44 protein-coding genes, 1 tRNA gene and 1 riboswitch (1 of these 46 running past the window's edge) are annotated in these 57,671 nt (G+C 41.0%); of the genes, 24 read left to right on the top strand and 21 right to left on the bottom strand.

Annotated features, from left to right (window positions below):
• Positions 1 to 352: 352 nt before the first annotated feature.
• The 5 genes from WKU26_RS08275 to WKU26_RS08295 form a co-directional block, all read right to left on the bottom strand.
• On the bottom strand, positions 353 to 1,495 hold the full coding sequence (locus tag WKU26_RS08275) for a DUF1735 and LamG domain-containing protein (RefSeq protein WP_340321624.1): 1,143 nt from the start codon (positions 1,493 to 1,495) through the stop codon (positions 353 to 355).
• Positions 1,496 to 1,525: 30 nt separating this feature from the next.
• Positions 1,526 to 2,635 carry a glycoside hydrolase family 18 gene (locus tag WKU26_RS08280; RefSeq protein WP_340321625.1) on the bottom strand — a complete coding sequence of 370 codons (1,110 nt, stop codon included), beginning with the start codon at positions 2,633 to 2,635 and terminating at the stop codon, positions 1,526 to 1,528.
• Positions 2,636 to 2,661: 26 nt separating this feature from the next.
• Entirely contained in the window at positions 2,662 to 4,269 is a 1,608-nt protein-coding gene (locus tag WKU26_RS08285; RefSeq protein ID WP_340321626.1) for a RagB/SusD family nutrient uptake outer membrane protein, read from the bottom strand.
• A 7-nt stretch (positions 4,270 to 4,276) separates the two neighbouring features.
• Positions 4,277 to 7,363 carry a SusC/RagA family TonB-linked outer membrane protein gene (locus tag WKU26_RS08290; protein ID WP_340321627.1) on the bottom strand — a complete coding sequence of 1,029 codons (3,087 nt, stop codon included), beginning with the start codon at positions 7,361 to 7,363 and terminating at the stop codon, positions 4,277 to 4,279.
• Positions 7,364 to 7,705: 342 nt separating this feature from the next.
• Positions 7,706 to 8,884, bottom strand: a complete 1,179-nt coding sequence (locus WKU26_RS08295) for a phosphoribosylaminoimidazolecarboxamide formyltransferase (protein WP_340321628.1) — start codon at positions 8,882 to 8,884, stop codon at positions 7,706 to 7,708.
• A gap of 68 nt (positions 8,885 to 8,952) precedes the next feature.
• Positions 8,953 to 9,153, top strand: a riboswitch (cobalamin riboswitch).
• Positions 9,154 to 9,256: 103 nt separating this feature from the next.
• Between WKU26_RS08295 and WKU26_RS08300 the strand changes: the two genes are divergently transcribed.
• From WKU26_RS08300 to WKU26_RS08315, 4 genes are all read left to right on the top strand, one after another.
• Entirely contained in the window at positions 9,257 to 11,293 is a 2,037-nt protein-coding gene (locus WKU26_RS08300; protein WP_340321629.1) for a TonB-dependent receptor plug domain-containing protein, read from the top strand.
• 11 nt (positions 11,294 to 11,304) lie between these two features.
• Entirely contained in the window at positions 11,305 to 13,275 is a 1,971-nt protein-coding gene (locus WKU26_RS08305) for a YncE family protein (RefSeq protein WP_340321630.1), read from the top strand.
• Between the two features lie 32 nt (positions 13,276 to 13,307).
• The gene (locus WKU26_RS08310) at positions 13,308 to 14,057 is read left to right on the top strand and encodes a DUF4465 domain-containing protein (RefSeq protein WP_340321631.1); all 750 of its coding nucleotides are present in this window, start codon (positions 13,308 to 13,310) and stop codon (positions 14,055 to 14,057) included.
• A 344-nt stretch (positions 14,058 to 14,401) separates the two neighbouring features.
• Positions 14,402 to 14,953, top strand: coding sequence for a beta-class carbonic anhydrase (locus WKU26_RS08315; protein ID WP_340321632.1), 552 nt, complete (start codon positions 14,402 to 14,404; stop codon positions 14,951 to 14,953).
• 58 nt (positions 14,954 to 15,011) lie between these two features.
• Here the strand turns inward: WKU26_RS08315 and WKU26_RS08320 are convergent, their stop codons facing one another.
• Positions 15,012 to 15,875, bottom strand: a complete 864-nt coding sequence (locus WKU26_RS08320) for an endonuclease/exonuclease/phosphatase family protein (protein WP_445323229.1) — start codon at positions 15,873 to 15,875, stop codon at positions 15,012 to 15,014.
• A 109-nt stretch (positions 15,876 to 15,984) separates the two neighbouring features.
• Between WKU26_RS08320 and WKU26_RS08325 the strand changes: the two genes are divergently transcribed.
• Entirely contained in the window at positions 15,985 to 16,827 is an 843-nt protein-coding gene (locus WKU26_RS08325) for a CvfB family protein (protein ID WP_340321633.1), read from the top strand.
• A 115-nt stretch (positions 16,828 to 16,942) separates the two neighbouring features.
• Here WKU26_RS08325 and WKU26_RS08330 read toward each other — a convergent pair whose 3' ends face one another.
• From WKU26_RS08330 to WKU26_RS08350, 5 genes are read right to left on the bottom strand one after another with little or no spacing between them, the layout of a single operon-like run.
• A complete protein-coding gene (locus WKU26_RS08330; protein ID WP_340321634.1) occupies positions 16,943 to 18,271 on the bottom strand; it encodes a TolC family protein in 1,329 nt (442 codons plus the stop codon).
• Positions 18,268 to 19,368 carry an efflux RND transporter periplasmic adaptor subunit gene (locus WKU26_RS08335; protein WP_340321635.1) on the bottom strand — a complete coding sequence of 367 codons (1,101 nt, stop codon included), beginning with the start codon at positions 19,366 to 19,368 and terminating at the stop codon, positions 18,268 to 18,270. The genes WKU26_RS08330 and WKU26_RS08335 overlap by 4 nt, the downstream gene beginning before the upstream one ends.
• Before the next feature lie 40 nt (positions 19,369 to 19,408).
• Positions 19,409 to 20,653 carry an ABC transporter permease gene (locus WKU26_RS08340; RefSeq protein WP_340321636.1) on the bottom strand — a complete coding sequence of 415 codons (1,245 nt, stop codon included), beginning with the start codon at positions 20,651 to 20,653 and terminating at the stop codon, positions 19,409 to 19,411.
• Between the two features lie 2 nt (positions 20,654 to 20,655).
• A complete protein-coding gene (locus WKU26_RS08345) occupies positions 20,656 to 21,906 on the bottom strand; it encodes an ABC transporter permease (RefSeq protein ID WP_340321637.1) in 1,251 nt (416 codons plus the stop codon).
• Between the two features lie 4 nt (positions 21,907 to 21,910).
• Positions 21,911 to 22,630, bottom strand: coding sequence for an ABC transporter ATP-binding protein (locus tag WKU26_RS08350; RefSeq protein ID WP_269877139.1), 720 nt, complete (start codon positions 22,628 to 22,630; stop codon positions 21,911 to 21,913).
• 153 nt (positions 22,631 to 22,783) lie between these two features.
• Between WKU26_RS08350 and WKU26_RS08355 the strand changes: the two genes are divergently transcribed.
• Positions 22,784 to 23,755, top strand: coding sequence for an ROK family protein (locus WKU26_RS08355; protein WP_340321638.1), 972 nt, complete (start codon positions 22,784 to 22,786; stop codon positions 23,753 to 23,755).
• 774 nt (positions 23,756 to 24,529) lie between these two features.
• Here WKU26_RS08355 and WKU26_RS08360 read toward each other — a convergent pair.
• Positions 24,530 to 26,818: an inorganic phosphate transporter gene (locus WKU26_RS08360; RefSeq protein WP_340321639.1), complete on the bottom strand. Its 2,289-nt coding sequence runs from the start codon at positions 26,816 to 26,818 to the stop codon at positions 24,530 to 24,532.
• A gap of 276 nt (positions 26,819 to 27,094) precedes the next feature.
• Between WKU26_RS08360 and purH the strand changes: the two genes are divergently transcribed.
• From purH to rodA, 6 genes are all read left to right on the top strand, one after another.
• Positions 27,095 to 28,618 carry a bifunctional phosphoribosylaminoimidazolecarboxamide formyltransferase/IMP cyclohydrolase gene (gene purH / locus WKU26_RS08365; RefSeq protein WP_340321640.1) on the top strand — a complete coding sequence of 508 codons (1,524 nt, stop codon included), beginning with the start codon at positions 27,095 to 27,097 and terminating at the stop codon, positions 28,616 to 28,618.
• A 92-nt stretch (positions 28,619 to 28,710) separates the two neighbouring features.
• A complete protein-coding gene (locus WKU26_RS08370; RefSeq protein ID WP_269877135.1) occupies positions 28,711 to 29,733 on the top strand; it encodes a rod shape-determining protein in 1,023 nt (340 codons plus the stop codon).
• Between the two features lie 93 nt (positions 29,734 to 29,826).
• Positions 29,827 to 30,672 carry a rod shape-determining protein MreC gene (mreC, locus tag WKU26_RS08375; protein ID WP_340321641.1) on the top strand — a complete coding sequence of 282 codons (846 nt, stop codon included), beginning with the start codon at positions 29,827 to 29,829 and terminating at the stop codon, positions 30,670 to 30,672.
• 17 nt (positions 30,673 to 30,689) lie between these two features.
• A complete protein-coding gene (mreD, locus tag WKU26_RS08380; RefSeq protein ID WP_340321642.1) occupies positions 30,690 to 31,190 on the top strand; it encodes a rod shape-determining protein MreD in 501 nt (166 codons plus the stop codon).
• Positions 31,187 to 33,037, top strand: coding sequence for a penicillin-binding protein 2 (mrdA, locus tag WKU26_RS08385; protein WP_340321643.1), 1,851 nt, complete (start codon positions 31,187 to 31,189; stop codon positions 33,035 to 33,037). Before mreD ends, mrdA begins: the two co-directional genes overlap by 4 nt.
• A complete protein-coding gene (rodA, locus tag WKU26_RS08390; protein WP_340321644.1) occupies positions 33,018 to 34,469 on the top strand; it encodes a rod shape-determining protein RodA in 1,452 nt (483 codons plus the stop codon). The genes mrdA and rodA overlap by 20 nt, the downstream gene beginning before the upstream one ends.
• Here rodA and WKU26_RS08395 read toward each other — a convergent pair.
• The 5 genes from WKU26_RS08395 to cls form a co-directional block, all read right to left on the bottom strand.
• Positions 34,425 to 34,907: a gliding motility lipoprotein GldH gene (locus tag WKU26_RS08395; protein ID WP_340321645.1), complete on the bottom strand. Its 483-nt coding sequence runs from the start codon at positions 34,905 to 34,907 to the stop codon at positions 34,425 to 34,427. The genes rodA and WKU26_RS08395 overlap by 45 nt on opposite strands.
• Complete coding sequence (locus WKU26_RS08400; protein ID WP_340321646.1) at positions 34,897 to 36,342, bottom strand: PSP1 domain-containing protein; 1,446 nt, start codon at positions 36,340 to 36,342, stop codon at positions 34,897 to 34,899. The genes WKU26_RS08395 and WKU26_RS08400 overlap by 11 nt, the downstream gene beginning before the upstream one ends.
• A 52-nt stretch (positions 36,343 to 36,394) precedes the next feature.
• Positions 36,395 to 37,519, bottom strand: coding sequence for a DNA polymerase III subunit (locus tag WKU26_RS08405; protein WP_340321647.1), 1,125 nt, complete (start codon positions 37,517 to 37,519; stop codon positions 36,395 to 36,397).
• Positions 37,520 to 37,527: 8 nt separating this feature from the next.
• The gene (gene metF / locus WKU26_RS08410) at positions 37,528 to 38,481 is read right to left on the bottom strand and encodes a methylenetetrahydrofolate reductase [NAD(P)H] (RefSeq protein WP_269877124.1); all 954 of its coding nucleotides are present in this window, start codon (positions 38,479 to 38,481) and stop codon (positions 37,528 to 37,530) included.
• Between the two features lie 346 nt (positions 38,482 to 38,827).
• A complete protein-coding gene (gene cls, locus WKU26_RS08415; protein ID WP_340321648.1) occupies positions 38,828 to 40,126 on the bottom strand; it encodes a cardiolipin synthase in 1,299 nt (432 codons plus the stop codon).
• Between the two features lie 195 nt (positions 40,127 to 40,321).
• Here cls and WKU26_RS08420 point away from each other — a divergent pair, with 195 nt between their 5' ends.
• The gene (locus WKU26_RS08420) at positions 40,322 to 41,035 is read left to right on the top strand and encodes a Dph6-related ATP pyrophosphatase (RefSeq protein ID WP_340321666.1); all 714 of its coding nucleotides are present in this window, start codon (positions 40,322 to 40,324) and stop codon (positions 41,033 to 41,035) included.
• 41 nt (positions 41,036 to 41,076) lie between these two features.
• Here WKU26_RS08420 and WKU26_RS08425 read toward each other — a convergent pair.
• Positions 41,077 to 41,149: transfer RNA gene (locus WKU26_RS08425), tRNA-Lys, on the bottom strand.
• Positions 41,150 to 41,422: 273 nt separating this feature from the next.
• Between WKU26_RS08425 and WKU26_RS08430 the strand changes: the two genes are divergently transcribed.
• The 3 genes from WKU26_RS08430 to WKU26_RS08440 all read left to right on the top strand — a co-directional run bounded on the left by WKU26_RS08430 (position 41,423) and on the right by WKU26_RS08440 (position 44,053).
• The gene (locus WKU26_RS08430) at positions 41,423 to 42,097 is read left to right on the top strand and encodes a zinc metallopeptidase (protein WP_340321649.1); all 675 of its coding nucleotides are present in this window, start codon (positions 41,423 to 41,425) and stop codon (positions 42,095 to 42,097) included.
• Positions 42,098 to 42,212: 115 nt separating this feature from the next.
• Positions 42,213 to 43,589, top strand: coding sequence for a histidine--tRNA ligase (gene hisS / locus WKU26_RS08435; RefSeq protein WP_340321650.1), 1,377 nt, complete (start codon positions 42,213 to 42,215; stop codon positions 43,587 to 43,589).
• Positions 43,586 to 44,053 carry a nucleoside deaminase gene (locus WKU26_RS08440; protein WP_269877081.1) on the top strand — a complete coding sequence of 156 codons (468 nt, stop codon included), beginning with the start codon at positions 43,586 to 43,588 and terminating at the stop codon, positions 44,051 to 44,053. Before hisS ends, WKU26_RS08440 begins: the two co-directional genes overlap by 4 nt.
• A gap of 406 nt (positions 44,054 to 44,459) precedes the next feature.
• On the opposite strand, the gene WKU26_RS08445 is transcribed toward WKU26_RS08440, so the two are convergent.
• Complete coding sequence (locus WKU26_RS08445; RefSeq protein WP_340321651.1) at positions 44,460 to 44,957, bottom strand: NUDIX hydrolase; 498 nt, start codon at positions 44,955 to 44,957, stop codon at positions 44,460 to 44,462.
• Positions 44,958 to 45,311: 354 nt separating this feature from the next.
• Between WKU26_RS08445 and WKU26_RS08450 the strand changes: the two genes are divergently transcribed.
• The 7 genes from WKU26_RS08450 (at position 45,312) to WKU26_RS08480 (ending at position 55,376) form a co-directional block, all read left to right on the top strand.
• On the top strand, positions 45,312 to 46,181 hold the full coding sequence (locus tag WKU26_RS08450; protein WP_340321652.1) for a calycin-like domain-containing protein: 870 nt from the start codon (positions 45,312 to 45,314) through the stop codon (positions 46,179 to 46,181).
• Between the two features lie 7 nt (positions 46,182 to 46,188).
• Complete coding sequence (locus WKU26_RS08455) at positions 46,189 to 46,887, top strand: HmuY family protein (RefSeq protein ID WP_340321653.1); 699 nt, start codon at positions 46,189 to 46,191, stop codon at positions 46,885 to 46,887.
• Positions 46,888 to 46,925: 38 nt separating this feature from the next.
• The gene (locus WKU26_RS08460; protein WP_340321654.1) at positions 46,926 to 49,076 is read left to right on the top strand and encodes a TonB-dependent receptor; all 2,151 of its coding nucleotides are present in this window, start codon (positions 46,926 to 46,928) and stop codon (positions 49,074 to 49,076) included.
• A gap of 213 nt (positions 49,077 to 49,289) precedes the next feature.
• On the top strand, positions 49,290 to 53,708 hold the full coding sequence (locus tag WKU26_RS08465; protein WP_340321655.1) for a cobaltochelatase subunit CobN: 4,419 nt from the start codon (positions 49,290 to 49,292) through the stop codon (positions 53,706 to 53,708).
• Between the two features lie 9 nt (positions 53,709 to 53,717).
• Complete coding sequence (locus tag WKU26_RS08470; RefSeq protein ID WP_340321656.1) at positions 53,718 to 54,407, top strand: hypothetical protein; 690 nt, start codon at positions 53,718 to 53,720, stop codon at positions 54,405 to 54,407.
• A 40-nt stretch (positions 54,408 to 54,447) separates the two neighbouring features.
• A complete protein-coding gene (locus WKU26_RS08475) occupies positions 54,448 to 55,047 on the top strand; it encodes a MotA/TolQ/ExbB proton channel family protein (RefSeq protein WP_269877071.1) in 600 nt (199 codons plus the stop codon).
• The gene (locus WKU26_RS08480; RefSeq protein ID WP_340321657.1) at positions 55,047 to 55,376 is read left to right on the top strand and encodes a DUF2149 domain-containing protein; all 330 of its coding nucleotides are present in this window, start codon (positions 55,047 to 55,049) and stop codon (positions 55,374 to 55,376) included. The genes WKU26_RS08475 and WKU26_RS08480 overlap by 1 nt, the downstream gene beginning before the upstream one ends.
• A gap of 176 nt (positions 55,377 to 55,552) precedes the next feature.
• On the opposite strand, the gene WKU26_RS08485 is transcribed toward WKU26_RS08480, so the two are convergent.
• Positions 55,553 to 55,804 carry a type B 50S ribosomal protein L31 gene (locus WKU26_RS08485; protein WP_181214940.1) on the bottom strand — a complete coding sequence of 84 codons (252 nt, stop codon included), beginning with the start codon at positions 55,802 to 55,804 and terminating at the stop codon, positions 55,553 to 55,555.
• A gap of 409 nt (positions 55,805 to 56,213) precedes the next feature.
• On the opposite strand from WKU26_RS08485, the gene WKU26_RS08490 reads away from it, so the two are divergent.
• Entirely contained in the window at positions 56,214 to 57,221 is a 1,008-nt protein-coding gene (locus WKU26_RS08490; protein WP_340321658.1) for a class II fructose-bisphosphate aldolase, read from the top strand.
• A gap of 258 nt (positions 57,222 to 57,479) precedes the next feature.
• On the opposite strand, the gene WKU26_RS08495 is transcribed toward WKU26_RS08490, so the two are convergent.
• A protein-coding gene (locus WKU26_RS08495) for a DUF3332 domain-containing protein (RefSeq protein WP_340321659.1) crosses the window boundary here: on the bottom strand, positions 57,480 to 57,671 show its 3' end. 360 nt of this gene lie beyond the right edge of the window; the window shows 192 of its 552 coding nt (coding positions 361–552); the start codon falls outside the window, past its right edge; the stop codon is at positions 57,480 to 57,482.

Here is a 57,671-nt window from a genome sequence, read left to right on the forward strand (position 1 = left end):
ACAGTATGAGTATTAGTGGATGGGTATAAGTGCTCTAATCACGGGAATCATACGGCTTCTACTTGATACATTCCATATGTCTATACTGAAAGTGATAGGGAAAAATAGAATCAATTTTATTTTGCTTGTTCGGCTTTATTTCATAGTGCTGATGATAATACAGAGGTTCAGTAATTGTTTATGGTGAGCCAAATAAGAACCCTTCGTTTGTTTATATTATTCTAAAAAGAGAAAAACCTGCGAGCTTGGGAATAATCCCTCGCAAGCAGGTTTCTCTCTTTTAGAAACTAATCTATCATTTTCAACCTTAACCTTTCATTGTTATTGTTGTTGGGTTGCATCATCTTTCAGTTTACTCAACTTTTACAGGAGTTTTTAATGTCTCAAATTTAGAAATGTTTGTTGAACATTCTATTTTGTTTTTACTGCTATCGGTGATGTAACCACCAGCCTGTGCATCAGTTCCGTTCAGCTTGAAGTAAAGTTCCAATCCCGGAGAGTTTGGATCTACTGCCAACATACTCTGTTTCAACTGGGTTTCTGTACGTGCTACACTCCATACGCGTACTTCTGACATATAACCATACAATGGTCGAGTACCCCATTGGAATCCTGGAATCATACCGATGTTGAAACCAACATCTGCATTCGGGTCAAATCCAGGAATTGCCCATCCTGTTTCAGCCCATTTCTTTCCATTTACGTAAATTGCAGATTTACCTGCAGGCTGATCATAAGTCAATGCAATGTGATACCATTTTCCAGTTTGCACAGGTTCAGAAACTTTGTATGTCTGCTGTCCTGCTACTTCGATGATATCTTTCGGTGTTACACCGCCACCTGCATCACCAATACGGAGAATCATAATACCTTCTGTTCCCATTATCGTATTGTTGCTTCCAAAGCTACTAATGTATACTAATGCTTCGTAAGTAAATGAGTTGAAATAAGTTCCTGCTGGGAACGGTACTTTAATGTAGTTACCGCTGAATTCAGCAACTGTTGTAATCTTCACTGGTTTAGAGATGAAGAAAAGAACCACGTCTGTACCCGGTAAAGTAGGAACGGAAGTAGACTGCACTTTGACAGGCAAAATGAATGATTTACCTTCTTCTACAGTACTCAAATTGCTAAGTTCAATAGAGATGATTTCAGAGTAAATATCTCCACTTGCAATAGTTGACGAAGTACTGCTTAAGTTAGCGTGAGTTACATCAAACATTTCGTATGATGTACCGTATTTTGCATTGTATTCGTCTACTACGCTCTTGTCTGCAATGGCATAAGTCACTTCTACTGGTGAATCAGACAGAGTTGTAAGTCTTGAAGACAACTCTACAGTCATCGTTTCATTTTCTATTGAGAGCATTTGTGTTTTGTTCTCAAAGTATACTTTGGGTTCAAGCAAGTCACTCTCACTCTCATTGTTACATGCATGTGTGAGTAATGCAACCGCACCCAACATTAAATAGTTGAATATGTGTTTCATAATCATTTCTTTTTTGTAGAATTAGATTTCTTTCTATTATTCTTCTCCTTCACTGCCTGATTGGCTTTGGTTGGCCTTCCATTCATTAAACACTTGCTGGTTTGTCTGAATACCTTGGCGCATCCATTTATAATCAGGAGTATTGTTGTAATCGTTGTCGAAGCGGTAAGCACCGAATCCACCTTTATATCCCTCAGATGGCATATAGGCTGCTTGTCTGAGAAGTGTTCCTCCAGTAGTAGCATACTGCTCAAAATTTTCTGTCATAATGATTTTTTCGGGAGAGGCAGCATAGTAGTCTAAGTTGCTCACTCTTCCGTAGCTTTGGATTATCCAATAATCTACGTATCCATCAAGTGGCCCCATCAGGCTGCTTACATTTCCATCGATGCAGAGTAATTTATGTCCTTTGCCTTCAGGATCACTCTTTGGACCGATGTATTTGTTCATTTCCTTGACAAGGAAGATAAGATGTTCGTTGGTACTTAATGTTCCATCCATATCGAACACACCACTACCGATTTCCCAGTCAATGTCATAACCATCCCATTCGCTGGTGTATAAGGAGTCGCAAAGAGCTTTTGCAAAGCGAGCTAATGATTCGTAATGGTTTTCACTTCCAACTTGTCCTTCGAATCCCCAGAATTTCCAGCGGGCTAGTTTCTTTTGCAATTCTATTTCACTTTCACCCCATCCTTCTTCTTCTCCTTTTTTCTCTACTTCTTCATACACCCAGTCCGGTGTTCTTCCTTTTCCCATATAAGAAAGAAGACTCACTTCCAAAAGTTTTGTACCTTTTACTTTTTGCACAAACTCTTTATCAGCTTTCTGTTCCGGAGTAATTTTGAATCGGTTAGGAGCTCCACTCCACATGGATACGATATCCATACTGTCAGGCATTGAAGTCAGATATCCTTTTCGGTAAGCTCCTGCTGGAGACCAGTTAGAGTACCATCCGAAAGCTACTGGGCGTCCATAATTTCTTGCCGCATCCTTGTATGCACGCAGGTTTTGGTAATATTCACAATCACCGATTGTGTTATATCCACCAATATGTTCCACTTCTATTTTTTCTACATCTGTACACGAAGCGAACAGAAGTCCTGTAAAAGGAACGATATAGAGTAATTTTTTTAATGTATTCATAGTTGTTGTGTCCTTTAAATGATTGGTTAATTTCTAGTATCCCACCAAAGTCTGGAAGTAGCTTTATCCACTTTGTCTTTCAGTTTACTTACAGCATCATCATAATTAGCTTTGTCTTCAGCAGACTGTGAGAAACTGATAGGGTATACCATACGGCGGATACCTTTTTCTTTAGTGATACCTTGACCGGCTCCTCTGTTGTTTTGAACTTCATTCAACTTAGGATAACCAGTTCTTCTCCATTCTGTCCAAGCTTCCTGTCCGTTCGGGTAAAGAGCAATCCACTTCTGAATCATGATCTTTTCTAATTTTTCTTCGTTACTTCCAGAAAACTCTGTTGTAGCTTGAGTAGGAACTGGAGCAGAATAACCGTTGATTGTTACAGCTACCGGTTTCTTTCCGTTTGCAAGGTATGTATCAACTTCAGAAGCGCTGAGTCCATTCTCTTCGAATGACATCTGTACACCTTGTTTGTACAAAGATTCAGCATCTCCAAATTCAGACCATTCCAATGCAGCTTCTGCACGCAGGAAGTATACTTCTGAAGCACGCATCCAATAAGTTGGAGTAGCGCTGGTCATATTGGGCTGAGAATATTCTTTATAAGTGTTGTTTCCTTGTACATGTCCAGGAGGTACCGGTGCATATGTTTTACCATCGAAAGCAGAAAGTGCTCCTTTTGTTTCAGAAGGTAAGAAATAAACGCTCAAACGTGGATCTTCATAACCTGCCAGATAAGCGTACATGCTGGTACACATACGGGCTTCGTTATAGTTTGATGCCAAATAACTGATATTATTTACAAAAGTATATCCAGCACCTGTACTCATTTGGGCTGCATCGTCTTTCACTGTCATTACGCCTACACTATGATTTAATGCAGTCTGTGCCCATTGTTTAGCTTTAGCAGGAGCAACGAACTTCAGTCGCATAGCCATACGAAGCATCAGTGAGTTTGCGTATTTGACCCATTTATTTGCACTACCACCATAAACAGCATCGAAGTCTGCTACTACAGTTCCTCCCTGTTCTGCCAACGGAGTCAGAGTAGTAATGGCATTTTGCAAATCTTGGAACATTGCATCGTATACTTCTTCTTCGCTATCGAATGGGATAACTAATGCCATTTCTCCAGCGTGAGTATATGGGATAGGACCAAATGTTTCCAATGTTTTCACCCATGCAGAGATTTTTAAAATCTGAGCCAAAGCAAAACCATCTACATCACCACTTTTTTCAGATTCCATCTTGGCGTTTTTCCAAGGTGAATAGAGATTAGTATACGAGTTACTATATGTAGAAGAAACCCATGCATCTACTAAGTAATAAGTCATGTGGTTATTTCCACTATACCAGTTGTTGTTTTCACTGAAGTATCCACTCCAAAGATCGGCAGACAAGTGATAAGCAATCTGGTATTGGTTGATTGCATCAGTACCATCTGCCTGAGTACCTACAGGTACTACTTGTCTTTCCATTGTCAGGATTGGACCTCCCATAGAAATACCATCCATTTTACCCATCTCATCGGTCATTTCATAGGGATTGGTATTGATGTCTTCGTAATCGCAGGATGACAAGAATGACAATGCACAAATTCCTGCTAACAATTTATATTGATTCATTTTTTTCATAGTTGTATTATAATTTAACTTTGATGCCGAAACCAAAACTTCTTACGCTAGGCTGCATGAAGTAGTCATTACCCTGTCCATAAGTACTGGTACTAGGAGTTAATTCTGGGTCGAATGGAGCTTCGCAGTAAATCATCCATGGGTTGTTGGCAATAAATGATACAGTTACATCTTTCAATACATTATTGAACCAAGAATTTGGGAATGTATAGCTCAATGTCAGTTCTTGTAAACGGATATTAGTTGCACTATATACATAGTATCCAGATGTTTCATAGCTACCGGTACCGATCATCTTGTAATAAGTTTCAGCGTCTACTCTACCTTGTCCAGGCAATAATGCACCACCCAGGTCACGAGCTTCTGCAGATGCTTTTGATACACCGAATCGGTCGAGAATAGCTTCTGTAGAAGAAGTTACAACACCACCAAAGCGGCCATTCAGCAAGAAACTCAATCCAAAGCCTTTGTATGATAAAGTATTGTTCCATCCCATGTTAAAGTCTGGAGTAGTCTTACCTAAATATACAGGTTCTCCGGTTTCCAGACTATAATTACCAGAACCGTCAACAGCAACGAATCCCTGACTGTCTTTCTTGAAGAATTGAGTAGCATAAATGTCATGAATTGTTCCACCTTCTTTCAAGATAGTACGTCCGTTGTCTTTCAAAACTTCTGGAATATTGATTGGTTCCAAACTTAAGTCTGTGTGGAAATCATGAACCATTTCCTTGATCTCATTTACGTTGCGTGAGAATGTCAATGTAGAAGAGAATCCGAAGTCTTTAAAGTTATCACTGTAACCCAAAGATGCTTCCCAACCACGGTTTTCTACGTTACCAGCCTGCAAATAAATCTGTTTGTAACCTGAGTATTCCGGAAGATCTCCAAGGAATGTCTGGTTATAAGTATTAGACTTATAGTAAGTAACTTCCGCAGTTAATTTCTTCCACAAACGTAAACTCAAACCAAATTCATAAGAACGAGTACGTTCTGCTTTAAAATCGGTAAACGGATAGATGTAAGTATTTCCTGGAACACCTCCGACGATAGGACTAGTAAGAGTTCCCGGAGTCAAACCTGAACGTGAGATAGGAGCACCTACTTCTGTATATGAACCGCGTACCTTCATGTATGAGATAAATTCCGGTAATTTAACCATTTCAGAAATGATACCAGACAAACCTACTGAAGGATAGAAGAATGATTCATTGCCAGTGTTAACCAAGCGTGAGTTCCAGTCATTACGTCCTGTCAAGGTCAAATACAACATGCTCTTCCAGCCCAATTCAACGTTGGCAAAAATAGCGTTGTTACGTACGCGGCTGAATCCACCGTCTTCGATAGGACGAGCTTTTGTTGCGTCAATATTGCTAATTGCAAACAAGTTTGGAACCAACTGCAATGGACCTCTGTATCCTTTGGTTTCTGCCCAATAATTAGAATAGCTATAACCTAAGTTGGCAGAAAGGCTGAAGTTCTTGAAGCTCTTATTGATGTTGATCATGAAGTCTGCGTATTCCTGACGGTCTTTGTAGTCATTGTATTCGTACAAACCTTTTTTAGAACCTTCAGTAAATACGTCGTATGAACTTGCATAGATTTTTCTTTCGAAACGAATGTATGAATCATCCATACGGTAGCGTGCTGCTACGTTCAACCAATCGAAAATCTTATAAGTCAAGCCTACATTGAACATATAACGATTCTTTTCACTTGGGTTTAAGTTACGGTATGCAGTCCAATAGGGATTCTGGTTACCGTAAGTTGCATCACTAACCGGCCAATATTGTACTGGAATATTACGACTGTCGCTATAACGTTCGAAAGTTTTGATATCTTCCCAGTTTTCTCCACGTGGGAACAGATAAGCAGCCATTACAGGGTTAAAATATTGTCCTTGTGATACCATGTTTTGGTCTTTCTGTTTTACATATGATGCTCCCAAATCCAATTGTAATTTGTCATTCAGGAAAGTGGAGGTATTTCTAATAGTAAAGTTCAAACGATCGTAAGTGTTGTTTGGGACAATACCTTTAGAGTTGGTAGATGATACAGAAGCAAAAGTCTGATTGGTCTTGTTACCAGTAGTTAATGTCAATGAGTTAATGAAGTTAGTACCAGTCTGGAAGAAATCATCTTTCGGATCATAATCGTTAGGAGTAGCTAGTTTGTTACCCCAGCTTTCAAATACACCTTCTTTGTTTCCGTAAGTATTTTGGAATTCAGGAGTCATATAAGCTTTGCTGAATTCGGATGAAGAAGAGAATGAAATCTGAAGTTTTCCTTCTTTACCTTTTTTGGTGTTAATCAAAATTACACCGTTGGCAGCACTACTACCATAAAGCGCTGCTGCAGAAGGCCCACTCAATACAGAGATACTTTCAATGTCTTCAGGGTTAAAGTCGGCAATACCTTCAGTAGTTGCTCTACTATCTCCTAAAACGTCACTACCTGTACCTAATGTAGTATTAAACAAAGGAATACCGTCTACTACGTATAAAGCGTTATTGTCTCCTTCGATAGATTTAGCACCACGCATTACAACACGTGTGGCACCACCAGTACCACTGGCGCTTCTATTAATTGTAACACCTGCGATTTTACCATTCAAAGAGTTAACAAAGTTGGCATCTTTAGCACGGATCAATTCATCTGATTTAACCTGCTGTACATTGTAGCTCAATGCTTTTTCTGCACGTTTGATACCCAATGCTGTTACAACTACTTCGTCCAACACTTCAGTGTCTTCTTTCATTGTAATTTTGCCAAAATCTGTTTTTGCCGCTAAGCTTAAAGTCTTATAACCGATATAAGAAATTTCAAGTGTAGCACCTTTACTTACTGATAAAGTAAAATTACCATCAAAATCTGTAATAGTACCATTAGTTGTACCTTTTTCAAGAATACTTACACCAATTAATGGCTCTCCTTTTGCATCTACTACAGAACCTTGAACTGTAATTTTGTTGGCTTGTTGGGACACGGGTAAACCATTGAAACCTAATGAGCTATTGGCATTTGCATAAACTGCACCACTACCGGAAGTCATCAGCAAAAGCAATAGCAATTGTGAAAATCTGCTTCTTTTCATAGATTTGGTTTGATTTAAAATTATTTGATAATTGAATGTTGATATCCTGTTTCTTACAGGTCCATGAAGGATGTACGTTCTCTTTACCCAGAGAACTGGATTGTAAAATGTGTTTTCATTTTAGTTGCGGTTAAGGTTTTTTTATTTGTATTTATTAAGGCTTTTTTTGATGTCGTTGCAAATATACGTAATATTTTAAATATTGAAAACGATTGTGTGTTTTTTTAATAAAGGATATTGTTTTTATTTAAGGGGAATATATGAGAAAAAGAATTTGTAAAAATAAATGCAGTTGGAATTCATATGATTAAGATGAAAATCCAACTGCATTTAGGAGTGGTATTAATGATGGAATAATCGGATACCTGTGAAGGCCATTGCGATGTGATATTTGTCGCAGGTTGCAATTACATGGTCATCGCGAACAGATCCTCCAGCTTGGGCTATGTATTCAACTCCGCTTTTGTGAGCCCTTTCGATGTTATCTCCAAAGGGGAAAAATGCATCAGAACCTAAGGATACGCCTTTCAATGTATCCAGCCAGGCACGTTTTTCTTCTCTGGTCAGGACTTCCGGCCGGTGAGTGAAGAACTGCTGCCATGTTCCTTCTGCCAGCACATCATCATGGTCGTCGCTGATATAGATATCAATGGTATTATCGCGGTCTGCACGTCGGATTTTTTCTATCCAGGGAAGATTCAATACTTTGGGATGTTGGCGAAGATACCAGATGTCAGCTTTATTTCCTGCCAATCTTGTACAATGAATGCGGCTTTGTTGTCCTGCACCGATACCAATTGCCTGTCCGTCTTTTACGTAGCATACAGAGTTGGACTGTGTGTATTTTAAGGTGATAAGAGCAATCATCAAATCGCGTTTTGCTGCTTCGGGAAATACCTTGTTTTGAGTCGGAATGTTGCTGAACAGTTCGTCGCTGTTGAGTTTGATTTCATTTCGTCCCTGTTCGAAAGTAATGCCGTAGACATCTTTGCGTTCGATGGGAGCAGGCTGGTAGTTCGGATCGATTTTTATTACATTGTAAGTTCCTTTACGTTTGTTTTTTAGAATTTCCAGTGCTTCATCTGTATATCCAGGAGCAATTACTCCATCGGAAACCTCACGATTGATGAAACGGGCTGTTGCTTCGTCACAGATGTCGCTAAGTGCAATAAAGTCGCCGTAAGAAGACATGCGGTCTGCGCCACGGGCACGTACGTAAGCACAAGCCAGAGGAGACAAAGGAAGATTGTCTACGAAATAAATTTGTTTCATCGTATCATCCAATTCCAGGCCGATAGCTGCTCCTGCCGGGCTGACATGTTTGAATGAAGTTGCGGCAGGCATACCAGTGGCTTCTTTCAGTTCTTTCACTAATTGCCATCCGTTTAAAGCATCTAAAAAGTTGATGTAACCGGGACGTCCATTCAGTACTTCAATAGGAAGTTCTCCCTCTTTCATGAAAATCCGTGCCGGTTTCTGGTTGGGGTTACAACCATACTTTAATTCTAGTTCCTTCATCATAGTTTGATATATTTAAGAATGATTTTCTTACAAAAATATAGATTTTTTTCTGCTTATTGAAAAACTTTCTTACCTTTGCTACATATGGTTTGAGTTTCGTATTTCTTTTCGAAACCAATTAAAAGGGAATCAGGTGAGAGTCCTGAACAGTCCCGCTGCTGTAAGTTCTATATAATAAGGTTAGCAGACATTTTTGCCACTGAATTCGTTTGGGAAGGCGTTTGCTGATTGGAACAAGTCAGAAGACCTGCCATATATTTTTCGCAGCTTTCGAGGAAAAAGCGTAGAATGAATTTTTCGTTTTTATATCTTCATTCATTCGTGTATTAGGGGAAGAAAGCTGTTTTTGTTTGTAGTGAATTGAAAAACAGCATGAAATATATTGTTAAAATCATATGGCTTGCAGGATTGGGGATAAGTAGTGTAACGGGGTCTTCGTTTGCACAAACTGTATTGGATACAACTCAAGTATATACTATTCCTGAAGTAACAGTGACCGACCGTTTTCAGATAAGGGAAGTTCGTGCGACTGCCCCTGTTCAGATACTCTCTGCTGAAGAATTAAAAGCTTTAAATGTAATGCAGGTATCGGATGCGGTAAAACATTTTTCTGGAGTTACTGTAAAAGATTATGGAGGTATTGGTGGATTAAAGACTGTTTCTGTACGCAGTTTAGGTGCTCAGCATACTGCCGTTTCTTATGATGGAATTGCGGTGACTGATTGTCAGACAGGACAGATTGACCTTGGAAGGTTTTCATTAGAGAATGTAGATAAATTAGTATTGAATAATGGACAGGGAGAGCAAATCTTCCAGCCAGCCCGTTTGTTTGCTTCAGCTGGAACATTGAGTATTCAAACCTTAACTCCTCATTTTGAGGACGGGAAGAATTTTTTGTTGAAAGGTACTCTGAAGACGGGCTCTTGGGGACTCGTTAATCCTTCATTGTATTGGGAGCAGCAATTAGCGGACAAATGGAGTCTGACAGCTCAAGGAGAGTGGATGTCGTCTGATGGCCGTTATCCGTATACTTTATATTATGGAGACAAAGATGACCGGTATAGCAGGGAAAAACGAAAGAATACCGAAGTACAGAATTTGCGGACTGAGGTCAATGTCTTTGGGGATTTTTCGGATAAGGAGCAACTTCGTCTAAAGGCATATTATTATCAGTCGTCGCGAGGTCTGCCTAATGCTACTACCTATTATTATGATTATGCTTCCCAGCATTTATGGGATAAGAATGTTTTTGTACAAGGACATTATAAAAAGGAGTTGAACCGTAGATGGGCAGTTCAGGCTTCGGCTAAATGGAACTGGAGTTATCAGCGTTATCTGGATCCGGATTATAAGGGGAGTATTGGACAAGCTGAAAATAATTATTACCAGCAGGAATATTATATCTCGGCTTCAGCTCTGTATCGGGCATTCGATAATCTTTCTTTTTCATTTTCTACTGATGGAAGTATCAACCGGATGAATGCTGATTTACATAATTTTGCTAAGCCGGTACGTTATTCATGGCTGACTGCTCTGGCAGGAAAATACGTAAATGAATGGATGACAGTTTCGGCTTCAGTATTGGCAACTGTTATCAACGAGGATGTGTCGGTCGGAAGCAGTGCGGGAGGACACCGGAAGTGGAGCCCTTATTTCAGTGCATCTTTCAAGCTTTTTTCCGAAGAAGAATTTAGAATACGTTTCTTTTATAAGGATATATTCCGTTTGCCCAGTTTCAATGATTTGTATTACGGGCAGACTGGAAACATTCGCTTGAAACCGGAGCAGGCGCAGCAATATAATATTGGTCTGACTTATGGTAAACAATTTGAGGGATTGGTTTCTTCTTTGTCGGCTACCGTTGATGCTTATGCCAATCGGGTAACCGATAAGATAGTAGCTACTCCTACCAAAAACCTGTTTATATGGAGTATGGTGAACTTGGGCAAGGTTGATATTAAAGGCATAGATGTCACTGCCAATATTTGTCTGACGCCATTTGAGGGATATTTGTTGACTCTTTCCGGAAACTATACATATCAGCGGGCTCTCGATGTCACCAGTTCCAATCCTGATTCTCCCGAGAGTATGACTTATAAACATCAGATTGCTTATACCCCACGTGTATCGGGTTCGGGACAGGCTGTACTGGAAACACCCTATGTGAACTTGTCGTATGCAATGCTTTTCTCTGGAAAACGTTATGTCCTGGGGCAGAATATTGCCAAGAACCGACTTGATGGGTATACAGATCATAGTGTTTCTGCATACCGTGACTTCCGTTTCCGAAATATGACTACTTCTTTACGGATAGAGGTGCTTAATCTTTTGAACAAAAATTATGAGATTGTGAAGAACTTTCCTATGCCGGGACGTTCGTTTCGGGTAACTGTAGGCATAAAATATTGAAGAAAGAAAAAATGAGGAGAAAAAGAACAACTATAATATTACTTCTTTCCTGTGTATTGTTTCTGTGTATGTCGTGTGATGACATGGAAGATAAACCCTATGCAGATGGTGGTTCTATACAGGAAACCGGAACGGCCGAAATGTATGTATTGTGTGAAGGTCTGTTTAATCTGAATAACAGCTCATTATACCGTTACTCGTTTAACAGTTCTTCTTATGTACGCGATTATTTTCTTGCAATGAATAATCGGGGTTTGGGAGATACGGCCAATGATATGGCAGTGTATAATGACAGGCTTTACATTGTGGTTAATGTTTCAAGCACAGTAGAGGTGATAGACTTGTATACCGGATTGTCTGTCAAGCAGATTCCTGTATTATGTGAAAATGGTAGTTCTCGTCAGCCTCGTGCCATAGCGTTTCAAGGAGGGAAAGCTTATGTCTGTTCGTTCGACGGAACAGTGAGCCGTATTGATTTGAATACTCTGGAAGTAGATGGAGTGATAGAAGTGGGACGTAATGCAGATGACCTTTGTGTGCAGAATGGGAAACTGTATGTGTCCAATTCCGGTGGACTGGATACAGAAGGAATAGGGGTAGACCGTACGGTATCCGTTGTAGATTTGGCTTCGTTTACTGAATTGAAAAAGATAGAAGTGGGACCTAATCCGGGAAAGATTCTTGCCGGACCAGAAGATAAAGTGTATGTAGTAACGCGGGGAGAACATATCGAAACAGGAAACTATCAGTTTGTGCAAATTGATGCAGAGACGGATTGTGTTACGAATACTTTCAATGAAAAAGTTCTGAATTTTGCCATAAACAATGATGTGGCTTATCTGTATAACTATAATTATCAGACTCAGGAAACCGGATTTAAGATGTTCAGTCTGACGGAAGGCAGAGTCTTGAGAGAGGAATTTATTACCGATGATACCCGGATAGAAACTCCTTATGCCATCGAAGTCAATCCGTATAGTGGCAATGTGTATATATCCGAAGCTTATAGTTATACATTAGAAGGAGATGTACTTTGTTTTTCTCCAGAAGGGAAATTGCTTTCCCGATTGAAACAAGTAGGATTGAACCCGAATACGATTATATTCCGGGATGTGTCATCTGATAATCCGGATCCGGAAGAACCGGAAGATCCCGATGCACCTACTCCGTATGCGAATAAAGTATTTCAATATCGTCCGGCACCCGGACAGTTTGTAAATACTACAACTACAGCCTATAAAGATGGGTTTACGACAGAGGCACAAATCTTGGAGTATGCCACAGAACGTTTACGGAAACGTTCATTACTTTCGTTGGGAGGTTTTGGGGGATATATTGTCGTTGGATTCCAGCGGCCTATTCCTAATATAGAGGGGGCATACGATTTTAAGATTCATGGTAATGCCTATTATAACCCCAATGCATGGCAGGACCGGCCGGGAGGAAGTGCGGAACCGGGTATTGTGATGGTAGCAAAAGATGTAAACGGAAACGGAATTCCCGATGATACATGGTACGAACTGGCCGGTAGCGAGTACGGCAAGGATTCTGAAATCCGCAATTATCAGATTACGTATTATCGGCCCAATCCGGCTGATTCGGATGTACGTTGGACCGATAATCAGGGTAATGAAGGTTATGTATTACGCAATTTTGCCCATGTGCAGGAGTCGTATTATCCGTTGTGGATAGAGGAGGATGAAATGACCTTTACCGGAGTTCGTCTGAAAGATAATGCAGTAAAGGAAAACGGAATGTGGATAGAATATGCATACGATTGGGGGTATGCCGATAATCATCCGAATGATACAGATATGGCAAAATTCAAGATTGATTGGGCGGTAGATGCATACGGACAGCCGGTATTGCTTGATGAAATTGATTTTGTGAAAATCTATACAGCAGTGAATCTGGATGCCGGACAGTTGGGAGAGGCTTCTACGGAAATTACTACAGTAGAAAATCTTCATTTCGAACCATAGTAAATAATAAACAGATTAAAATAAATAAAGACATGAAAAAATTAGCTTATGTATGTGTAGTGCTGCTAAGTGTAGCACTGTTTAGTTGTAGTAATGATGACACACCAAAGACAGAAAGAGTGGTGAGTTTTGAAGAGAATCTTACTCAACCGGAAACTTCCTTTGTCCCGGAAGGAGGTGAACAAGATGGGTGGTATACTAAAACATCGTTCCGAGACAATAGTTCGTTAGTTGAAATTCCCCATTGGTATAATGCTGATAAAAGTTTTGGAGGTGGATTTACTTATACCAATACCATTGATGTAACCACTCCCGGATATGCTAATATCAGTGCCATTACAGGTGCGGGAAAGTTTGGAAAAGTATATCTCACTTCCTCTACAAATAGTTATACTCCTGCTTCCATTTCTATCTTGAATACAGATAAATATCAGTTTAAGGGGGCTTGGGTAACCAATACGACATATGCCTATTTAGCCATAAAGGATGGTAATGACGGTGGACTTAATGCCGTACGGCAATTTGCAGATGGAGATTATTTTATACTGACAGCTGTAGGACGTGATGCACAGGGCACTGAAATAGGAAGGGTGAATTTCTATTTGGCCGATTACCGGAACGGACAGAGTAAGATTGTCAATACATGGGAATGGTTCGATTGGAGTGCATTGGCATCGGCTGCATCTATTTCATTTGAACTGGATTCTACAGATAAAGGAGAGTATGGAATGAATACTCCTTCTTATTTCTGTCTGGACGGTATCACTTTGATAGAAAAATAAAACACGATTTTATACTATCTGCCTTTGGGTCTGCCAAAAGAAGTCGGGTGCTTCTTGAGGCGGACCTTTTTATTGGAATAAATGTTGTAAGAGCAAAGGTCTTTATTATTGTGCTTCATCCGGCGACGCCGGCTGTACAGTCAACGACGCCGGCTATGCAGACTGCATCGTCGGTTGTACAGGCGTCGTCGTCGATTAAACAAGAAGGATATTATCGTTTTATAATGATGTTTGTCTTGTGACAGGGTAAGGATAGAATCGTAAGAAGGATAAACAAGATGCTGAAATATTTTGAAATATAATTTTTCGTACATTTGTGTGTCAAACATAAAACAGGAAAGGGTATGATAGACGAATTACTTGAGTTTAACCGTGCTTTTGTAGGCGGTAAAGGGTACGAAAAGTATCTGACCAATAAATATCCGGATAAGAAGATTGCCATTGTTACCTGTATGGATACTCGTCTGGTAGAACTGATACCGGCTTCGTTGGGACTGAAAAACGGGGATGTCAAGATGATTAAGAATGCAGGAGGAACCATTACGCATCCGTTTGGTAGTGCGATGCGAAGTCTGCTGGTTGGTATTTATGAATTGGGAGTAAAAGAGGTAATGATTATCGGGCATACCGACTGTGGGGCGCAGCATATGGACAGTCAGATGATGTTACGCCATATGAAAGAGAGAGGCATTTCTACCGAACATATTGAGATGATGCAATATTGTAACATCGACTTGCATCATTGGTTGAGTGGTTTTGATAATGTAGAACAGTCTGTACGCGGAAGTGTGCATCTGGTGAAACATCATCCGCTGGTACCTCAGGATGTGGTAGTGCGAGGATTTATTATCAACTCGGTGACAGGAGAGTTGACGGAGTTTGAAAATTGTGACTGAATATAAAACCGGCAAGGAAAGTGCGTTATGCAATCTTTTCCTTGCCGGTCCTTTATGTTTAGAATTCCAATGTAGTTACTTGAGGATTGTGGTCGGACAGAATCTTGCCGGCTTCTTTTCCCTCTTCAGGAATATAGTTCTTCAATACATTGATCTGTGGGGTAACGAAGATAAAGTCAATTTTTTCGCGTTCTGCCTGAGGTACCCGTCCAAAATCGTGGAAAGTATATTTTACACCATCGGTCTCTTTGGCAATTTTCATTGCATCTTTCAATACAAATTCGTTGCCGGTAATAGTCTGATAGGCTTCCGATTCTTCCGATACATTAAAGTCACCGGTCAGAACAGCAGGCTGGTCGCCTACAATTTCCTTGATTTTATCGATAATGAGTAATGCTCCTTTTCTGCGGGCTTCTACCCCTACATGGTCAAAGTGTGTGTTGACAGCCATGAAGATTTTTCCGCTTTTCTTATCTTTCAGCTTGGCCCATGTAGCAATGCGGCAGCATGCTCCGTCCCAGCCTATAAAGCCTACACTGTCCGGATATTGTGAAAGCCAGAAGGAATTGCTGTCGAGAACTTCGAAGCGGTCTTTTTTATAGAACAGAGGAGAGTATTCTCCCTTGGTTTTTCCGTCTTCACGTCCTACACCAACTTCTGCATATTCCGGCAGACGTGCTTTCAGGTCTTCAAGCTGATTATATAATACTTCCTGCATACCCACGATGTCGAGGTTTTGTGCTTTGATGAAAGCGGCTACAGTATCTTTGCGGTATTGCCAGTTGTTGAGGCTGTCTTCCGGGTTATCGTAACGGATGTTGAATGTTCCCCAGTTAAGTTGTGTGGTTTGGGGTTGTTGGGTACAAGAAGCAGCCATGAAGCAGGCCACTCCGGCAGTCAGTGATAAAATCAGATTTTTCATATAAGGTTGTATTTATAGTTAATGTTTTTCATGGAAACAAAAATGCTCTATGTATTGGCATGCAAATTAAATGAAAATTCTTGTTATCTTTACGGCAAAATAAGAAAATATGAGTCATATACAGTTAGGAAAGTATAATCAGTTGGAGGTGGTAAAGGAAGTCGACTTCGGTATGTATCTTGATGGCGGCGAAGACGGTGAAATCCTTTTACCCAAACGTTATGTGCCCGAAGGCTGCAAGCCGGGCGATATGCTGAATGTATTTATTTACCTGGATATGGATGAACGTCTGGTTGCTACTACACTTCATCCGTATGTACAGGTAGGCGAATTTGCTTGCCTCGAAGTGGCATGGGTAAACCAGTTTGGTGCTTTTCTGGATTGGGGACTGATGAAAGATTTGTTTGTACCGTTCCGCGAACAAAAGATGAAGATGGTGAAAGGTAACCGTTATATTGTTCATGTGCATCTGGATGAGGAAAGTTACCGTATTGTCGCTTCGGCCAAGGTAGAGCGTTATCTGTCGAAAGAACGTCCGGTTTATCGTGCCGGAGAAGAAGTGGAAGTCTTGGTATGGCAGAAAACTGACTTGGGATTTAAGGTAATAGCCGACAATCGCTTTAGCGGAATGTTATTCCACAACGAGATATTCCAGACGGTAGAAGTGGGAATGAAGCTGAAAGCCTATGTGAAGCATGTGAGAGAAGATGGTAAGATTGATTTGCAGCTTCAGCCGGGAGGTACTCGTAAGGTAGACGATTTTACAGAAGTCTTGTTGCAGTATCTGAAGGATCATGACGGTTATTCTTCCATTCATGATAAAACAGATGCCGAAACCGTTTATAATACATTTGGAGTCAGTAAGAAAACATTCAAGAAGGCTGTCGGCGATTTGTATAAGAAACGCTTGATAGTGTTGGAAGAGGAAGGTATTCGTCTGCTGGGCGAGTAACGTAGTCTTCTTTGGTATGATTGATAGAATAAATAATCCCTTCTGCTGAAAAACTGTCAGTAGAAGGGATTATTATTTATATAATATATGCTCTGATGATACGAGTGTACATCGTTTATTCCAAGGTCAGCGGTACTCCTTTATAGAAGTCTAAAATCTTGGTACGGAACAGATAATCGTATTTAGCCTGAATACGGTCGGATACAGCTTTTAGCCAGTTTGTACGAGCCTCATTGAATTCGGTTGAAGTCGCTTTGCCGTTGGCATATTTCTCTTTCATCAAATTGAATGAAGCCTTTGCAGCTTCATCGGCGGTGCGACTGCTTTCGAATTTGCTTTCTGCATTGACTGCATTGTAATATGCCTGTTGTATTTCTTTGTACAAAGCTTTCTTGGCATCTTCCAGTTGCCAGCTGAGAGTCGTTTGCTGTATACGGGCTTTTCTTACCTGATTGCGTGTAGAGAAGCGATTGAATATCGGGATATTGAGTGATAATCCGATGTATTGGCTGAAATTATCTCTCAATTGTGACCCGAAGTTGCCGTTCTCTCTTCCTGAAACATTGTAATAGCTGGTGGCTATACCGGCCCCCAGGCTGAGTTGGGGATAATATCCGCTTTGAGCAATACGTATACTTTTTTGAGCTCCTTCCACGCGATATTGCGCAGCTTTGATGCTAGGCTTAATCAGTAAGGCCTCGCTGTAAATGTCGGCAGGAGAAGTCAGTATGCTGAAATCTTTATTCTCGTCGATGGATGGAGAAACGATACCGAAGCCTTCTGGAGTTGGTAATTCCAGCAATTGGCTCAAGTCCAGAAGAGCCAGACGGTATTCGTTGTCGGCTTGTACGGCAGACAACTGATCTTGTGCTGCTCTCGACTTGGCTTCGTAGAGTTCCGCTTCGGAAGCTTTTCCCACCTTGAAGAAAGCGGTCTTTTGTTTGAGCATTTCTTCACTGAGGGCCACTTGTTCGTGAGCTACTTTTGCCAACTCCTCATTGAATAATACCTGCAGGTAAGCGGAGGTGACCTGAATACTGATGTCTTCCTTGGCTTTGTTTAAATCTTCTACAGCCGCTTTCAGATTCAGTTTGCTTAGGGCTATTTTGTTAGGGATTTGCATACCTGTGAATAAAGGAATACTGGTGTTGAGATTTAAACCGGTATTCTGTGTATTCAGCTGTTGGTAGGTATTGTCCATTTGCAGGCTTCGTCCGAAGTTGAACGAATGCGATGCGCTACCATTCAAGTCGGGTAACCGGCTCCATTTAGCTGTATTCAGGTCTACTGCACTCTCGTCTTTGGCTGCTTCCTGCTGCTTGATGGTCAGATTATGCTCGATGGCATACTCTATACATTGCTTCAGATTCCATTGTTTTTGTGCCATGGCAGAGCCGGCAGACAGAACTGCTATCGTTACAAAGGTGATATATTGCTTTTTCATATGGCTTCTTTTTTCATTCCGCGTACCACTTCATTGGCTTTCAGTCCTTCTTTAATTTCCACTTTTATACCATCGCTGATTCCGGTTTTGACCAGTCTGCGTTCAAATACTTGTGTAGTGGTACTGTCTTTCAGTATATATACAAAGGCAGAGTCGTTGCTGAATTCTACAGCACTCTCCGGAATAGCCAGTACATTCTCGGCACGCTGCAGTTCTATTTCGGCATTGGCACTGTATCCGGAGCGGATAGTTACACTGTCCGGAACGGTAATGGCTGCCTTGATTTCGAATTGGTTGGCACCATTATTTTCTACACTCTTAGGAGATATATACTCCAGTACTGCATCGAACTTCATGTCTTGCAAAGCTCCTAAGGTAATCTTTACAGGAATACCTTCATGGATGCGTCCCACTTCTGTTTCATCTATATTTCCCCGGAAGATAAGGTCGCTCATATCGGCTACAGTCGCAATGGTTGTTCCGTCGTTGAATGTATTACTCATGATTACGGAGTTACCCACTTTGATGGGAACGTCCAGAATTAATCCGTTGATAGTAGAACGAATCAGTGTGCTGCTGAATGAAGCGCTGTTTTTGGTGATTCCTTCTTTTACGATTTCCAGATTATCTTTAGCGGCCTGTATTTCTTCGCGAGCCTGACGGGCTGCAAGCAGTGTCTGTTCGTATTCTTCGTTGCTTACCAGTTTGCTTTCGTAGAGTTTCTCCATACGCAGCAAATCTGTTTCTGCCTGTTTCCCGTTCATCTCTGCCAGGCGGACACGACTTTCGGCTGCATTCAGTGTTCCCAATTCGGGAATTACCTTTACCTTGGCTATTACTTCGTTTTTCTTTACAGTCTGACCAGCCTCTTTATAGACTTCAGAAATGATACCCGAAATCTGAGGTTTGATTTGTACCTCATCGCGCGGTTCTATCTTTCCCGTCGCAACGGTAGTTTGCACCAGATTGGTCTTTTCTGCTTTCATGGTGTGATACATGGTTTCCTCTGGTTGTGATTTTTGGTAAAGGAAAACAAACGTTCCGATAATGATGATTCCTGTCAGAACCAGTACGGCAATTTTGATGTACTTTTTCATATTTAAGATTGTTTTGATTTTCGGATTAGTTGAATTATAATTATTCGTCTCTGATGGCTTCTATCGGTTTGATAGCCATGGCACGGTAGGCAGGAGCCAGTCCAGCCAGTACACCCAATATCATCAATAAGATACAGGAACCAATGGCCGCCCAAAAGCTGATTTGAAAATGCACGGGATCTATAGGAGTACTTGTCGCTTCTTCTACAATGTTAAGTATGAATACGGCACACGAGATACCAATCATACCCGCCAGAATAGTTAATACAATACTCTCCGATAGAATCTGTTGCAGAATATCATTGGGGCGTGCACCAATGGCACGACGGATACCGATTTCGGTAGTACGCTCTTTTACTGTCACCATCATGATATTACTTACACCGATGGCTCCGGCGAGCAGCGTTCCCAGTCCTACCATCCACCCCAAGATACGTATACCCTCGAATACATTGTCCATCATACTGAACATGGCTTCTGCATTGACCTGGATAATAGCTTGCTGGTCGTCCGGGTGAATCATGTGAGCTTGTTTTACTATTTGTTCCACTTCTTTTTCCACTTCGCTGATTCGATATCCTTTACGGGCCGTGTAGCAGAGCAACTGTACCTTTTTTCCGAAGTTATAATTTTGTTGCATGGTCGTAAAAGGGATAACTACCGATGTTTCCGACTGTCCGTTGATAGACATGTTGCCCGATGCAGCATTCACCCCAATTACGCGATAATAAATACTATCTATTTGAATGTATTTTCCACAAGGATCACTCTTGTCGGGAAACAGACTTTCATAAATACGCTGTCCGATTACACATACCTTTCTTCTATCTCTGATATCCATATCATTCAAGTAACGTCCGAACACTATTTGAGGCGTTTCTATCTTTTCATAAACAGGATATAAACCTTTTAAAGTACCGGATATGTTGTTCTCCTTGTGTATTATATTGATGCCCCAGCGAGTCAGGTTAGGAGTGATGACATCAATACCAATTACATTGCGTCTGATTCGCTCCACGTCCTTATTTTCCAAATCCCAATACCGTCCTTGCTGAAAACCTTTGTATGCCTTGCTGGTTTGGTTGGAGGCCAGAAAGCCGGAATTGGTAGCAAATCCTTTGAACTGTCTTGACAATAAATCCCGTGTACCTTGTGCACCCCCCATTAAGCATACCAGCATAAAGATACCCCAGAAAATACCAAATGCAGTCAGTAGGCTTCGTGTTTTATTGCGGGTGATGGTGACAAGTATTTCCTCCCATGTGTCTAAATCGAACTTTCTCATACTTAATCTGCTCTAAGTGCCTCTATCGGGCGTATTTTTACTGCTTTTCTTGCCGGGAATAACCCTGCCAGCGTACCGGCAATGATAAGTGTCAGTGTGGCTTGAATAGCGATGCTGATATCCACAGTCGGATTTTCGAATACCGTAATAGAAGCCACTCCGATATCCATTGTCTGCTTGCCTGCAATGACATTCATATATTCGGTTGTGGCAATGCCGGCTACCATACCAATGTATCCGAAGAAAGTAGTGATTACCACACTTTCTGATATAATCAACCAAAGAATGGAAGAAGGTTTGGCACCCAGTGCTTTGCGGATACCGAATTCGTGTGTGCGTTCTCGTACGGTAATCAACATAATATTGCTGACCCCTACGATACCGCTTAGTAGAGTAAAGATTCCGATTACCCAAATCACGGTATGAAGTATGCCATTGGCTTGCTGCTGTTGGAGATATTGGGTAAAGCGATTCCATATCCAGATGGCTCCGTCGTCTTCTGCATCGAAGAATTTTTGTTCTCCAAGTGCTTTCCGATAGTCTTTTTCGAATTGCTCGTTAGTGGCCATATCGGTCAGCCCTTTGGTAGTAAAACCGATATCATCAATACTGTCTCCTTTGCTGTATACTAATTGCAGGGTCGTAAAAGGCACCAGTGCAGACGGAGAAAAACTGTTTTTGTCTGTATAGATTCCTATAATTTGATAAGCCACTCCTTGTGCATTGACGTATTTCCCTATAGGTTCTGTTTTGGGAAACAGAATACGGGCCGACTTTTCGTGAAGTACCATGACTTTACGTTTTTCCTGCATATCCCGTTCATTGATGAAACGTCCTTTCTTTAGCTTTATAGCCTCCAGTTCCGGATAGCTTGGAAAAACTCCATCCGTATTGATGGTAAGGAATTCTTTTTCGTAAGTAAGAACGACATCACTTTTGCTGACTGTAGCTCCGGTACTGATTACATGATCGGAGAAAGATCTTTCAGTCAGTTTGCGGTCTTTTTCGTTGAGGGAAATTTTTCTTCCTTCTTTTAATCCTTTATATGGTTTGGAAGTCCATCCGGGATAAATTTTGACAGAGTTCATTTTCATGTCTTTCGAACTGTTTTCAAATGCATGAATCAGTCCGTTGCCGGCGCCCAGAAGCACAATAAGCATAAAGATTCCCCATGCTACGGAAAAACCGGTCAGTGCCGTGCGCAATTTGTTGCGCATAATGGTCGCATATATTTCTTGAATCAGGTCGAGCATAATGTTATTTCATGTATCCGTTTTGTCCGAATGGAGAAGCGTTGTGGTCAATATTGTCTTCGATGCGTTCGATTATTCCATCTTTTATGTGGATAATCTTGTTGGTCTGGTTGGCTACACCACTTTCATGCGTTACCACCACAATGGTAAGTCCTTCTTTTTCGTGAAGTTCTTTCAGAATATTCATAACTTCTACCGATGTTTTGCTGTCCAATGCTCCGGTTGGTTCGTCTGCCAAAATAATCTGCGGTTTGGAAATCAAGGCACGGGCAATAGCTACACGCTGCTTCTGTCCGCCCGATAACTCGTTGGGCATGTGATGAGCCCATTCTTTCAGTCCGAGTTTTTCAAGGTATTCCATCGCCAGCTCATTCCGTTTCTTTCTGTTTACCCCTTGATAGAATAAAGGCAATGCCACATTTTCCATGGCATTTTTGAACGAAATCAAATTGAATGACTGGAATATGAAACCAATCATCCGGTTACGGTATTCGGCTGCCTTGTTTTCACTTAGGTCTTTGATTAATACTCCGTTCAGTCTGTATTCTCCCGAATCATAGTTGTCCAAAATACCTAAAATGTTAAGTAAAGTAGATTTTCCCGAGCCGGATGCTCCCATAATCGATACAAACTCTCCTTTTTCAATATCCAGGTTTATACCTTTAAGAACATGCAACGGTGCTCCGTTATGATAGGTTTTGTTGATTTCGTGCAAGTGTATCATACTTTTGTCTTCTGTTCGTTTTATACCTCATTAGACGTTGCTAAGGTAGGAAAAGTTACAAGAGTCTGTCATAAAATGAATAAAAAATTTGCGCGTTTTTTACGTATTCGTTACATTTGTCGCAATAAATTAACCCTAAAATAATATATCATCATGACAATAAACATGGAAAAACCCTACGTGGTAGGTATGGATATCGGCGGTACAAACACAGTGTTCGGTATCGTAGATTCTCGTGGAAATGTATTGGTTTCTGATTCTGTAAAGACTCAGGAGTACGACAAAGTAGAAGATTATGTAGATGCTGTCTGCAAAAAACTTCTTCCTCTGTTGCAGCAAGTAGGTGGTGCTGAAAAAATCAAAGGTATGGGTGTAGGTGCTCCGAACGGTAACTATTACAATGGTACAATTGAGTTTGCTCCAAACCTTCCATGGAAAGGAATTATTCCATTGGCTGCCATGTTCGAAGAAAAGTTAGGTGTTCCTACAGCTTTGACAAACGATGCAAACGCAGCTGCTATCGGCGAAATGACTTATGGTGCAGCACGTGGCTTGAAAGATTTTATCATGATTACATTGGGTACCGGTGTAGGTAGTGGTATTGTAATCAACGGTCAGTTGGTTTACGGTCACGATGGTTTTGCCGGTGAATTGGGACATGTAATTGTGAATCCGGAAGGACGTCAGTGCGGTTGTGGTCGTAAAGGATGTCTTGAAACTTACTGCTCTGCTACCGGTGTAGCACGTACAGCACGTGAATTCCTGGTACAGCGTACTGAACCAAGTTTGCTGAGAAATATCCCGGTAGAAGATATCGTATCAAAAGACGTATACGATGCTGCAATAAAAGGTGATAAACTGGCTTTGGATATCTTCGAATATACAGGTACTATCCTGGGTGAAGCTTTGGTAAACTTCATCGCATTCTCAAGCCCTGAAGCTATTATCCTGTTCGGTGGTCTGGCTAAGTCTGGAGATTATCTGATGAAACCGATCCAGAGAGCTATCGATAAGAATGTACTTAAGATTTACGAAGGTAAGACTAAGTTGTTGCTTTCTCAATTGAAAGATGCGGATGCTGCTGTATTGGGTGCTTCTGCATTGGGATGGGAAGTGAAAGAATAATATTTCCACATTCATAGAGAAGCGGCTGTCTGTAAAAGGCAGCCGTTTTTTTGTTTATAGATGGATGTTATATTGATAGCGGAAACGCAATTTATGTGTCATTATTCTGATTATTCTTGGTTTTAGCTAACCGGCATTTTGAAGAAAAATGCGACTCTTGTATTTAAAAGAGGGCTTTTCCTGTTTTATAACACGTTTGAAATATGCTGTATGGCATGTTTTGGGACTGGAAATAAACGAATTTGTGACTTGAATCGATGCCTGACGATACAAGTATCGGTGGCTTACGCGACTAATCGCGCAGGCTTATGTGATTAGTCACGTCGACTTCTTTCTCTGAAATGTTCGTTTTTTTTCTATGAATTCCTGATTTTCTATTTTGATAAGGCCGTTTTTTGATGTTTTTTGCTAATAAATCAAGTGATTTTTATCATGATAATCTGTACTTGATATCTGTGTATTTTGTGGCATTTATGAGGAAAGTGGCCATGTGCTCTATACATTTGCTGCGTGAGTTCGATTTTCGCTTGATTTATGGAAAATCGTATCTGCTAAAAAACGGCCTTTGTTTTCACAAACTCTGTATGTAGCTCCAGATTTGCTTGCCTGTGGGGCTCTGATTTGACATTTTGTCATTCATTATAATCGCACCAGCAGAATAAATTGGATATTTACATTTTGTCAGAAAGAGAACAAAAGATCATATAAAAAGAAAACCCTGTAAAAGCTTTTCAGCTTTTACAGGGTTTCTCATTCTAGGGATATTGTGTGTGTTTATTCTGTAGCGGCAAGATGAGGCATTTCCTGTGGTACATAGTCCATCTGGAAGAAACGGCTTGCACGGAGCAAATGACGCCAGATGCTTACCAATTCTTGTGATTCCTGAAGGATATTCAGGTATACCATTAATGCTTTCAGGTTGGTCGTATCAACTTCCTGCATACGGTTCATCTGTTGCTTGCGAAGAGCTGAAATCTTGTTTTTCAAATCATCTCCTTGCTTCAGAATTTCGTCTGCACTGTCGTAGTTGTTTTGATCGATAGCTGTGCGGGTACGCTCCATTAATTGAGATAGTTCTTGACGTATAGGGGTGAACTCTTCAATACAAACTTGTGGAATAGGGTTGAAGTTGTTATCCACGTGTTCTTTACAAGGTTCGCCGATACGTTTCAAACAGTAAAGCATCTGTTCGCAGCTGTTGCTTCCCAAGTGGAACCAAGTGTTCTTTTCTATTGCGATGGTGATAGGAATGCGTCGTAATCCTAAAATTTCCTTACGGCGACGTTTCTTCAACATCTTTTTCTGTTCGTCGGTTGAGTTGATGACTTTTCTCAGAAGCTTCAAGTCTTCATTGATAAAACCGTCAGTTGCTTGAATGTATGCGTTGCGACTGTATTCGATGTAGTCTGTCATGGTTTCTTTTACATGCTGGCGTAACAGTGAAAGGATTTCACTCTTGTCTTTAGTAGACATCATACGCTTGAATGTATCGTCCTGCTGTTCGGTCTTTTCTTTCTTGCTGTATTGGATGTTGCTGCGTACAAGGAGGAAGACTGCTACACAGATGAAGACAAACATACCCACGAAACTTGTATAGAACATGATGGCTGTAACCAAAGCACAGATGGTGAATGCTACGAATGCAGTGATAAACCATCCACCGATAACTGACAGCATACCGGTGATACGATAAACTGCACTTTCACGTCCCCATGCACGGTCTGACAATGAAGTACCCATGGCTACAATAAAGGTTACATATGTAGTAGAAAGAGGAAGCTTCATGGTTGTACCGATAATAATCAGCAGACCTGATAATACCAGATTGACAGCAGCACGTACCATATCAAATGCAGCACCATTTTCCAGTATCACTTCATCTTTGTTGAAACGGCTGTCTATCCACTGGCGTACGTTAGCCGGAATTACACGAGTCAGGAATTCGTTAATGTTGGTTGCACGACGCACAATGGTTCTGGCCAAAGCTGATGAACCGAACATTTCATCACCTTCTTCCTGACGGGCCAAGTCGACAGAAGTCTTGATTACGTTCTTGGCTTTTTTAGAAGTTGCAAGAGCATATACCATGATGATTCCCGAAGCAAACAGGAAAATAATCGGGGTTTGGGCTGACGACATGAGTGATGTCATCATGAAATTGTGTATATCTGTACCGTTTGAGTTGGCCATATAGTCTGTGTAGGCAGAAAAACCAGCCAAAGGTACACCGATAAAGTTCACCAAGTCGTTTCCGGCAAAAGCCAGAGCCAGAGAGAATGTACCTAGTAAGACGATGATACGGAATACATTCACTTTACACCAATGCAAGATTTGCATTAAGGCGGTGAAGAAAACAAAACATCCGAGAACTAATATGGTAGTATTTTCTTGAATCCATGCTAATGACTCCGGTGTCATGAAAGGAGCGCTTTTCAAACCTTTTATCAAAACGAAGTAAGAAAGAGCGGTTACAGAAATACCTCCGAAGATACCGATTGTCCAGGAAAGTTTTTTCTTATAATTGAAACTGAAAATCAGACGGGAGATGTATTGTACAAATGTTCCGGCAATGAAAGCAATGGCTACGGACAGGAAGATACCCATAATGACGGACAGCGCTTTTTCTGTATTCATCATATCGCCCAATGAAAGAAGTCCGCTTTCGTCGCCGATTATTTTAAGAATAGCTAAGATAAATGTACCACCTAAGAGTTCGAATACCATAGATACGGTAGTAGAGGTGGGAAGACCTAATGTGTTGAATACGTCCAGCAGTACCACGTCAGTGACCATGACTGCCAATAAAATACACATGATTTCGTAGAAACTGAAATTGGCCGGATGGAAAATTCCATGACGGGCAATATCCATCATTCCGTTACTCATGACTGCACCGGCAAACACTCCGATTGCTGCTACTATAACAATTGTTTTGTAACGTGCAACTTTCGCTCCGACTGCGGAATTCATGAAGTTTACAGCATCGTTACTGACACCTACCAGCAGGTCGAATACTGCCAGCATGAAAAGGAATATCACAATTCCTAGATAAACTGTTTCCATATAATATTGTTAGTACTGTTTTTATGCGTGCAAAAATACCCCAGACATATTATATTGAAGTGTCATATGTGTTACATTTGTGTTACAAAATCCGTCGAATACAGAATATATAATTATAGATAAGGTGTTTAAATGGTAGATCCGTTCTTTGGGTGTATTAAAATTGATGGATATTTCCATAATGATGTTTAATAAATAATATTTCCTTTTGTTACTATATGAGATACAACTGATTTTTTCTAACTTTGTACCCAAATATTTTAAAAAGTTATAGCGATGGCAGAGTCAAAAAGAATCAAAACCGCATTAGTTTCGGTTTATCATAAAGATGGTCTGGATGAGATTATTACAAAGTTGCATGCAGAAGGTGTAGAATTTCTTTCAACAGGGGGTACTCGTCAGTTTATCGAGTCACTGGGATACCCTTGTAAGGCAGTAGAAGATTTGACAACTTATCCTTCTATTTTAGGTGGACGTGTAAAAACCCTTCACCCTAAAGTGTTCGGAGGCATTTTGTGCCGTCGTGACCTGGAAGGAGACCTCCAGCAGATTGCACAATATGAGATTCCTGAGATTGATTTGGTGATTGTAGACTTGTATCCGTTTGAAGATACTGTGGCTTCGGGTGCCGATGCACAGGCTATTATTGAAAAAATTGATATAGGTGGTATCTCTTTGATTCGTGCAGCTGCCAAAAACTTCAATGATGTGGTAATTGTTGCCAGCAAGGCTCAGTATAAACCATTTGCCGATATCCTGAATGAAAACGGTGCGGTCACTACATTGGCAGAACGTCGCTGGTTTGCGAAAGAAGCTTTTGCTGTTTCTTCTCATTACGATTCTGCTATCTTCGGCTATTTCGATGGAGAAGAAGGCTCAGCTTTCCGTTGTGCGGTAGAAGACCAGAAAACTTTACGTTATGGAGAGAATCCTCATCAGAGAGGTTATTTCTATGGCGATTTAAACAAGGTTTTCGATCAGATTCACGGTAAGGAAATTTCTTACAACAACTTGTTGGACATCAACGCAGCTATTGATTTGATAGATGAATTTAGCGAAACTACATTTGCAATTCTGAAACATAATAATGCTTGTGGGCTGGCTTCACGTGAAACTGTGCTCGAAGCATGGAAGGCTGCCTTGGCTGGCGATCCGGTTTCTGCTTTTGGTGGTGTATTGGTTACAAATGCTCCGATAGACCGTGCTACTGCAGAAGAAATCAACGGATTGTTCTTCGAGGTGATTATTGCTCCGGATTATGATGTGGATGCATTGCAGATTCTTACTCAGAAGAAGAACCGTATTATTTTGGTACGTAAAGCAGCTGAAATGCCTCGCAAACAGTTCCGTTCTTTGTTGAATGGAGTATTGGTACAAGATAAAGATACTCGCATTGAAACTCGTGAAGACTTGAAGCAGGTTTCAGAAAAGGCTCCGTCGGAAGCTGAAATTGATGATATGTTGTTTGCAAATAAGATTGTAAAGAACAGCAAGAGTAACGCTATCGTTTTGGCAAAAGGCAAACAGCTGGTAGCAAGTGGAGTGGGACAGACTTCACGTGTAGATGCCTTGAAGCAGGCAATTGAAAAAGCAAAATCATTTGGCTTTGATTTGAATGGAGCTGTGATGGCCAGCGATGCGTTCTTCCCTTTCCCGGATTGTGTGGAAATTGCAGATAAAGAAGGTATCAAGGCAGTGATTCAGCCGGGTGGATCGGTAAAAGATGAATTGACATTCCAGTACTGCAACGAACATGGGGTAGCCATGGTGATTACTGGAGTTCGTCACTTTAAACATTAATATTTTCAGTGAAAGTATCTTGTTTTAATTGCCAGTGCATTTGAACAAGATACTTTCATTGTCTGTTTTGTAAATAGTTCAAAAGATAAAAAATGGGTTTATTCTCCTTTACACAAGAAATAGCAATGGATCTTGGAACTGCTAATACCATTATTATTAGCAACGACAAGATTGTAGTAGATGAACCTTCAGTAGTAGCACTCGACCGCCGTACGGAAAAAATGATTGCGGTAGGTGAACGTGCAAAACTGATGTATGAAAAAGAAAATCCGAATATCCGTACTGTACGTCCGTTGAGAGATGGAGTAATTGCAGACTTTAATGCGTGTGAGCAGATGATGCGTGGTTTGATTAAGAAAGCCAGCACCGGACGCCGCTTGTTTACTCCTTCACTTCGTATGGTGATTGGGGTTCCCTCCGGTTCTACCGAAGTTGAACTTCGTGCTGTACGTGATAGCGCAGAGCATGCAGGTGGACGTGATGTCTATCTGATTTTTGAGCCGATGGCTGCAGCAATAGGTATTGGTCTTGATGTGGAAGCTCCTGAAGGTAATATGATTGTAGATATAGGTGGTGGCTCTACGGAGATTGCTGTCATCTCCTTGGGTGGTATCGTTTCGAATAGTTCAATCCGTGTTGCAGGAGACGATCTGACTGCTGATATCCAGGAATATATGGCTCGCCAGCATAATGTCAAGGTCAGTGAACGTATGGCTGAACGTATCAAATTGCATGTGGGTGCTGCGTTGACCGATTTGGGTGACGATGCTCCGGAAGATTATATCGTGAGAGGCCCGAATCGTATTACAGCTTTGCCTATGGAAATTCCTGTATGCTACCAGGAAATTGCACATTGTCTGGAAAAGAGCATAGCAAAGGTGGAAACAGCTATTCTGAATGCCTTGGAAAATACTCCTCCCGAACTTTATGCAGATATTGTAAGCAATGGTATTTATCTGGCAGGTGGAGGTGCTTTGCTTCGCGGACTCGACAAACGTCTGACAGAGAAGATTAACATTCCTTTCCATATAGCCGAAGATCCGTTGCTGAGTGTAGCAAAGGGTACGGGTATTGCATTGAAGAATGTAGACCGTTTCTCATTCTTGATGAGATAATCTTTCTTCTTCCTTTTTTCTTTAAGCAGTGTAAAAGAGATTGTATGATAGTCTCCTTTGCACTGCTTAAAGTGATTAAAATCTTTTTTGTTTATGCAAAATCTGCTACGCTTCTTATTGAAATATAATTACTGGTTACTTTTCTTTCTTTTGGAAGTGATCAGTTTTGTCTTGTTGTTCCGTTTTAACAGCTATCAGGGAAGCGTATTTTTTACTTCGGCAAACTCATTATCTGGCATGATTTGTGAAGAGGTAAGTGATATTACTTCTTATTTTGGACTTCGTTCAGTAAACAAGGCATTGGTTGCAAGGAATACGGAACTGGAATTACTGGTCGAGAGGATGAAAAGGGAACTGGCTCATTATACAGCTGATACTACCTCTATTGTACGCTTGCAAGAAGATGTGTTACGGGATTATCAATGCTATCCGGCAGACGTGGTGAATAACAGCATTACCCGTCTGAATAACTATATTACTATTAATAAAGGAGAGAAAGATGGAATCCGCCCGGAAATGGGAGTGATTGATGGTAATGGAGTTGTGGGTATTGTGTATCAGACTTCTTCTCACTATTCGTTGATACTTTCCGTACTGAATGCCAAGAGTAGTATCAGTTGTAAGATAAAGCGTACAGAATATTTGGGTGCTTTAAAGTGGGAAGGAGGGTCTTCTCAGTATGCATTAGTAAAAGATATGCCTCGTCATTCTGAGTTTTCTTTGGGAGATACAATTGTCACCAGTGGATATAGTGCCGTATTTCCTGAAGGAATTCCTATCGGAGTAGTGGATGATATGAAAGATAGTCATGATGGATTGACGTATTGGCTGAGAGTGAAGCTTTTTACTAACTTTGCACGTTTGAATAGTGTGCAGGTGATAGCGGCTAAAGGAAGAGAGGAGTTGGGAGATTTGGAGAAATTGATGGAAAAAAATTAAAAACAGGTCAGATAGCAATGGTACAGTTAATGCAACGCTTGTTGTGGTTTGTGGGATTGGTACTACTTCAGGTACTGGTTCTTAATCATATCCATATTTATGAGTATGCAACCCCCTTGTTTTATATTTATTTTATACTCAGTTTGGATGTAAATGTGTCTCGAAAATCATTGCTATGTTGGGCTTTTTTTCTTGGATTGGCTATCGATCTTTTTTGTAATACCCCGGGGATGAATGCGGCTGCAGCTACTTTTCTTGCTTTTGTACGTCACCCTCTTTTGCGTATACAAACGGTACGCGATATTCCGGAAGAAGCTGTCCCTGATATGCGTCAGCTAGGGTTTTTACCTTATTTAAGATACGTGTTGACCTGTACGTTTCTTTATGTATTTATTTTACATCTTCTTGATACCTTTTCATTATTCAGTTGGAAGCTGTTCCTGTTGAAAGTGGTATCCGATGTGATTATGACTGTCTTGTTTATTTTATGTGTTAATTATATATCGGGAAAGAAGTGAAAAGAGATTATAATCTGGAACGGAGAAAATACGTGATAGGTGGTGCGGTGCTTGTCGTAGCACTGCTTTTTATTGTGCGTCTGTTCGTATTGCAGATTATGAGCGATGATTATAAGAAACATGCAGACAGCAATGCCTTTCTGAAAAAAGTGCAATATCCCAGTCGGGGGGTGATATACGACCGTACTGATAAACTGTTGGTTTATAACCAGCCGGCTTATGATATTATGGTAGTAATGAAAGAAATCACTTCTTTAGACACATTAGACCTTTGTCGTACATTACAAATTACACCGGATTTTTTGAGGAAACGTTTTCGTGACCTGAAAAACAGAAAGCTTAATCCGGGATATTCTCCTTATACAAATCAGGTTTTTTTATCCCAGTTGTCTGCCGAGGAATGTGGCGTTTTTCAAGAGAAACAATTTAAGTTTCCGGGCTTTTATATACAGCGAAGGACGATACGCCAGTATAATTATAATGCGGGAGCACACATTTTGGGTGATATCGGAGAAGTTTCCAAATCGGAAATGGAAGCAGATGAATATTATGCTCCGGGAGATTTTATCGGTAAATTAGGAGTAGAGAGCTTTTACGAAAAGCAATTGCGGGGGGAAAAGGGAGTAGAAGTTCTGTTACGTGATGCTCGTGGCCGTATTCAGGGAAACTATATGGATGGGGCTTTCGATAAAGCATCTGTTCCTGGAAAGAATCTGACATTAAGTTTGGATATCGAACTGCAAATGTTGGGGGAACGCTTGCTGGAAGGAAAGATTGGCAGTATTGTAGCTATAGAGCCTTCTACTGGTGAAGTTTTATGTCTGGTTTCTTCTCCTACCTACGATCCTCGTCTGATGGTGGGACGTAACCGAGGAAAAAATCATCTGGAAATGGCGCGAAATCCATGGAAACCTTTGCTGAATCGTGCTATTATGGGGACTTATCCTCCGGGCTCTACTTTCAAGACTACTCAGGCACTGACTTTTCTCCAGGAAGGAATCATTACGACAGGTACTTCTTATTCTTGTGTAGGTGGCTTTTCGTATAGAGGTCTGCACGTAGGTTGTCATGGGCATCCTTCTCCACTGTCGCTGGTTCCTGCTATTGCTACTTCGTGTAACGGATTTTTTTGTTGGGGATTGTACTATATGATAGGGGCACGCCAAAAATATGGTTCTGTGCAGAAAGCGATGAATACATGGCGTGATTATATGGTTTCAATGGGATTCGGATATACATTGGGCATTGATCTTCCGGGAGAGAAACGCGGTATGATTCCTAATGCGGGTTATTATGACAAGGCTTATCGAGGATCATGGAATGGACTGACCATTATTAGTATTGCTATCGGACAGGGAGAGGTTACTGCAACACCTTTGCAGATTGCTAACCTGGGAGCTACCATTGCTAATCGGGGTTATTTTATTACCCCTCATGTGGTAAAACAGATAGAAGGAGAGTCTCTTGCTCCAGAATATAAGGAAAAGCGATATACCATGGTAGATAAGGTGCATTACGATGAGGTAGTTGAAGGAATGCGAAATGCAGTATTGGGTGGAACTTGTCGGGCTGCGAATCTTCCGGATATAGAAGTTTGTGGTAAGACCGGTACTGCACAGAACCATGGAAGAGACCACTCTGCCTTTATGGGGTTTGCTCCGATGAACAATCCGAAAATAGCCATTGCCGTGTATGTTGAAAATGGAGGATGGGGAGCTACTTATGGAGTTCCTATCGGAAAACTGATGATTGAGAAATATTTAAAAGGAAAGCTGTCACCGGAAGATGAGGTGTTGGCTACAGATATTCAACAGCGAAGAATAGATTATGGTATACACGAGAGATAGTATCTGGAAAACAGTAGACTGGTGGACAATTGGACTTTATCTGATTCTTGTCTTATGTGGATGGTTGAGTGTGTGTGGAGCCAGTTATGATTATGGAGAGCCTAACTTTTTTGACTTTACGACACGTGCCGGCAAACAGTTGATGTGGATTGGCTGTTCGTTGGGGCTTGGCTTTGTTCTTCTGATGCTGGATGCTCGTTTTTACGATACGTATGCTTATTTATTTTATGGTATTCTGCTGCTGTTGCTCTTCGGTACTATTTTCAATCCTCATGAGATCAAAGGCTCCAGGTCGTGGATTGTATTGGGACCTGTCAGTTTGCAGCCTGCTGAATTTGCAAAGTTTACGACGGCCTTGGCATTGGCCAAGTTTATGGGCGAATATACTTTTTCAATTGAGCGTACTAAGCATATGCTGATATGCTTGGGTATGATATTTGTTCCGATGATCTTGATTATTCTTCAGCGGGAAACAGGCTCTGCATTGGTCTATTTTGCCTTCTTTTTGGTTTTGTATCGTGAAGGAATGACGGGTTCTGTACTATTTGCAGGAGTTTGTGCTGTCATTTATTTTATTGTAGGAATACGATTTAACGCAGTGATGATGCCGGATGAATGTACGTCGTGGGGAGCCTTTTCGGTATTTAGCTTGATAATCTTATTTTCTGCTCTATTGGTTAAGGCTTATTGCCGTAATCAGAAAGCGGTAAATATAATTCTACTTTATGGAGGGGGAACAGTGTTTCTGGGACTTCTTTTTTCTCTGTATGTCATTCCATTCGATGTGGCTTGGTTGCAGGGTGTTGTTTGTGTGGCTTTAGTGGGTTATTTACTGTATCTCTTTTTGCGTGAACGATTTGCCAACTATCTGTATGTTATGTTGTTCTCTATTTGCTCGATAGGTTTCTTCTTCTCGGCTGATTATGTGTTCAATAATGTACTGGAGCCGCACCAGCAGATTCGTATTGAAGTTCTGTTAGGGATGGAAGATGATCCTACCGGAGCCGGATATAATGTAAACCAAAGTAAGATTGCGATTGGTTCTGGAGGATTTGCTGGCAAAGGTTTTCTGAATGGAACTCAGACAAAACTTAAGTATGTACCGGAGCAGGATACAGACTTTATCTTTTGTACTGTAGGTGAGGAACAAGGATTTTTGGGCTCGTCTGCTGTTATTCTTCTGTTTGTTATTTTAATTTGTCGTCTCATTATGTTGGCAGAGCGGCAGACTTCCCGGTTTGGGCGTATCTATGGATATTCAGTATTGAGTATTTTCTTTTTCCATCTGTTCGTCAATATCGGTATGGTGCTTGGATTGACACCTGTAATTGGTATTCCGCTTCCTTTCTTCAGTTATGGAGGTTCTTCTTTATGGGGATTTACAATCTTACTTTTTGTTTTCCTCCGTATTGACGCGGCTCGGGAGCGATAAACGGATTCCCATATCATGAATACCTGTCAGTATCGAGTCGCTCATCAAGTGGATAATATATAGAGTACTGTCTTGAGAAGATAGATTCAGATTTCCTTTATCAAAATTGCACTGATATAAACGTCCGGTGGTATTGCTGGTCCAACGTCCTTTCTGGTCGGTCAGATATAAATGAAATGTATCTTTTTTTGCTGGATTTTCCTTGCATCCTACTTCAACCCATATATCCTTGTATGGATATAATTCTGTATGTCGTATACAGATATTTAGCTTGAAGTTGTTTGGAAGAATATCGGTAGGTAAAGCATAATATAGTGTATCCTTACTCAGCCAACCCTTTTCGGTGGTTGGCTGGTAAGTATGATAAACCGTACTGTTTCTACATCCTGTGATACCGAACAGTACAGAGAAGAGGCAGAATATCCATTTATTCTTCATGACTTGTATTGCCTTGCTCAGAGGCTCCTGTTGTATTTTGTCCGGAATTGTTTTTTTCCTTGTTTTGATTGCGGTTATTGTTTTTCGGGCGCCGGTTATTACGGTTGCGGTTATTGCGGGCTGGACGTTGTGTCTTTTCTTCTGTACTTTCACCTGCAGTTTCCTGTTTTTCTGTCGCTTTTATTGCCGCATCATCCTTGTTTTTATTGTTTTTGGGTTGTGGAGGACGATTCTTTTCTTTTGGCTGATTATCCCGTGTGCGGTTTTCTTTAGGTTTATCTGTCTGCGCTTCTTTTACTGGCTGAGTTGCAGGTTTATTACCGCTTTTTTCTATAGGAGCAGCTTCAGCTTTCTTTTTCTTTTTGTTTTTGCTGTTTTTACTCTTGTCAAAACGGGTCAGACTTTCCTGTTCAAGCAAATCTTTTGGACGAGCATTGTCCTGTCTGAAAATATCTTCCAGCTTTTCTGGTTTTTCACCACGGCGATTCATATTGATGATTTCGAAAGCCCTTTTGGCTGTAATGGTGGCTTCATTGGCAAGGAAACTCTTGTCGGTAGAGTAGGTGATGGTTCCTTTCAGGATGTCTGCCTTAAAATAATAATATGTGCCATTCATAGTTTCCAGTGTCAGTTCTTTGCTTGGTAAACGTTTCTGGCATTCTACGTAGGCGTCTACTTCGTAATTCAGGCAACACTTCAGTTTTGCGCATTGGCCAGCCAGCTTTTGTGGATTCAGTGAAATATCTTGATAACGAGCCGCACTGGTAGACACTGACACAAAGTTTGTCATCCAAGTTGCACAGCACAATTCACGTCCGCAGGGACCGATACCTCCAATTCGTCCGGCTTCCTGTCGGGCACCGATTTGTTTCATTTCGATACGCACACGGAACGCTTCTGCCAGGACCTTAATCAGCTGACGGAAGTCTACACGTTCATCTGCAATGTAATAGAAGATAGCCTTGTTACCGTCTCCCTGATACTCCACATCACCAATTTTCATTTGCAAGCCCAAGTCGGCTGCAATCTGACGTGAACGAATCATGGTATTATGTTCGCGCGATTTGGCTTCTTCGTACTTTTCCATATCTACCGGTTTTGCCTTTCGGTATACGCGGCGAATTTCTGCATCCGGTTTGATATTAGCCTTCTTCATCTGTAGAGGAACCAGTCGGCCCGTCAGTGTTACGGTACCGATATCATGTCCCGGACTGGCTTCTACTGCTACAATATCACCTTTTTCCAATGGCAGGCGATTGCTGTTTTTAAAGTATCCCTTTCGGGTATTTTTGAATTGTACCTCAACCATATCCTGTTCTTCGGCATTTCCGGGTATATCTGCCAGCCAGTCGTAAGTGTTGAGTTTGTTATCTTGTCGTCCGCAGCCTTTGCAACACAAGGAGCCGCTTCCGTTTTTTAGTAAGAATTTGCTCATAGTTTATATATTTTAATGCCGATATGGTCGGCTTTCTGTCTATAATTTGTTTTCAGCCTTTCAGTAATACAATCATTTTCAGTGCAAAATCAAAAAATACTATTTTTGCGTTTACATTCTGTTCGATGTGTGTTTGAGCCTCTGCCAGTTCTTCCATAATGCCAATCACATTTCGCTCGTTGACAAAGGGAGAAAAACGTACGGCAAACTGCTGTTCTTCCTGCGTCATGTAATTCATATCCGGAAGATGGAAGTTGTAGATAAAGTTTTCCCGTATCATGCGTTGGCAGTAAAAAAGAAAGTTTTTCTGTCTTTCCCTTCCCATAGATGCTACTTGCTCGCTCCATTGTTTCATCTCTACAATACGCCGTGCATATGAGGAGCGCATGAGTCTGATAAACAAATCGAAGAACACCTTGTGCTCTTCGCTCAGGTGGATGGCTTCTAGTGCCTGTCGCATGCTACCGGAAGCCTGGTGAGCTATTTCACGTGCATCATCGGGCTGAATTCTATATCGCTCTTCCAAAGCCTGAGCGATTTCGTGTTCAGACAGTGGAGGCAGATTGATGCGTTGTGTACGGCTTCGAATCGTAGGAAGCAATAATTCCGGTTCTTCGCTTACCAAGAGAAAAACGGTGCCTGCGGGTGGTTCTTCCAGTAATTTCAGTAGTTTGTTACTGCATTCGGCATTCATTTTTTCGGGAAGCCAGATAAGCATCACCTTAAATTGTCCCTGACTGGCCTTTAGTGCCAACTTCCGTTGTATTTCGTCGCTTTCGCGTACAAAAATTTGTGCCTGTTGATTGCTTGCTCCCATTTTTTCCAACCAGTCGGGAAGACCGAAGTAAGGAGAATGTAAGATAATTTCCCTCCATGCAGGCAGGAAGTCATTGCATACACTATCTTTTCCGGCTTTTTGCTTGACGATGGGGAAAGCAAAATGTATGTCGGGATGAATCAGTTTATTCATTTTTACACATGAAGGACATACTCCGCAGGCATCATGTTCGTTAGGAGATTCACAACACAAGTATCGGGCATAGGCAAGAGCAAGAGGCAGTTTCCCGCTCCCTTGTCGTCCGCACAACAGAAGGGCATGAGCCACTTTTTTATGTTGTACTGATTCTATTAATTGTCTTTTGACCTGTTCTTGTCCTGTTACGTCCTTAAAAAACATGAGCTATATTAATATATTTGTGCTGCTACCTGGCGTACGCTGTCAGTAGCACCTACTGTGTAGAAATGAATACTGGGTACTCCGTGTGCAATCAATTCTTTGCATTGGTTGATGCACCATTCTATACCCAAAGCTTTGGCTTGTTCGTCAGTCTGGCATTTCAATGCTTCTTGTGCCAGTTCTTGAGGAAGATCTACCTTGAAGGTCTTGGGTACAACCGTAAGCTGAGACAGCTTGGAAAATGGTTTGATACCCGGAATAATAGGAATCTGAATGCCTTCCTTACGAACTCGTTCTACAAAGTCGAAATATTTCTGATTATCATAAAACAATTGGGTAACAGCATATTCTGCCCCAGCTTCTACTTTCTTTTTTAACCAGTAGATATCCTGATCGATGTTAGGGGCTTCTTCATGTTTTTCCGGATAACAGGCTACTCCATAGCTGAATTTGTGTACCGGTGCTTTAATAGGAGAACCGTCCACGAATACTCCTTGGTTAAAATCGTTGATTTGCTGTTGAAGCTCCAATGCATGTGAGTATCCTCCTGGTTCGGGTACGAATACGTTTTCATGTTTGGCTTTATCGCCACGGAGTATCAGCAGGTCGGTAATGCCAAGAAACTGCAGATCGAGCAGTACATATTCAGTATCTTCACGAGAGAAGCCACTACACAATATATGGGGTACTACTGTAATACCGTAGCGGTTTTGGATAGCAGCAGCTACTGCTACTGTTCCCGGGCGACGGCGAATACGTTTACGTTGATACAATCCATCTCCCAATTCTTGATAGATATATTCACTTCGGTGAGTAGTAATGTTGATATATTTAGGGTCAAACTCGCGTAATGCATCAATGGTTTGATATAGTTTTTCTATTCCTGTTCCTTTTAAAGGGGGCAGTACTTCGAAAGAAAATGCTGTTTTTTCTGTTGATTTTATTAAATCTATAACTCTCATTCTATCATCTTTGTGCCTGTTAAGGCTAATATAACATAGTAGGCAAAAATAAGAAAAATATTATATTTATAGGGGATATGTCAGCTAAAAAATGCGGACTGTAAAGAATAAGCAGACCTTCAGCTGCTTGTGGATGATACTCTTTGGCTACAGAATGAGAGTTGTGTAATTATTTATATAGCGATTCTGTAGTTTTCATGCGGGAGATAAGGACTTTGTTATATCCGGCTTAAGCCTAAAGGGTGACATCGAAAGACGTGTCCGGGTTTATAAAAGAAAACATACAGGCAGAAAGCCGAGGTATTCGGTCTTTCTGTCTGTATGTTTTTAGAAGATTATATTGAACTTAAAGTACAGGAGTAAACAGATGGGCAAACCATCCTGTGAACCGTTTCCATGTACTGCGTTTCTTGTATTCCTCTTTTGTCAATATTGTGCTATTCAACTTGTCTTTTTTGAATAGCTGATTCAGCTCATCTGTGATATTAAGGTCGAAAATGAATGCATTGATTTCATAGTCGTATCGCAGACTCCGACTGTTCAGGTTTGTGCTACCTACTGTGCAGAAGCGGTCGTCTACGGTCATGACTTTGGAATGATGGAATCCTCCGTTATATACATAGATGTGTGCTCCTTTTTTTCGCAGTTTATTAGCAATGTAGAAGGCTGCATCTGGGGTGAATGGAATATCCGATTTCCCCGGAATCATAATTTCGACCCGTACTCCCCGTTCAACAGCTCGTTTGATAGCTTTCCGGATGCTTCTTGTTGGAGTAAAGTAGGGGTTGATAATTTGAATTTTATATTGAGCTGCATCAATTGCTGCAATGTAAGCATGGCGTATAGCTTTAGGAGCCTTCTTGGGTATACGCTGTACAATAGCCACTTGCCCGCCTGCATGAGCCGGTGGAAGAATCAGTGAGTCGCGTGTGTAAGGGAAAAATTCACTTCCTTCAATATGCTCTTTGGTTTCTTTGTTCCAAGTTGTAAGAAATGCCTTTTGTAGCTCTTCGGCTGCAGGACCTTTTATATAGACATGCATGTCTCTCCATGCTCCGATTTTAGGAAGACCGTTGATATAATAATCGGCAATATTCATACCTCCCGTATATCCGGCTATACCGTCTATTACTACAATTTTCTGATGATCACGGCTGCCTATATGGTTGAGATAGGGAAAACGGATTGGATCGAATGTAACGATTTCTACCCCTTGCTCACGTAACATTTGCAGGTGCTTTTTGCGGAGCGGACGATTGTTTGACATGTTGCCGAACGCGTCGAACATGGCTCTGATTTCTACCCCTTCTTTGGCTTTGTGTACAAGATGGGTGAAAAGTTCTTTAGCTATGGAGTCATTGCGGAAGTTGAAGTATTCCAGATGAATATGATCTTTTGCCTTGTCTATTTCCTTGAACAGATGATTGAATTTGGCCTTTCCACTAGTTAGTAAAGTCAGTTCGTTGTTGGCTGTAATAGGAATATTTTGTTTGTGAAGATACCGGGCAAATATTGAATCGGACGAAAGAATATCGGATTCGTACCGGTTGGTGAATGTTTGTTGGGCCTGTAAAGAAAAAGGAATGTTTGTTAGGATAAACAGAAAACTAAGAATATACGTAGTATGCTTGCTTTTTATATTCATGTAGCAAAAATTATTTATGGGTGGCAAATTTATTGATTATTATTCAAAGCACATAATTCTTTTTTAGAGTTTTCTCCGAATACGTTGTTTTGACTGTATTTTCAGATAAATAGACAGTCTGAAGCGTAAAAATGTTTTTTTATCATCAACTTTTTTTATATTCGTGTCCGATTATAAACTATAAATGTTTTGATGATGGATAAAATAAAGGCCGTATTCAATTGGAGTGGAGGAAAAGATTCAGCTCATGCTTTATGGAAAATAATTCAGACGGGAGAATATGAAGTAGTAGCTTTGCTTACTACTGTAAATCGTGATACACATCGTTCTACTATGCATGGTATTCCTTTGTCTCTACTTGAAAAACAGGCGGAAAGTATAGGTTTTCCTTTGTATATAGTCGATTTGACTCCTCAAGGAGGAATGGAAGATTATTCTTCGGCTATGGAAAATGTCGTAAAGCACTTTAAAAAAGAGGGGGTTACACATTTTATTTTTGGTGATATATTTTTGCGGGATGTGCGTGTTTATAGAGAACAACAACTTTCTCCTTATGGTATTGAAGTGGTAGAACCGCTTTGGGGAAAAACTTCGAAAGAGATAATGGATGACTTTCTGTCTTCAGGCTTGAAAACTGTTGTTGTTACCACTATGGCAGACGGGTTGGGGGAAGCGGCTATAGGAAAACTGATTGACCGTTGTTTTGTAGATTCTTTACCGGATTATGTAGATCCGAATGGAGAAAATGGGGAGTATCATACTTTTTGTTATGATGGTCCGATATATCGCTGGCCTGTACCATTTCGGTTAGGAAGACCTTTTTCTGAAAGTTATGATATTCGGATGGAAGATGGCAGTATACGAAAATTTACGTACTGGTTTGCCGATTTGGAATGTAAAGATATATAAATAAGAAAAGAGTTACTGGAAAGTAACTCTTTTTTTTTGAGTGATCCGCCTGGGGCTCGAACCCAGGACCCCAACATTAAAAGTGTTGTGCTCTACCTGCTGAGCTAGCGAATCAGACCTCTGTTGCATTCATTTCCTGATTGCGAGTGCAAAGGTATGAGGTTTTTCTGAAACCACCAAATATTATGGCAAAAAAATATATCTTTTTTATAACTTTTTTTCTTTATCGCTGAAAATGAGAGCCTAATAAGTTTAAAGAAGTATTAAGAATATCTTTAATAATAGTCAAAAGAATCTGACAGATTTGTCAGGTTCTGTTTTTTCGGTATATTTGGCAATATATTTGTAGAAGATAGAGCAGATATTAATTTAAAGAAAAAGTATTATATGTATTGGATTTTATTTATTGGTATTGCCATCATTAGTTATATTGTACAAGCTAGTCTGCAAAGTAAGTTTGAGAAATATTCCCGTCTTGCTTTGGATAATGGAATGACAGGAAGAGAGGTGGCAGAAAAAATGTTGCGCGACAATGGTATTTACGATGTAACGGTGATAAGCACTCCCGGTATGCTGACAGACCATTATAACCCTACAAATAAAACTGTAAATTTAAGTGAAGGAGTTTATAATACCTGTAGTGTAGCAGCTGCAGCTGTTGCAGCCCATGAGTGTGGACATGCCGTACAGCATGCACGTGCCTATGCTCCTTTGCAGATGCGTTCGGCTTTAGTTCCGGTAGTACAGTTTTCTTCTTCTATTATGTCGTGGGTGTTGCTGGCCGGTATTTTTATGGTCAACACTTTCCCTCAGCTGCTTTTAATCGGTATCTGTCTGTTTGCCATGACTACATTGTTCAGTTTCATTACATTACCTGTAGAAATTGATGCGAGTCGTAGAGCTTTGGCTTGGTTGAGTAGTGCTGGAGTGACGAATGCTTATAATCATACTCAGGCTCAGGATGCTTTGAAATCGGCTGCATATACTTATGTAGTGGCTGCGTTGAGTTCTTTGGCTACTTTAGTATATTATATCATGATTTTTACAAATCGTAGAGAGTAATAACTCATTTGTCGATTAAAGAATATAGAAAACCAACTGTTTACTTGATAAGCGGTTGGTTTTTTTATTCTTTTCATGTAATTTTGTGCATTGAACTTAAAGATTGATTTGTATTATGGCAACAAAACCGGGTATTCCTAAAGGAACAAGAGACTTTTCGCCTGTAGAGATGGCGAAACGCAACTATATATTCAATACGATTCGTGAAGTTTTTTATTTGTATGGATTTCAGCAGATTGAAACTCCTTCAATGGAAAACTTATCTACATTGATGGGTAAGTATGGTGAAGAAGGAGATAAACTGTTGTTTAAAATACAAAATTCGGGTGACTACTTCTCGGGTTTGACTGATGAAGAATTGTTGAGCCGCAATGCGGTGAAGCTTGCAAGCAAGTTTTGTGAAAAAGGATTACGATACGATTTGACTGTTCCTTTTGCCCGTTATGTGGTGATGCACCGTGATGAAATCAGTTTCCCTTTCAAGCGTTTTCAGATACAGCCTGTATGGCGTGCAGACCGTCCTCAGAAAGGACGTTACCGTGAATTTTATCAGTGCGATGCCGATGTAGTAGGCAGTAACTCGCTGCTGAACGAAGTAGAACTGGTACAGATGATTGATGCAGTATTCGGCAAGTTTGGCATTCGCGTATCTATCAAGATTAATAACCGTAAGATCCTGACTGGTATTGCAGAAATTATCGGTGAGGCAGACAAGATTGTAGATATCACTGTAGCCATCGACAAACTGGATAAAATCGGTTTGGATAATGTCAATGCAGAACTGGCTTCAAAAGGAATTTCGCAGGAAGCTATCGACAAGTTGCAGCCAATCATTCTGTTGAGTGGCTCGAACGAAGAAAAACTGGAAACATTAAAGACCGTTTTGGCTGCCAGCGAAACAGGATTGAAGGGAGTGGAAGAGAGTGAGTTTATCTTGAAGACTGTAGCTTCGCTTGGAGTGAAGGCAGATGTGGAACTGGATTTGACATTGGCGCGTGGCTTGAACTATTATACAGGAGCTATCTTTGAAGTAAAAGCACTGGATGTTCAGATTGGAAGTATCAGCGGTGGTGGACGTTATGACAACCTGACAGGAGTATTTGGCATGGACGGAATGTCGGGAGTTGGTATTTCTTTTGGAGCAGACCGTATTTATGACGTTTTGAATCAGTTGGATTTATATCCGAAGAATTCGGTAAACGCTACTCAGTTGCTGTTTGTAAACTTTGGAGAAGCGGAAGCAGCTTATGTATTGCCTATCTTATCGAAGGTACGTGCAGCCGGAATTCGTGCAGAAGTATATCCGGACAGCACAAAAATGAAAAAGCAGATGAGCTATGCAAACAACAAAGCTATTCCGTTTGTAGCTATTGTAGGTGAAACAGAGATGAACGAAGGTAAGGTAATGCTGAAAAACATGACTACCGGAGAGCAGGCTCTTATTACTCCTGATGAACTGGTGGAAGCAATCCTTAAATCAGAATCAATATGACAAAAGAAGAACTGATGCGTAAGGCAATAGAATTGTCCGAACGCAATGTAGCTGAAGGTGGTGGTCCGTTTGGAGCTGTAATTGCACGTAATGGTGAAATTGTAGCAACAGGAGTAAACCGGGTGACTCCCGATTGCGACCCTACGGCACATGCCGAAGTGAGTGCAATTCGTGCTGCTGCAAAAAAACTGAATACGTTTGACTTGAGCGGATGTGAAATCTATACCTCATGCGAGCCTTGTCCGATGTGTTTGGGAGCTATTTATTGGGCTCATTTAGATCGTATGTATTATGGTAATAATAAGGCAGATGCTGCTGCCATAGGATTTGATGATGCTTTTATTTATGAGGAACTGGACTTGAAACCTGCCGATCGCAGGCTAAAATCGGAAGTTCTGTTGCCTGAAGAGGCTATTCGCGCCTTCCAGAGTTGGGAAGCCAAAGAAGATAAGGTAGAATATTAAAATAAAAAGGGCTGTTTTTCATTCGGAAAACAGCCTTCATCTTTTCATTTGCTTTGTTCTTTACTCTTTAATAATGTATAGCATGTAAGCTATACATTTGTAGTACTTTCTTTGGAGTACTGTGCTTAATTGTTATCCTTTTTTACTTTAATCTTTTTGTAATGCCAGTAATTTATCTGGCTCCATATCCAATTACATGGATATTGTTTTTTTGCATTTCTTCTAATCCTCTTTTAAGGATGTCTTTAATCTTCATCATAGTCTTTTTACCTCGTTTTTATGTTTTACAACACAAAAATACTGCTTTTGGGGTTATTGTAGTATGTTGTAAAGCATAAAATGAGGATAAAAGGCCGAATTCTTGATATAAATCAATTATTCGTTTGCGGACTGTTGCAAAGAGATTTCAAAAGCCGAGCTTCTTGAATTCATTTTCAAAATTGGGAGTAAAGATATTGTTTCCCAGGTTGGCCTTTATCTCTTCTATACTCCAGAATTTTCCTCCGTCCAATTCTTCGCTAGGGGAGATTGTTTCATTGTAAGTTGTCTTAAAGCAAAAAACCAACTCCTTTTCCCGGTCTGATTCGAATACATAATGAATCAGTCGTTCAGGGGTAAATTCGCTGATGCCTAACTCTTCCTGTGCTTCCCGTTTTAAGGCAATGTCTACACTTTCTCCTAAGTCGATATGTCCTCCTACTGCGGTATCCCATTTCCCGGGTTGGATATCTTTCCATTCCGGACGTTTCTGTAAATAGAGTTCTCCCTTTTCGTTGAATACATGCAAGTGTACTACAGGGTGCAGCAATTTGCTTCCGTTGTGGCATTCTCCTCGTGTGGCAGTTCCCGTGATGTTTCCCTCTTCGTCTACAATCGGGAACATTTCTTCGTTGTTGTCTATCATACTTATTGCTTATTTATTAGGCTTGTAAAGATAAAGCTTTTTCCCCACAGACGTTTACTGTAAGAGACAAAAAGGAAGAAAACTAAGTCTGTGAAACACTATCAGTTTCTTTAATAGAATAAAAATACGGTTTGTACAACAAGTCTTTGCTATGATTATTTGTAGGTATATAAATATCGGTAAAAGTTCCTTTTTATGCGTAAGAAGAGCCTTGAGCCTTGTTTTTAATAGTGAAAAAGGTTGTTAAAATTCATAATTTTTAGGTATTGTTGGTCCTTGGGGTTCGGTATACTTTTGCAGCGTAAAATAACACAAGTATTCCGTCAAGAAGATTAATATAAAATATAAAGACCAATGAAACTTAAAAATTTATTCTTAATGGCTGCTATTGCATTGGGTGCAATGGCATGTAGTAACAACAACGAACCGGATACTGAACCTGTTGTTTTGAATGGAACTTACGACGGACTTGTGTCAATGAGTGTGATGGGGAAAAATATGGGAAATTCTTTCGTTTCTTTTAAAGTAACTTCGGTGAGTGATGGAGTAGCGAAACTTACAGTACCAGAACTTGGCAGTGGACCAATGACCATAAGTTCTTTCGATATCGAGGATGTTTCGGTGGTGAAAGAAGGAAACACGTATAAAATTTCCAAAAAAGAAAATGAATCTATTGTTGTAAACGAAGTGAACTATACCGTTTCGGATGTAGAAGGAACAGTAGAAAACGGTAAAGCTGATATACATCTGAAAATTACACCGGCAGCTATGGGGATGGCTATCTCTTTAGATTTTACAACAGAATATGCCGCCGATGCAGTAGTAGGTAAATGGGCAGGAAACCTGGACATGACGGTAGAAATGGGAGGGGGTAAAACCATGGAGATGGAACCGCTTGCAATGACTCTTACTGTAGAGAAAATAGATGATAATACGGTAACGGTTACTACAGAGGAGTTTGCTGCAATGGAGAATATGACAATTCCTGCATTTACGATAGAAGATGTAGCTGCGGCAAAGGCAGGAGGAAATACAGTTACTTTGTCGAAGGATGATTTTTCAATGGTTATAGGAGGTTCTAATTATAAGTTTACCTCATTTACAGGAGAATACAGCAAAGGTGTATTTACACTTCATTTTGGGATGACACCGGATGCGATGGCTGCCATGGGTATGAAAATCTCATGCATATTTACTACCGCCACATCTGCGGAAGAAGAATGAAAAACAGATGAAAACAAGATTTCATGTAATAGTTATGCTGGGAGTGATGCTTACTTCACTCTCGGCATGTGAAGGGATATTTCACGGTGTGTACGACGAGCTGTCTGTCAATGAACTTAATGAATTTGGTTTTATAGATATAAATGATGAACAGCATTCCGGTACAATTTATATCGATGCCACCGATTATACCAAATGGATTTATATCGATTTGCATGCTCAAGCCATCGATTCTACCCGTATTGAAAACGAAAACGGAGTAGAGACACCTCTTGCTCCAGCGACTACGCTTCCGAAAGACTGGGATTTTGCCGTTCATCGTTACGATTCTAAAACGAATGGGGGAAAAGTTCTGGAAACCAATTCTACAGGTTTTGATGTCTTGATTGCTTCAGGAAGTATTCCTCAGGGAAACTATGTAGCTGATATAGAAACCACAGATAAGGTTACAATTGATATGAGTGGTATGATGGAAGGAAATATTGTATATGCCAAGTCCGACTATAACGCCGAACTGTCTAAGTGGCTGAATGTGGATAAGAGCAGTATGCCTCCGGTATATACGCTTTCTAATAAAGTTTATATTCTGAAGTTGAAAGACGGTACACATGCTGCTATCCGTCTGTCGGATTTCAAGAATGCATCGATGGTAAAGGGATTCATGAAGATAGAATACATTTACCCGTTTGATGCAGTGATAAAATAGGGAGTCGTAGGAAATAATAAGTAAAAACGAAAAATGTTATGTTGACAAAAAGAGGAATAAGTTTCTGTCTGGCTACGACTATATGTATTCTGCTGAGTCTTCCGGTCATGGCACAGCGCACCGTATCGGGTACGATACGTTCGGATGCCGATAAAGAATTACTCATCGGGGCTACAGTTACCGTGAAGGAAAATCGAAAATTAGGAGCAACTACCGACGAAAACGGGCATTATACCCTTCGTTTGCCGGATAATAAAGAATATACATTAGAGGCTGCCTATATTGGTTATGCTACGAAAGAATGTAAACTGAACGCGAGACCGAGAGGCACTGTAGACTTTGTGTTGGAGGAAGATATTATCGGTATGGAAACGGTAGTGGTGACCGGAACGCGCACTCCGCGTTTGTTGAAAGATGCTCCTATTGTAACCCGTGTGATTACTGCAGCAGACATCAGAAAGGTAGATGCAACGAATATCGGGGAGCTATTGCAGGCGCAGTTGCCGGGCATTGAGTTTTCTTATTCGATGGATCAGCAAGTGAATCTGAATTTGCAAGGGTTTGGAGGAAACTCTATCTTGTTTCTTGTAGACGGGGAACGTTTGGCTGGTGAAACATTGGATAATATAGACTACTCGCGTCTGAATCTGGATAATGTAGAGCGTATTGAGATTATCAGAGGAGCAGCTTCGTCGCTTTATGGGTCGAATGCCGTGGGAGGTGTAGTAAATCTGATTACACGCGATTCAAAAGATCCGTGGAATGTAAATCTGAACGGACGTTACGGTGCACACAATGACCAGCGTTACGGAGGAAATGTGTCGTTTAATTCCGGTAAATTCAGTAATGCAATTCATGTACAGCATACTTCGGCCGATGCCGTGGATTTGGGAGAAAATGGAGACTATACCCGAATATATGCCAGCAAGACATGGAATTTTAAGGAACAGCTGGTTTTTACCCCTGTTGATAAAATGAAACTGACAGCGAAAGCAGGCTATTTCTTTAGAGAAAGGGAAAAGACTGTTGTAGATGCCGACCGCTATCGCGATTATTCGGGAAGTTTGAAAGGAAGTTATTCTTTTAATAAGAAAAATAACCTTGAGGTATCGTATGTGTTCGATCAATACGATAAGAGTGACTTCGATGGAGTGAAGCGACTCGATATACGCGATTACAGTAATGTGCAGCATACTTTGCGTGCACTGTACAGCCATACTTTCTTTGGTAAAAATACGTTGATTGTGGGAGGTGACTATATGCGCGACTATCTGATGAGTTATCAGTTTACGAACGAAGCTGGAAGTTATGCCCAATATACGGCCGATGCTTTTGCACAGTTTGAAATTAATCCTACCGATTTTCTGAATATTACCACTTCTTTGCGATACGACTATTTTTCGGAAGCAAAGGCACAGAACTTTTCTCCTAAGTTGGGACTTATGTACAAATTAGGCAATTGTTCTCTGCGTGGTTCGTATGCGGTTGGATTCCGTGCTCCTACTTTGAAGGAGATGTATATGAATTTTGATATGGCAAGTATCTTTATGATATACGGCAACAAGAACCTGAAGTCGGAAACCAGTCAGAATTTCTCTTTGTCGGCAGAGTATATTAAAAGTCGCTACAACTTTACGGTGAGTGGTTATTACAATATTGTAGACAACCGTATCGGTACAGCTTGGGACAATTCGTTAGGTGGGATGGTTTATACCAATATCGCAAAAATAGATATTGCCGGACTCAATGTGGATGCTTCTGCCAGATATCCGTGTGGAGTGGGGATACGCCTGTCGTATGCTTATACGTACGAACATGTAAAAGATGGGGGTATTAATTCGTCCGGAACACGTCCGCATTCTGCAACGCTGAATCTGGAATACGGAAAAGACTGGAAGCATTATGGTTTCGATGTTGTGCTGAACGGGCGCGTGCTTTCTGAAACAGAAGTGAGCCAATACATCAATATGGCAAATCCTGATGCGGGAATCTATCGTACGGAGTATCCTGCTTACACGATTTGGAAACTGAATGTATCGCAACGTGTATGGAAAGGAGTAAGTGTGAATCTTACGGTAGATAATTTGCTGAACTATCGTCCGTCGTATTATTATAGCAGTACGCCAAGTACTACAGGAACCACACTTGCTGTAGGGGTATCGCTGGATGTGGACAAATTTTTTAAATGAACAGATTCAGGGATAGTCTGGTAAAATCATTTTCCGATACATCGACAATACTTCATTCTACGTCGTTGAACCGGTAATCTACGTCGTTGTATGTGTATCCGGCGTCGTTGTTTCTTCGTCCGACGACGTCGAATGAAGTATAATATCAATAATCCCCCCTTCTTCTTTCTATTCCGTAAAAAGATTTTATCTGTAATATAAAAATAAAGAGACATGAAGAGAACAAAGAAAAAACTGGCATTGTGTGCCGGCTTGGCTGCATTGTTGGTAGTGCTCGTCGTGGGGTGGAACTGCTGGTTCAGCTCTACGAAAGTGGCATTTATTAATTATCAAATTATTAACTTAGGAGAAATTTCGAAAGCAAACGATAACTCGTTTATCAAAATCAGCGAGTTGAGCGTAGACGAATTGGACCGCATTGGCAGTTATGATATGGTTTTTATCAATGCCATGGGGCTTCGTATTACCGAGGAGCAGCGGGCAAAGATTCGGGAGGCGGCAGACGGAGGGGTGCCTGTGCTTTCTACTGCCGTAACAAATCCTGCCAATGATATCTGTTCGCTGGATTCGGTTACTTCTGCTCCTTTGCGTGAGTACCTGGCAAATGGCGGACGTCGTAACTATCGCAGTATGTTGAACTATGTACGTAAAGTTGTAGACGGTAAATGGATTTCTATTCCCGAACCGGAGGCTTTGGTAGAACGGTCTAATGATATGATTTATCATGCCGATCCGGAAAATCCGGACAATGAGCCTTTGGGATTCAATACGGTAGCTGCGTATCATGAATTTCTGAAAGCAAATGGATTGTGGAAGGAGGATGCACCGCGTGTTGTTGTTACAGGACAGATGGGAGAACCGGCCGATTTGATTAAGAAGTTGGAGGAGACTGGAAATATGGTTTATCCGGTACGTTCGATGATGGCTTTTGTGAAGCATCATATCGACTCTGTACAACCTTCGGCTGTCATCAACATGGCACATGGCCGGATGGGGGATTATATTGTAGACTATCTGTCAAGGCAAAATATTCCGCTCTTTGCCCCACTTAATACAAACCGTCTGGTAGAAGAATGGGAAAACGACCCGATGGGTATGAATGGCGGTTTTCTTTCGCAAAGTGTGGTAACTCCTGAAATAGATGGTGCAATCCGTCCTTTTGCTCTTTTCGGACATTACCTGGATGAAGAAGGACTGCAACATGCTTTTGCTATTCCCGAGAGACTGGAAACTTTTGTGAAGACTGTGAACAATTACATCTGTTTGCAGAGAAAAGCCAATTCGGAGAAGCGTGTTGCGGTGTATTATTATAAAGGTCCGGGACAGAATGCACTGACTGCGGCCGGAATGGAGGTCGTTCCGTCTCTTTACAATCTGCTGGTACGCATGAAGCAGGAAGGATATAAAGTTGAAGGTTTACCGGCAAACAGTCATGAACTGGGTGAAATGATTCAGGAGCAAGGGGCTGTATTCAATCTGTATGCCGAAGGTGCGTTCGATAAGTTTATGAAAGAAGGACATCCGGAACTGATTACAAAAGAACAGTATGATGCTTGGATAAAGCAGAGTATCCGCCCCGAACAGTATGCAGAAGTAGTGAAAGCTAATGGGGAGTTTCCTGGTAAATACATGGTTACTGCCGACGGAAAGCTTGGAGTGGCCCGTTTGCAGTTTGGTAATGTAGTACTGCTTCCGCAGAATGCAGCTGGCGCTGGTACAAACTCTTTCCAGATAGTACATGGTACTCATGCAGCTCCTCCTCACACTTATATCGCTTCTTATCTGTGGACTCAATATGGATTCAAGGCAGATGCTTTGATTCATTTCGGTACGCATGGCAGTTTGGAGTTTACTCCAAGAAAACAGGTGGCTTTGTCTTCTCAAGACTGGCCGGACCGGCTGGTAGGTGCTTTGCCTCATTTTTATATTTATTCCATCGGTAATGTGGGAGAAGGTATTATAGCCAAGCGTCGTGCCTACGCCGGTTTGCAGTCGTATCTTACTCCTCCGTTCATGGAAAGCAATGTACGTGGCATTTATCGTGAGCTGAACGAGGCGGTTAAAAACTATAATAATCTGTTGGGAGAAGACAATTGTAGTCGGGAAGCATTGGATAAGGCCTCGTTGAAGGTGAAGGAATATACCGTAAAATTGGGTATTCATCGCGATTTGGAACTGGATAGTGTGCTGGTACATCCGTATACGGAAGAAGAGGTGGCACGTGTGGAAAATTTTGCCGAAGAACTGGCAAATGAAAAGGTAACCGGACAGCTTTATATAATGGGAGTACCTTACGAAAAGGAAAGAATTGAGTCGAGTGTATATGCAATGGCAACCGAGCCAATTGCCTATAGCTTGATGGCACTCGATAAATTGCGGGGAAAGGCTGATGCGCAGGTAGAAAAACATCGTACGGTATTCACAGCCCGTTATCTGAATCCTGCCCGCGAACTTGTAACTCGTCTGTTGGCTCATCCGGAGTCAGGGACCGATGAATTGGTTTGCCGTATTGCCGGTATTACGAAACAAGAACTGGAGAAAGCTCGTGAAATAAACAATTCCCGTAAGGATGGTGATGGAATGTTTGCCATGATGATGGCTGCTGCCGAAGAAATGAATGCTACTCCGCATAAGGTGATGGAGACAGGAAAATCGTCGGAACAGACTGCCCATGGAAATAAAGGTGGCATCACCGGCTTTATGCACAGGAAAATGCATGATTCTGTCAAAACAATGGATTCTAAAAAGGCAATCGAACTTGCCAGAAAAATGGGAGCTGATGCAGAGGCTATCCGGAAAATGGAGGCAGCCATGAGTAAACAGAAGGGTGAAATGCATAAGGCTGATAAGCGTGCTGCTAAACACCCGCAGAACGCAAAGAGTGGAAATGGCGGTATGGCGGCAATGATGAGTAAGATGATGAAGAAAAAAGAATATAGTAAAGAGGAGATAACTCAGGCATTGTCTATTATTGAAGTAGAACGGACCATAAAAAATGTAGGTAATTATCGGAAAGCTTTACTGGAAAGTCCGGAAAAAGAACTTGGGAGCTTGATTAATGCACTTGGAGGTGGTTATACTCAGCCATCGGCAGGTGGAGACCCGATTGTAAACCCCAATACTCTGCCTACCGGCCGTAATCTTTACTCCATCAATGCCGAAGCTACTCCTTCGGAGGCTGCATGGGAGAAGGGGATTCGTTTGGCGAACAATACGATTGATATGTATAAAAAACGGCATAATGATTCTATACCTCGTAAAGTGAGTTATACATTGTGGAGTGGAGAGTTTATAGAAACCGAAGGAGCTACCATTGCACAGATATTGTACATGTTGGGAGTAGAGCCTGTACGGGATGCATTGGGACGTGTCAGCGATATTCGTCTGATTCCGTCCGAAGAACTGGGGCGTCCTCGTATTGACGTGGTAGTTCAGACTAGCGGACAGTTGCGTGATTTGGCTGCTTCCCGTCTGTTTCTGATTAACCGGGCTGTAGAGATGGCAGCTGCGGCCAAAGATGATCAATATGAAAATCTGGTTGCAGCCGGAGTGGTTGAGGCAGAACGTGCTTTGATAGAAAAAGGTTTGACACCAAAAGATGCGCGTGAAATGTCTGCGTTCCGTGTCTTTGGAGCGGCAAACGGGGGATATGGCACGGGTATTACAAGTATGGTTGAGGCTGGCGACCGCTGGGAAAGTGAAAAAGAAATAGCCGATACTTATCTGAATAATATGGGGGCTTATTATGGAGATGAAAAGAATTGGGAAGCCTTTAAACAGTTTGTCTTTGAAGCGGCGCTGACCCGTACGGATGCTGTGATTCAGCCTCGCCAAAGCAACACGTGGGGGGCATTGAGTTTGGATCATGTGTATGAGTTTATGGGAGGAATGAATCTTGCCGTACGTAACGTAACGGGGAAAGATCCGGATGCTTACCTGAGTGATTACCGCAACCGTAACAATGTACGTATGCAGGAAGTAAAAGAGGCTATCGGAGTAGAAAGCCGCACTACCATTTTCAACCCCAATTATATTCGTGAAAAAATGAAAGGAGAAGCAGGTTCTGCCGCTTCCTTTGCTGAAACCATCCGTAATATTTATGGCTGGAATGTGATGAAGCCTAAGGCTATACACAAGCAAATGTGGGATGATATATACGATGTGTATGTAAAAGATAAGTATCATCTGGATATGAAAGATTTCTTCGAACAACAAAGTCCGGCCGCCCTGCAGGAAATAACTGCCATCATGATGGAAACAGCCCGTAAAGGAATGTGGAAAGCAAGTGAGCAACAACTGAAGGATATAGCCGAACTGCATACGGAACTGGTAAACAGGTATGCTCCGGCTTGTTCGGGCTTTGTTTGCGATAATGCGAAACTACGCGAATTTATCGGCTCGAAAACAAATGCACAGTCTGCTGCCCAATATAAAAAACAGATAAGCGAAGTCCGTGAATCTGTGGCTGAAACGGGCGATAAAGGTATGGTGATGAAGAAAGAAGAGATGAATCCGATGCAATCGGAGGAACATACCAATACTTTGAACAATACGATTGTGGCGATAGCTGCAGTAGGAGTTGTGGCAGGATTGATTGTCTTGGTGCGTCGGAAACGTAAACAACAGGAATAACGGAATAATATGCAGACAGTTGTTTTAGTGATGATGTTATTGGTCTGCTTCAATTTTATGTTGAAGCAGACTTACAGCAAACGCTGGGCAGTGGGTGTCATTACCGTAGTGTTGGCTTTGTTTGTAGGCTTGATGTGGCCTTATGCCATTGAGCAATCGAAAACCCAGATAGCCGACTGGTTGTCTAATCCGCAACTGATGCTTGATACTTCTGTCGTACTGAGTGTAGAAGTTTGTGTGCAGATGGCATTTTGTATGCTGGCTGTGCATATGCTGACAGGAGGTTTGGTGCGGCGTCGTATGTTGTGGATGTATCGGATTTTACGTTGGTTTCCCGGCATACTGATATTTCCGGTTATGTTCAGTGTACTGGTTACTCTGATATTTGCTTATCCGGGAGTTTCATTTTCCTTGCTGGCATGGGGAATGGCTGTTGCTATATTGATTTTGATACCGGCAGGAACAATACTGTTGCGCTGGCTTATTCCTGAAAAAGAGTTACGTCTGGAACTACTTTTTCTTACCAATGCTCTACTCGCCATATTGGGAATTGTTGCAACGGTGAACGGGCGTACTGCAATGAGCGGTATCAGCGAAATAGAGTGGGGGGGCTTTTCCGGGCTTGTCGGTTTGGTGATAGCCGGAGGTGTTTGTGGTATGTGCTGGAGAAAATATAAACTCACAAAGTTTAAGGATTGATGAAATAAAATAGTTTGATTACATAAAAACAGTTATAGTTATGAATTATATCTCAGATATTTTGTATTGGATTTCTACAGGACTTTTAGTCCCGGTGATTGTATTGTTGATTGTACTTTTTGTACGTTCGTTGTTGCTGATAGGCAGTTTTTTCGGACAGTATATGGCAATCCGTAAAACAGAAGCCTTGCTGAAGCAGGAACTGGATAACTTGACTATAGATAAACTGCCGGAGCTGGGAGGAAAACTTCCTTCAAAGTCAGGCTCTCTGGTAATGACATATATTCATCGTATACTGGCAATGAAAGATAATCCGGCTCATGTACAGCGCTTGCTTGCAGAATACGAAATTACAGCCGATAAGGATTTGGCAATTTCGAAGACTTTGACGAAAATGGGGCCTATGCTTGGCTTGATGGGTACTTTGATTCCAATGGGTCCGGCTCTGGTAGGACTTTCTACCGGCGACATCTCTTCTATGGCTTATAATATGCAGGTAGCTTTTGCTACAACAGTAGTTGGACTGTTTGCTGCTGCCATTGGTTTTATAACCCAGCAGGTAAAACAACGTTGGTATTTGCAGGATATGACGAATTTGGAGTTTCTGGCAGAACTGTTAAACGAAAATAAGAAGGGCTGATGAAAAGAGGATTGTTAAGAAAAGAAGAGGATAATGACCCGATGAGCGTGGTCAGCAACCTGTTCGATGTAGCTATGGTTTTTGCCGTAGCTCTGATGGTAGCACTTGTAAGCCGTTATAATATGACCGAAATGCTCAGTGAGGAAGACTTTACGATGGTGAAGAACCCCGGAAAGGAAAATATGGAGATTATCACCAAAGAGGGGCATAAGATAAATAAATATACTCCGAGTGAAGATCAGGCTTCGAAGAATGGAAAGAAAGGGAAAAAGGTAGGGATAGCCTACGAATTGGATAATGGTGAAATTATTTATGTTCCGGAAGAGTAATCTTCAATAATATCTTTGTTCTCTATCCAAGGCATTGTCTTCTTGTATCGGCAAGAAGCAATGCCTTATTTTATTGTTGTGTGGGGTAATGTTGTCAGATAAATATGTATTAAAACAAAACCGGATGCTTTGCGTGAAAGCATCCGGTTTTATTTATTCTTACCTCCGTTATCGAATTATTTCTTGATACGGTTGTAACGGCTCATGAACTTATCAACACGTCCTGCTGTGTCTACCAATTTAGACTTACCAGTGTAGAATGGGTGAGAAGTGCTTGAAATTTCCAACTTAACACAAGGATAAGTTTCGCCTTCGAATTCTACAGTGTCTTTTGTAGCACAAGTTGAACGAGACAAAAACATGTCACCGTTTGACATGTCTTTAAATACTACCGGACGGTAGTTTTCAGGATGAATGCCTTTTTTCATTTCAGTATATACTTTTATTGTTATTATTCAAAAATATGTGGTAACACAATAATTGTGTGTAATGGTCTGTTTCGGGTTGCAAAGATACAGCTTTTCTTTGAAATAGAAAATAATTCAATACGTTTTTTGTTTATGAAACAGTCTTTTTCTTCTTGAATAAGAATCTTCTTGTATAGGGCATTATAATAATATATGAAGAGAATATGAAAATATTTTGTGAATTTATTGTTGGGATTGTTTGATTGTAATATCTGCTTAGCATCTAAGTAAGATGAAGGAGAAAAATAATTGTGATTTTAAGGCATTTTAAAAATGTAAAATTACTTTTTTGTCAAGTGGTGACAATATTTATAGTTTTATTGCTATTTTTGCAGACAGAAACAAATTACTAACTGTAAAATTTACAACAATGGTTAATTACAAAGATTTAGGTCTGGTTAACACTAGAGATATGTTTGCCAGAGCAATCAAGGGTGGATACGCTATCCCGGCTTTCAACTTCAACAATATGGAACAGATGCAGGCTATCATCAAGGCTGCAGTTGAAACAAAATCTCCGGTTATTCTTCAGGTTTCTAAAGGTGCTCGTCAGTATGCTAACGCTACTTTGTTGCGTTACATGGCTCAGGGTGCTGTAGAATACGCTAAAGAATTGGGTTGCGAACATCCTGAAATCGTTCTTCACTTGGACCACGGAGATACATTCGAAACTTGCAAGAGCTGTATCGACTCAGGTTTCTCTTCAGTAATGATCGACGGTTCTCACTTGCCTTACGAAGAAAACGTAGCTTTGACTAAGAAAGTTGTTGAATACGCTCATCAGTTCGATGTAACAGTAGAAGGTGAACTTGGTGTATTGGCAGGTGTTGAAGACGAAGTTTCTTCTGACCACCACACTTATACTAACCCTGAAGAAGTTATCGACTTCGCTACTCGTACAGGTTGCGACTCTTTGGCTATCTCAATCGGTACTTCTCACGGTGCTTACAAATTTACTCCAGAACAGTGCCATGTAGATCCAGCAACTGGTCGTTTGGTTCCTCCTCCTTTGGCATTCGACGTTTTGGATGCTGTAATGGAAAAACTTCCGGGATTCCCTATCGTTCTTCACGGATCTTCTTCAGTTCCTCAGGAAGAAGTTGAAACTATCAACAAATATGGTGGTGCTTTGAAAGCTGCTATCGGTATTCCAGAAGAAGAATTGCGTAAGGCTGCTAAATCTGCAGTTTGCAAAATCAATATCGACTCAGACTCTCGTTTGGCTATGACTGCTGCTATCCGTCAGGTATTCGCTGAAAAACCAGCTGAATTTGACCCACGTAAATACTTGGGCCCAGCTCGCGATAACATGGAAAAACAGTACAAGCACAAAATCTTGAACGTTTTGGGTTCAGACAACAAATTGGCTAACTGCTAATTTGAATTGATATAGACTTTATACATCTATATTATAAATGTGAAGAGTTGCTCTTTATAAAGGGCAACTCTTTTTTTTAAGATTGTTTTGATATTAAATGCTGCTTAGGGTATAAAGAGACATTTTACAGTGGCCCTTTTTGTTTGCTGAATTTATTCCAGTAAAAGGTGAAAGGGCCTGTATCCAATACTTACAAAACTCAAAAGCCCGATAAACTAATGAAAAGTTTATCGGGCTTTTGAGTGTGTTAAAAATCGATTATCTTGTTGCTAAAAACAATGAACCGTTCTGGGCACGTAAAGTAGATACTCCCATTAAGTCTGGGCTTACTGTGATAGGAGTACCATCTTTCTGTTTGAAAGTGATAGTACCATCTTCGTTCATGGTAATCAATTCGAAGCTTTCTCCTTCTGCAACAGCATTCCATGTGCGGTTTTCCGGATTGTATAC

It is taken from the genome of Phocaeicola sp. HCN-40430, assembly GCF_037890285.1.
Classification (GTDB): Bacteria; Bacteroidota; Bacteroidia; order Bacteroidales; family Bacteroidaceae; genus Phocaeicola; species Phocaeicola acetigenes.

Bases quoted from the DNA above. Each gene is read 5' to 3' on its own strand.
- WKU26_RS08275 (WP_340321624.1), bottom strand. From the start codon at position 1,495: ATGATTATGAAACACATATTCAACTATTTAATGTTGGGTGCGGTTGCA.
- WKU26_RS08445 (WP_340321651.1), bottom strand. From the start codon at position 44,957: ATGATAGACAACAACGAAGAAATGTTCCCGATTGTAGACGAAGAGGGA.
- purH (WP_340321640.1), top strand. From the start codon at position 27,095: ATGGCAGAGTCAAAAAGAATCAAAACCGCATTAGTTTCGGTTTATCAT.
- WKU26_RS08330 (WP_340321634.1), bottom strand. From the start codon at position 18,271: ATGAAAAAGCAATATATCACCTTTGTAACGATAGCAGTTCTGTCTGCC.
- WKU26_RS08345 (WP_340321637.1), bottom strand. From the start codon at position 21,906: ATGCTCGACCTGATTCAAGAAATATATGCGACCATTATGCGCAACAAA.
- WKU26_RS08360 (WP_340321639.1), bottom strand. From the start codon at position 26,818: ATGGAAACAGTTTATCTAGGAATTGTGATATTCCTTTTCATGCTGGCA.
- WKU26_RS08480 (WP_340321657.1), top strand. From the start codon at position 55,047: ATGAAAAGAGGATTGTTAAGAAAAGAAGAGGATAATGACCCGATGAGC.
- WKU26_RS08475 (WP_269877071.1), top strand. From the start codon at position 54,448: ATGAATTATATCTCAGATATTTTGTATTGGATTTCTACAGGACTTTTA.
- WKU26_RS08420 (WP_340321666.1), top strand. From the start codon at position 40,322: ATGGATAAAATAAAGGCCGTATTCAATTGGAGTGGAGGAAAAGATTCA.
- WKU26_RS08300 (WP_340321629.1), top strand. From the start codon at position 9,257: ATGAAATATATTGTTAAAATCATATGGCTTGCAGGATTGGGGATAAGT.
- WKU26_RS08450 (WP_340321652.1), top strand. From the start codon at position 45,312: ATGAAACTTAAAAATTTATTCTTAATGGCTGCTATTGCATTGGGTGCA.
- WKU26_RS08310 (WP_340321631.1), top strand. From the start codon at position 13,308: ATGAAAAAATTAGCTTATGTATGTGTAGTGCTGCTAAGTGTAGCACTG.
- WKU26_RS08470 (WP_340321656.1), top strand. From the start codon at position 53,718: ATGCAGACAGTTGTTTTAGTGATGATGTTATTGGTCTGCTTCAATTTT.
- WKU26_RS08280 (WP_340321625.1), bottom strand. From the start codon at position 2,635: ATGAATACATTAAAAAAATTACTCTATATCGTTCCTTTTACAGGACTT.
- WKU26_RS08400 (WP_340321646.1), bottom strand. From the start codon at position 36,342: ATGAGCAAATTCTTACTAAAAAACGGAAGCGGCTCCTTGTGTTGCAAA.
- mreC (WP_340321641.1), top strand. From the start codon at position 29,827: ATGCAAAATCTGCTACGCTTCTTATTGAAATATAATTACTGGTTACTT.
- WKU26_RS08455 (WP_340321653.1), top strand. From the start codon at position 46,189: ATGAAAACAAGATTTCATGTAATAGTTATGCTGGGAGTGATGCTTACT.
- WKU26_RS08335 (WP_340321635.1), bottom strand. From the start codon at position 19,368: ATGAAAAAGTACATCAAAATTGCCGTACTGGTTCTGACAGGAATCATC.
- WKU26_RS08320 (WP_445323229.1), bottom strand. From the start codon at position 15,875: ATGAAAAATCTGATTTTATCACTGACTGCCGGAGTGGCCTGCTTCATG.
- WKU26_RS08465 (WP_340321655.1), top strand. From the start codon at position 49,290: ATGAAGAGAACAAAGAAAAAACTGGCATTGTGTGCCGGCTTGGCTGCA.
- WKU26_RS08305 (WP_340321630.1), top strand. From the start codon at position 11,305: ATGAGGAGAAAAAGAACAACTATAATATTACTTCTTTCCTGTGTATTG.
- WKU26_RS08315 (WP_340321632.1), top strand. From the start codon at position 14,402: ATGATAGACGAATTACTTGAGTTTAACCGTGCTTTTGTAGGCGGTAAA.
- hisS (WP_340321650.1), top strand. From the start codon at position 42,213: ATGGCAACAAAACCGGGTATTCCTAAAGGAACAAGAGACTTTTCGCCT.
- rodA (WP_340321644.1), top strand. From the start codon at position 33,018: ATGGTATACACGAGAGATAGTATCTGGAAAACAGTAGACTGGTGGACA.
- WKU26_RS08370 (WP_269877135.1), top strand. From the start codon at position 28,711: ATGGGTTTATTCTCCTTTACACAAGAAATAGCAATGGATCTTGGAACT.
- WKU26_RS08460 (WP_340321654.1), top strand. From the start codon at position 46,926: ATGTTGACAAAAAGAGGAATAAGTTTCTGTCTGGCTACGACTATATGT.
- WKU26_RS08285 (WP_340321626.1), bottom strand. From the start codon at position 4,269: ATGAAAAAAATGAATCAATATAAATTGTTAGCAGGAATTTGTGCATTG.
- WKU26_RS08485 (WP_181214940.1), bottom strand. From the start codon at position 55,804: ATGAAAAAAGGCATTCATCCTGAAAACTACCGTCCGGTAGTATTTAAA.
- WKU26_RS08430 (WP_340321649.1), top strand. From the start codon at position 41,423: ATGTATTGGATTTTATTTATTGGTATTGCCATCATTAGTTATATTGTA.
- WKU26_RS08325 (WP_340321633.1), top strand. From the start codon at position 15,985: ATGAGTCATATACAGTTAGGAAAGTATAATCAGTTGGAGGTGGTAAAG.
- WKU26_RS08295 (WP_340321628.1), bottom strand. From the start codon at position 8,884: ATGATGAAGGAACTAGAATTAAAGTATGGTTGTAACCCCAACCAGAAA.
- cls (WP_340321648.1), bottom strand. From the start codon at position 40,126: ATGAATATAAAAAGCAAGCATACTACGTATATTCTTAGTTTTCTGTTT.
- mreD (WP_340321642.1), top strand. From the start codon at position 30,690: ATGGTACAGTTAATGCAACGCTTGTTGTGGTTTGTGGGATTGGTACTA.
- WKU26_RS08405 (WP_340321647.1), bottom strand. From the start codon at position 37,519: ATGTTTTTTAAGGACGTAACAGGACAAGAACAGGTCAAAAGACAATTA.
- WKU26_RS08440 (WP_269877081.1), top strand. From the start codon at position 43,586: ATGACAAAAGAAGAACTGATGCGTAAGGCAATAGAATTGTCCGAACGC.
- WKU26_RS08395 (WP_340321645.1), bottom strand. From the start codon at position 34,907: ATGAAGAATAAATGGATATTCTGCCTCTTCTCTGTACTGTTCGGTATC.
- WKU26_RS08490 (WP_340321658.1), top strand. From the start codon at position 56,214: ATGGTTAATTACAAAGATTTAGGTCTGGTTAACACTAGAGATATGTTT.
- metF (WP_269877124.1), bottom strand. From the start codon at position 38,481: ATGAGAGTTATAGATTTAATAAAATCAACAGAAAAAACAGCATTTTCT.
- WKU26_RS08355 (WP_340321638.1), top strand. From the start codon at position 22,784: ATGACAATAAACATGGAAAAACCCTACGTGGTAGGTATGGATATCGGC.
- WKU26_RS08350 (WP_269877139.1), bottom strand. From the start codon at position 22,630: ATGATACACTTGCACGAAATCAACAAAACCTATCATAACGGAGCACCG.
- WKU26_RS08290 (WP_340321627.1), bottom strand. From the start codon at position 7,363: ATGAAAAGAAGCAGATTTTCACAATTGCTATTGCTTTTGCTGATGACT.
- WKU26_RS08340 (WP_340321636.1), bottom strand. From the start codon at position 20,653: ATGAGAAAGTTCGATTTAGACACATGGGAGGAAATACTTGTCACCATC.